The sequence below is a fragment of the Rhizobium sp. AAP116 genome, assembly GCF_001295785.1.
In the GTDB taxonomy this organism is placed as follows: Bacteria; Pseudomonadota; Alphaproteobacteria; order Rhizobiales; family Rhizobiaceae; genus Allorhizobium.
On record NZ_LJIB01000005.1, the window covers coordinates 56,268 to 113,938 of the forward strand.

Annotated in this window: 47 protein-coding genes (2 of these 47 cut by a window edge); 22 read left to right on the top strand and 25 right to left on the bottom strand. The window is 61.4% G+C overall.

What is annotated here, in order from left to right; genetic code table 11:
* The 5 genes from IP85_RS05045 to IP85_RS05065 all read right to left on the bottom strand — a co-directional run.
* Nucleotides 1-202, bottom strand: partial view of an OsmC family protein gene (locus tag IP85_RS05045; protein ID WP_054148590.1) — the beginning only. It extends 215 nt beyond the left edge of the window; the window shows 202 of its 417 coding nt (coding positions 1-202); the start codon lies at nucleotides 200-202; its stop codon lies beyond the left edge, outside the window.
* A 62-nt stretch (nucleotides 203-264) separates the two neighbouring features.
* Complete coding sequence (locus IP85_RS05050; protein WP_082347587.1) at nucleotides 265-666, bottom strand: hypothetical protein; 402 nt, start codon at nucleotides 664-666, stop codon at nucleotides 265-267.
* Between the two features lie 87 nt (nucleotides 667-753).
* Nucleotides 754-2,841: a penicillin-binding protein 1C gene (pbpC, locus tag IP85_RS05055; protein WP_054148591.1), complete on the bottom strand. Its 2,088-nt coding sequence runs from the start codon at nucleotides 2,839-2,841 to the stop codon at nucleotides 754-756.
* Nucleotides 2,841-8,285: an alpha-2-macroglobulin family protein gene (locus tag IP85_RS05060; RefSeq protein ID WP_054148592.1), complete on the bottom strand. Its 5,445-nt coding sequence runs from the start codon at nucleotides 8,283-8,285 to the stop codon at nucleotides 2,841-2,843. The genes pbpC and IP85_RS05060 overlap by 1 nt, the downstream gene beginning before the upstream one ends.
* Nucleotides 8,286-8,390: 105 nt before the next feature.
* Complete coding sequence (locus IP85_RS05065) at nucleotides 8,391-9,311, bottom strand: LysR family transcriptional regulator (protein WP_054148593.1); 921 nt, start codon at nucleotides 9,309-9,311, stop codon at nucleotides 8,391-8,393.
* Nucleotides 9,312-9,408: 97 nt separating this feature from the next.
* Here IP85_RS05065 and IP85_RS05070 point away from each other — a divergent pair, with 97 nt between their 5' ends.
* Entirely contained in the window at nucleotides 9,409-10,596 is a 1,188-nt protein-coding gene (locus IP85_RS05070) for an acyl-CoA dehydrogenase (protein ID WP_054148594.1), read from the top strand.
* A gap of 244 nt (nucleotides 10,597-10,840) precedes the next feature.
* Nucleotides 10,841-11,848 carry a hypothetical protein gene (locus IP85_RS05075; RefSeq protein WP_054148595.1) on the top strand — a complete coding sequence of 336 codons (1,008 nt, stop codon included), beginning with the start codon at nucleotides 10,841-10,843 and terminating at the stop codon, nucleotides 11,846-11,848.
* A 9-nt stretch (nucleotides 11,849-11,857) separates the two neighbouring features.
* Here IP85_RS05075 and glgX read toward each other — a convergent pair whose 3' ends face one another.
* Entirely contained in the window at nucleotides 11,858-13,936 is a 2,079-nt protein-coding gene (gene glgX, locus IP85_RS05080; RefSeq protein WP_054148596.1) for a glycogen debranching protein GlgX, read from the bottom strand.
* 138 nt (nucleotides 13,937-14,074) lie between these two features.
* On the opposite strand from glgX, the gene IP85_RS05085 reads away from it, so the two are divergent.
* Nucleotides 14,075-14,266 (top strand): DUF3008 family protein, encoded by a 192-nt coding sequence (locus IP85_RS05085; RefSeq protein WP_054148597.1) that lies wholly within the window; start codon nucleotides 14,075-14,077, stop codon nucleotides 14,264-14,266.
* Entirely contained in the window at nucleotides 14,263-15,051 is a 789-nt protein-coding gene (locus IP85_RS05090) for an SDR family NAD(P)-dependent oxidoreductase (protein ID WP_054148598.1), read from the top strand. Before IP85_RS05085 ends, IP85_RS05090 begins: the two co-directional genes overlap by 4 nt.
* A 22-nt stretch (nucleotides 15,052-15,073) precedes the next feature.
* Here the strand turns inward: IP85_RS05090 and IP85_RS05095 are convergent, their stop codons facing one another.
* Both IP85_RS05095 and IP85_RS05100 read right to left on the bottom strand, forming a co-directional pair.
* Nucleotides 15,074-15,562 (bottom strand): MgtC/SapB family protein, encoded by a 489-nt coding sequence (locus IP85_RS05095; RefSeq protein WP_054148599.1) that lies wholly within the window; start codon nucleotides 15,560-15,562, stop codon nucleotides 15,074-15,076.
* A gap of 36 nt (nucleotides 15,563-15,598) precedes the next feature.
* On the bottom strand, nucleotides 15,599-15,973 hold the full coding sequence (locus tag IP85_RS05100; protein ID WP_054148600.1) for a hypothetical protein: 375 nt from the start codon (nucleotides 15,971-15,973) through the stop codon (nucleotides 15,599-15,601).
* A gap of 198 nt (nucleotides 15,974-16,171) precedes the next feature.
* Here IP85_RS05100 and IP85_RS05105 point away from each other — a divergent pair, with 198 nt between their 5' ends.
* Nucleotides 16,172-16,564 (top strand): response regulator, encoded by a 393-nt coding sequence (locus IP85_RS05105; protein WP_054148601.1) that lies wholly within the window; start codon nucleotides 16,172-16,174, stop codon nucleotides 16,562-16,564.
* A 7-nt stretch (nucleotides 16,565-16,571) separates the two neighbouring features.
* Here the strand turns inward: IP85_RS05105 and IP85_RS05110 are convergent, their stop codons facing one another.
* A complete protein-coding gene (locus tag IP85_RS05110; RefSeq protein ID WP_054148602.1) occupies nucleotides 16,572-17,192 on the bottom strand; it encodes a riboflavin synthase in 621 nt (206 codons plus the stop codon).
* A 230-nt stretch (nucleotides 17,193-17,422) separates the two neighbouring features.
* On the opposite strand from IP85_RS05110, the gene IP85_RS05115 reads away from it, so the two are divergent.
* From IP85_RS05115 to IP85_RS05130, 4 genes are all read left to right on the top strand, one after another.
* Nucleotides 17,423-18,355, top strand: coding sequence for a 1-phosphofructokinase family hexose kinase (locus tag IP85_RS05115; protein ID WP_054148603.1), 933 nt, complete (start codon nucleotides 17,423-17,425; stop codon nucleotides 18,353-18,355).
* Nucleotides 18,356-18,504: 149 nt separating this feature from the next.
* Entirely contained in the window at nucleotides 18,505-19,695 is a 1,191-nt protein-coding gene (exbB, locus tag IP85_RS05120; protein ID WP_054148604.1) for a tonB-system energizer ExbB, read from the top strand.
* 4 nt (nucleotides 19,696-19,699) lie between these two features.
* Nucleotides 19,700-20,179, top strand: a complete 480-nt coding sequence (gene exbD, locus IP85_RS05125) for a TonB system transport protein ExbD (protein WP_054148605.1) — start codon at nucleotides 19,700-19,702, stop codon at nucleotides 20,177-20,179.
* On the top strand, nucleotides 20,176-21,099 hold the full coding sequence (locus IP85_RS05130) for an energy transducer TonB (RefSeq protein ID WP_054148606.1): 924 nt from the start codon (nucleotides 20,176-20,178) through the stop codon (nucleotides 21,097-21,099). The genes exbD and IP85_RS05130 overlap by 4 nt, the downstream gene beginning before the upstream one ends.
* Here IP85_RS05130 and IP85_RS05135 read toward each other — a convergent pair.
* The 3 genes from IP85_RS05135 to IP85_RS05145 all read right to left on the bottom strand — a co-directional run bounded on the left by IP85_RS05135 (nucleotide 21,086) and on the right by IP85_RS05145 (nucleotide 25,617).
* On the bottom strand, nucleotides 21,086-22,627 hold the full coding sequence (locus tag IP85_RS05135) for a bifunctional aminoglycoside phosphotransferase/ATP-binding protein (RefSeq protein WP_054148607.1): 1,542 nt from the start codon (nucleotides 22,625-22,627) through the stop codon (nucleotides 21,086-21,088). The genes IP85_RS05130 and IP85_RS05135 overlap by 14 nt on opposite strands.
* A 126-nt stretch (nucleotides 22,628-22,753) precedes the next feature.
* Nucleotides 22,754-24,295 carry an aldehyde dehydrogenase family protein gene (locus tag IP85_RS05140; protein ID WP_054148608.1) on the bottom strand — a complete coding sequence of 514 codons (1,542 nt, stop codon included), beginning with the start codon at nucleotides 24,293-24,295 and terminating at the stop codon, nucleotides 22,754-22,756.
* Between the two features lie 38 nt (nucleotides 24,296-24,333).
* Nucleotides 24,334-25,617 carry an FAD-binding oxidoreductase gene (locus IP85_RS05145; RefSeq protein ID WP_054148609.1) on the bottom strand — a complete coding sequence of 428 codons (1,284 nt, stop codon included), beginning with the start codon at nucleotides 25,615-25,617 and terminating at the stop codon, nucleotides 24,334-24,336.
* 152 nt (nucleotides 25,618-25,769) lie between these two features.
* On the opposite strand from IP85_RS05145, the gene IP85_RS05150 reads away from it, so the two are divergent.
* The gene (locus tag IP85_RS05150; RefSeq protein ID WP_197277986.1) at nucleotides 25,770-26,669 is read left to right on the top strand and encodes a LysR family transcriptional regulator; all 900 of its coding nucleotides are present in this window, start codon (nucleotides 25,770-25,772) and stop codon (nucleotides 26,667-26,669) included.
* Between the two features lie 10 nt (nucleotides 26,670-26,679).
* On the opposite strand, the gene IP85_RS05155 is transcribed toward IP85_RS05150, so the two are convergent.
* The 3 genes from IP85_RS05155 to purU form a co-directional block, all read right to left on the bottom strand.
* Complete coding sequence (locus IP85_RS05155; protein WP_054148610.1) at nucleotides 26,680-27,087, bottom strand: DUF3307 domain-containing protein; 408 nt, start codon at nucleotides 27,085-27,087, stop codon at nucleotides 26,680-26,682.
* A 162-nt stretch (nucleotides 27,088-27,249) separates the two neighbouring features.
* Nucleotides 27,250-30,177, bottom strand: a complete 2,928-nt coding sequence (locus tag IP85_RS05160; RefSeq protein WP_054148611.1) for an aminotransferase — start codon at nucleotides 30,175-30,177, stop codon at nucleotides 27,250-27,252.
* Between the two features lie 116 nt (nucleotides 30,178-30,293).
* Nucleotides 30,294-31,178: a formyltetrahydrofolate deformylase gene (gene purU / locus IP85_RS05165; protein WP_054148612.1), complete on the bottom strand. Its 885-nt coding sequence runs from the start codon at nucleotides 31,176-31,178 to the stop codon at nucleotides 30,294-30,296.
* A gap of 435 nt (nucleotides 31,179-31,613) precedes the next feature.
* On the opposite strand from purU, the gene IP85_RS05170 reads away from it, so the two are divergent.
* The 3 genes from IP85_RS05170 to IP85_RS05180 all read left to right on the top strand — a co-directional run bounded on the left by IP85_RS05170 (nucleotide 31,614) and on the right by IP85_RS05180 (nucleotide 35,055).
* Complete coding sequence (locus IP85_RS05170; protein ID WP_054148613.1) at nucleotides 31,614-32,672, top strand: glycoside hydrolase family 5 protein; 1,059 nt, start codon at nucleotides 31,614-31,616, stop codon at nucleotides 32,670-32,672.
* A gap of 96 nt (nucleotides 32,673-32,768) precedes the next feature.
* Entirely contained in the window at nucleotides 32,769-33,758 is a 990-nt protein-coding gene (locus tag IP85_RS05175) for a glycosyltransferase (protein ID WP_054148614.1), read from the top strand.
* A gap of 40 nt (nucleotides 33,759-33,798) precedes the next feature.
* Nucleotides 33,799-35,055, top strand: a complete 1,257-nt coding sequence (locus IP85_RS05180; RefSeq protein WP_156322746.1) for an O-antigen ligase — start codon at nucleotides 33,799-33,801, stop codon at nucleotides 35,053-35,055.
* A 12-nt stretch (nucleotides 35,056-35,067) separates the two neighbouring features.
* Here IP85_RS05180 and IP85_RS05185 read toward each other — a convergent pair whose 3' ends face one another.
* Nucleotides 35,068-36,576, bottom strand: coding sequence for a GumC family protein (locus IP85_RS05185; RefSeq protein WP_245280798.1), 1,509 nt, complete (start codon nucleotides 36,574-36,576; stop codon nucleotides 35,068-35,070).
* A 354-nt stretch (nucleotides 36,577-36,930) separates the two neighbouring features.
* On the opposite strand from IP85_RS05185, the gene IP85_RS05190 reads away from it, so the two are divergent.
* Nucleotides 36,931-38,193: a transporter gene (locus IP85_RS05190; protein WP_054148617.1), complete on the top strand. Its 1,263-nt coding sequence runs from the start codon at nucleotides 36,931-36,933 to the stop codon at nucleotides 38,191-38,193.
* Nucleotides 38,194-38,224: 31 nt separating this feature from the next.
* Here IP85_RS05190 and IP85_RS05195 read toward each other — a convergent pair whose 3' ends face one another.
* Nucleotides 38,225-39,088 carry a DUF6492 family protein gene (locus IP85_RS05195; protein ID WP_054148618.1) on the bottom strand — a complete coding sequence of 288 codons (864 nt, stop codon included), beginning with the start codon at nucleotides 39,086-39,088 and terminating at the stop codon, nucleotides 38,225-38,227.
* Nucleotides 39,085-40,278 (bottom strand): glycosyltransferase family 4 protein, encoded by a 1,194-nt coding sequence (locus IP85_RS05200; protein ID WP_054148619.1) that lies wholly within the window; start codon nucleotides 40,276-40,278, stop codon nucleotides 39,085-39,087. The genes IP85_RS05195 and IP85_RS05200 overlap by 4 nt, the downstream gene beginning before the upstream one ends.
* Nucleotides 40,279-40,640: 362 nt before the next feature.
* Here IP85_RS05200 and IP85_RS05205 point away from each other — a divergent pair, with 362 nt between their 5' ends.
* Genes IP85_RS05205 through IP85_RS05225 form a run of 5 tightly spaced genes read left to right on the top strand, consistent with a single transcriptional unit; the run spans nucleotide 40,641 to nucleotide 46,404 of the window.
* Nucleotides 40,641-42,080: a UbiA family prenyltransferase gene (locus tag IP85_RS05205; RefSeq protein ID WP_054148620.1), complete on the top strand. Its 1,440-nt coding sequence runs from the start codon at nucleotides 40,641-40,643 to the stop codon at nucleotides 42,078-42,080.
* Nucleotides 42,080-43,408 (top strand): FAD-binding oxidoreductase, encoded by a 1,329-nt coding sequence (locus tag IP85_RS05210; RefSeq protein WP_054148621.1) that lies wholly within the window; start codon nucleotides 42,080-42,082, stop codon nucleotides 43,406-43,408. The genes IP85_RS05205 and IP85_RS05210 overlap by 1 nt, the downstream gene beginning before the upstream one ends.
* A 34-nt stretch (nucleotides 43,409-43,442) precedes the next feature.
* Nucleotides 43,443-43,865: an EamA family transporter gene (locus tag IP85_RS05215; protein ID WP_054148622.1), complete on the top strand. Its 423-nt coding sequence runs from the start codon at nucleotides 43,443-43,445 to the stop codon at nucleotides 43,863-43,865.
* 54 nt (nucleotides 43,866-43,919) lie between these two features.
* Nucleotides 43,920-44,930, top strand: a complete 1,011-nt coding sequence (locus IP85_RS05220; protein ID WP_054148623.1) for an NAD(P)-dependent oxidoreductase — start codon at nucleotides 43,920-43,922, stop codon at nucleotides 44,928-44,930.
* Nucleotides 44,931-44,940: 10 nt separating this feature from the next.
* Entirely contained in the window at nucleotides 44,941-46,404 is a 1,464-nt protein-coding gene (locus tag IP85_RS05225; protein WP_082347589.1) for an aspartate aminotransferase family protein, read from the top strand.
* Between the two features lie 48 nt (nucleotides 46,405-46,452).
* Here IP85_RS05225 and IP85_RS05230 read toward each other — a convergent pair whose 3' ends face one another.
* The 3 genes from IP85_RS05230 to epmA form a co-directional block, all read right to left on the bottom strand.
* The gene (locus IP85_RS05230; RefSeq protein WP_082347590.1) at nucleotides 46,453-48,147 is read right to left on the bottom strand and encodes a hypothetical protein; all 1,695 of its coding nucleotides are present in this window, start codon (nucleotides 48,145-48,147) and stop codon (nucleotides 46,453-46,455) included.
* Between the two features lie 117 nt (nucleotides 48,148-48,264).
* Nucleotides 48,265-49,305 carry a lysine-2,3-aminomutase-like protein gene (locus tag IP85_RS05235; protein WP_054148624.1) on the bottom strand — a complete coding sequence of 347 codons (1,041 nt, stop codon included), beginning with the start codon at nucleotides 49,303-49,305 and terminating at the stop codon, nucleotides 48,265-48,267.
* Nucleotides 49,298-50,365, bottom strand: a complete 1,068-nt coding sequence (gene epmA, locus IP85_RS05240) for an EF-P lysine aminoacylase EpmA (protein ID WP_054148643.1) — start codon at nucleotides 50,363-50,365, stop codon at nucleotides 49,298-49,300. The genes IP85_RS05235 and epmA overlap by 8 nt, the downstream gene beginning before the upstream one ends.
* Nucleotides 50,366-50,502: 137 nt before the next feature.
* Here epmA and efp point away from each other — a divergent pair, with 137 nt between their 5' ends.
* Entirely contained in the window at nucleotides 50,503-51,072 is a 570-nt protein-coding gene (gene efp / locus IP85_RS05245; protein WP_054148625.1) for an elongation factor P, read from the top strand.
* Between the two features lie 153 nt (nucleotides 51,073-51,225).
* On the opposite strand, the gene IP85_RS05250 is transcribed toward efp, so the two are convergent.
* Nucleotides 51,226-51,456, bottom strand: a complete 231-nt coding sequence (locus tag IP85_RS05250; protein WP_054148626.1) for a YdcH family protein — start codon at nucleotides 51,454-51,456, stop codon at nucleotides 51,226-51,228.
* 100 nt (nucleotides 51,457-51,556) lie between these two features.
* On the opposite strand from IP85_RS05250, the gene IP85_RS05255 reads away from it, so the two are divergent.
* Nucleotides 51,557-52,483 carry a hydrogen peroxide-inducible genes activator gene (locus tag IP85_RS05255; RefSeq protein ID WP_054148627.1) on the top strand — a complete coding sequence of 309 codons (927 nt, stop codon included), beginning with the start codon at nucleotides 51,557-51,559 and terminating at the stop codon, nucleotides 52,481-52,483.
* A gap of 33 nt (nucleotides 52,484-52,516) precedes the next feature.
* On the opposite strand, the gene IP85_RS05260 is transcribed toward IP85_RS05255, so the two are convergent.
* A complete protein-coding gene (locus IP85_RS05260; RefSeq protein ID WP_054148628.1) occupies nucleotides 52,517-54,001 on the bottom strand; it encodes an NAD-dependent succinate-semialdehyde dehydrogenase in 1,485 nt (494 codons plus the stop codon).
* Nucleotides 54,002-54,004: 3 nt separating this feature from the next.
* Nucleotides 54,005-55,285 (bottom strand): 4-aminobutyrate--2-oxoglutarate transaminase, encoded by a 1,281-nt coding sequence (locus tag IP85_RS05265; protein WP_054148629.1) that lies wholly within the window; start codon nucleotides 55,283-55,285, stop codon nucleotides 54,005-54,007.
* Nucleotides 55,286-55,430: 145 nt separating this feature from the next.
* Between IP85_RS05265 and IP85_RS05270 the strand changes: the two genes are divergently transcribed.
* Nucleotides 55,431-56,249: a MerR family transcriptional regulator gene (locus tag IP85_RS05270; protein WP_082347592.1), complete on the top strand. Its 819-nt coding sequence runs from the start codon at nucleotides 55,431-55,433 to the stop codon at nucleotides 56,247-56,249.
* A gap of 66 nt (nucleotides 56,250-56,315) precedes the next feature.
* On the opposite strand, the gene IP85_RS05275 is transcribed toward IP85_RS05270, so the two are convergent.
* A protein-coding gene (locus tag IP85_RS05275; RefSeq protein WP_054148630.1) for an efflux transporter outer membrane subunit crosses the window boundary here: on the bottom strand, nucleotides 56,316-57,671 show its 3' portion. It continues 69 nt past the right edge of the window; only the last 1,356 of its 1,425 coding nucleotides appear in the window; its start codon lies beyond the right edge, outside the window; it ends in the stop codon at nucleotides 56,316-56,318.

The following is a 57,671-nucleotide window of genomic DNA, read 5'->3' on the forward strand; positions in this document are numbered from 1 at the left end:
CCAGTTCGCGGGCGGCGATCCGCGTGCTCATGCTCATGCAGGCGGCAAGCGATGCCAATAGCAGGTCGAGGGGGTTGAATCCGGCCTGGGTCGGCCTGGTCACGATTTCAAGCTCACCGCCGGTCGCGGATCTGATAACGGGATAGCCCCGTCGCCCCAATATGGCTGTCGCGCCGATCGGGCGGCTCCTCAGATCTGCCATTCCAATCCCCATTCTGCTTTATGGTTCAGAATAGGGATCGATGCATGGCGCGACAAGCTGTGTCAGATGCTGTTGCCTATGCGCGCCGTGCCGGTTTCGCCGTTGTCGCGAATCCATTTCAAGCGCTTGTCACCGGTGCGGATCAGTTCGAAGCACATCGGCGCCCCCTTGTACCAGCTGGTAAATTGCTGACAGAGGCGGTCACCGTTGATCCACCATTTGCCTTTGTCATTCGGCTTGGCGAAGCGGCCGAGACCTAGGGCTTCGCCCGACCCATCCACCTGACCGTTCGGACGATAGTTCAGCGGAAATTCCCCACCAAAGGGCACGGCGAGGTAGATGCGCTTGCCGATGATTTCTTCCTTGATGGTGGAGGCGGTAAAGCGCTCGTTCGCCATCGCTGCCGGGGCGATGAGCGCGATCGTCAGGAGCGTGATCAGTCCGGCACGCATGCTGCTGGTCATAACGAAGATCTCCCGTTCAAAATGGGTTAACGGGATCGTCTACGCGAGCCGTCCTGCGGTGGATCACGGCTGCCAGCAACAGGCGTGTCAATTCCGGACGAAGACATTGACTGAAGCGGCTCGCCCTTCCGCATCGATCACGGTCAGGGTCGATTGCCCTATGCCTTCGGGATGCCATTCGCCGGTTCTGCGGCGCGTGGATTCACGCATCGGTTTGCCATCGACGAGCCACCGAAAGGGCGCGCGTCCGGCTTGCATCTTCATGACGACAGGCAAAGCCTCGCCATCCGCGCCCTTGCCGCGTTCGAGAACCGAACCTTCCAGGGGATAAACGATCCGTGGTGGCCGCTCGCGCGCGGAAACCGCAATCAGGCCATTGGATTCCAAGGAAAAGCGGCGAAGCGATTGCGGCAGGTCCGATGCGGCGATGCGGTTCGCACCTGTCGGGGCGCGGGGCAGGGCCGTTCCGGCAAGGCCGGATTTGGCAAAGGCTTCGAAGAGGATCGGGGCTGCCGTCTGATAGCCGGATATGCCGGGGACGGCGGCATTGTCTGGGCGACCGATCCAGACGCCGAGCACATAACGACCGTCATAGCCGACCGACCATGCGTCGCGGTACCCGTAGCTGGTGCCGGTCTTGTAGGCGATGCCGGCGGGCGGGCTGCTGGTTGGAGGCAGGACGTCGCCGAGGACGTCTGCCACCGTCCAGGCGGCTGCGGGTTCGAAAAGCGACTCTTCGTCAACAAGTTCGGCCTTGTCGCGGATGCCGTCGCCGAGCCGGACCGGCTGTTCGCGATTTGCGAGACCGGCATAAAGCTGCACGAGATCCTTCAGCGTGATGCCGGTGCCGCCAAGCGCGATTGCGAGGCCTGGCGCTTCGTTGGGGGGCAGTTTCAGGGTGACCCCGCCGCGTCGGAGGCGAACCATCAGGCGAGACGGACCGACGGCGTCAAGAAGACGCACGGCCGGCACGTTGAGCGACAGCTGCAGAGCCTGTCGGATGCTGACATCGCCCTGATACTGCATGTCGAAATTCTTCGGGCGGTAGCCGAAGAAGTCGGCCGGGCGATCCTCGACAATGGTTTCCTGAGCCACCAGCCCCTGCTCGAACGCGAGGCCGTAAATGAAGGGTTTCAGCGCCGAGCCGGGGGAACGCTCGGCGCGTGTCATGTCGATCCAGCCGGAGCGGGAGGCATCGAAATAGTCGGCAGCTCCAACTTCTGCGACAATCTCGCCGGTGCTGGCATCGGCCATCAGCAAGGCGAGCGAGACCTTGGGATCGAGCTTGCGGCCCGCTTCGAGCGCCACTTTTTCCAGGGTCTCCTGTACAGGCCGCAGGATGGTGGTCTGGTGGGTGCTGATCTCGGGTGCCTTGCGCCGTGCGGCTTCGGCGAGATGGGGCGCCAGCGCCGGCAACTGCCTGCGCATAGACGGGAGGGATGCGTTCAGCGCGAGCTCGACCTCCGTCTTGTCGACGACTTCGGCTTCGCGAGCGCGTTCCAGGACCCGCTTGCGCGCTTCGTGTGCGTTGTGGCGGTAGCGGTCGGGGCGGCGCTTTTCCGGCAGTTGCGGCAGGGCGACCAACAGAGCGGCCTCGGCAGTCGACAGCCGCTTCGGCTCCTTGCCAAACCAGGCGAGGCTTGCTGCGCGCACGCCTTCCAGATTGCCGCCATAGGGGGCATGGGTCAGGTAGAGATTGAGGATCTCGGTCTTCGACAGACGCCGCTCCAACTGGATCGCGCGGGCGATCTGGATGAGTTTGGCGGTCAGCGATCGCTCGCGACGAGGCTCGATCAGGCGGGCGACCTGCATGGACAGGGTGGATGCGCCCGAAACGATGCGGCCGTTGGCGGCCAGTTGCCAGGCGGCACGTCCCAGCGCCATGAGGTCAACGCCGTGATGGTCCGCGTAGCGCTTGTCCTCATAGGCGATCAGCATGCGGATGAGAGCAGGGTCGACGTCATCGACTGTTGTTTCCAAGCGCCAGAGGCCTTCTTTCGTGGCAAAGGCACGCAAGAGCTGGCCGTCGCGATCGAGAATTTCGGTCGAGACTGCGCGCGCTTCCTCCAGCGGGGGAGGGTAGTTTCTGTCAGCCCAATCCAGCGCAGCGACCGAGGCAGTGGCCGTGATGGCAGCCACCCCCAAGCTTATACCGATGCGCCTCAGGCGGCCCATCAGGGTGCCGTCGAGACCGTCATCGCACCGGCTGCCGTGCGCGCCGACAGCTGCGGACGATACATGTCTTCGACGTTCGCGGCCGGCAGGTCGTAGGTACCAGGCGTGACGGCGCGGACGACGTAAGCCAGCGTGATCGTACCGTTTTCGCCCTCGCCGCGATTGACGGCAGCCACGAAGCGATCGCTGCGGAATTCGAGATGCGCGGTCTCCGTCTGGCCGATCCAGTCGAAGTTGGCGAGCGCTGCGCTGTCGACCAGGCTCGGATTGTCGATCTCGAAGCCCGCCGGAAGCAGATCGGTCACCAGCAACTGGGCCGGCCAGTCATCCGCTTCCGTCACTTCCAGCACCACAACATAGCGTTCGTTCTGGATGACCTCTGTGATGTTGGCCTCTTCGCCGGTCAGGCTGTAGTAGGTCTTGTTGATCTCGAAGCCTTCCCCGCCGGCTGCCGGTGGCAGGGCCGGGGCTGCGACCGTGGTGACCGCAGCGCTAACGGGATCAAGGCCGGTGTTGGTCAGCGTCAGCGGCGCCTCTAGGAGTGCGTCGCCCGGGATCGTGGCCGCATAGGCGCCAGTCTTTTCGGTACCATTGACCTCAAGCTTCAGCCCCTCGTCATCCTGCTGGAGTGCGCGGGCGGCTAGCAGCATCCAGGTCTGTTCCTGGGTGCTGAGCGTCTGCTTGGCCTTCCACTCGTCGGCCACGACCTTTGCCAGGATCGGGACGACAGGCGGAACCGGACGGCTTTCGGCGGCAAGGGCCAGAACACCAGCGGCATCGCGAAGCGCCGAGCCATAGTCGGAGCGGGAGAAGCTGACCGGTGTGAGGCGGGCCTGTTCGCTCATGCCGGCCGCATCGAGGAAGACGGCGTTGGCTCGTTCGCTATCACCGTAGAGAGACAATGCCGCTGCCAGATGCGCTTTCGACAGGGGTGTCGGGAAGTCGCCTAGCATCGTGTCCGCGTAGTAGCGAAGGTCACTCAGCGAGGCCTTGCGGCTGCGTGACAGCACGTAGAGAGCATAGGCGATCTCGTTGCCGCGCGTGCGGATGTCGTTGTCATAGGCGATGCGGTTCTGCAGGTTCTGCAAGGCCTGGACGAGAGCTTCCTCCGGCACGTCGAAGGTCTGTTCGCGGGCGCGGGTCAGGAAGTCGGTGACATAGGCGTCGAGCCAGAGGCTTTCGGAACCCGGTGCCCAGAGGCCAAAGGAGCCACTCGACGATTGATAGGCCAGCACGCGCAGGATGCCGTCCTGGATGCGCTTGTTGATTGACTCGTCCTCCGGCAGGCCGGAAAGCTTGGCCAGTTCATCAAAGTATAGAAGCGGCAGCGCGCGGCTGGTCGTCTGTTCGGCGCAGCCATAGGGATAGCGGTCAAGGGCCATCAACAGGCCCGGAATGTCCAAGCCATCGGCGCGAGCGACATTGAGGCTGACGGAGGCTCCCTGCAAGAGGCTGTCTGCGAGCAGGTCGCCGTCGACGGTCAGGCTCTTGCCGGGTGCGAGCGCAATGACCTGACGCTCGGTGATCGGCAGCGTTGCTGGGCGTACGGGAAGATCGAGAGACTGGGAAATGGCTATGCCGTCTGTACCTGTGAGCGCGATGTCAATCGCGCCGTCGCCGGGTGTGTTGGCAGTGAGCGGCAGGGTTACGGTGGTGGTTTCACCCGCCGTCAGCGTGACCTCCTGGCTTTCCGATCCTCCGATACTGACGGGACCGTTGCCGTTGACGGCCAGCGTGTAGGTGCCGGATGGAGCGTCCGTCGCGGCGATGTCCAGACGAAGACTGCTTTCGTCCTCAGGGGCGAGGAATTTGGGCAAACTCGACGTCACGACGATCGGATCTCGTATGATCACGTCCGCCTCGCTGTGACCGACGCCGGTCTTCGACCAGGCCCAGGCCATGATACGCGCCGTGCCATTGAACTGCGGGATGTCGAAGGAGATCATCGCCTTGCCTTCGGCATCGAGCTTCACCGGACCTGAGAAGAACGCCACAAGCTTTTCGCGCGGTGGATTGCCCTGCAGGGCAACCTGGCCGCCGTCACCACCGGTGCGCAGGCGTCCGGTTGCGCCCAGCGAGCCATCGATCAGACGGCCATAGAGGTCGCGCAGTTCGAGACCGAGGCGGCGCTGGCCGAAGTAGTAGCTTTCCGGATCGGGTGTCTCATAGCGGGTGAGGTTGAGAATGCCTACATCGACGGCGGCGACCATCACATAGGCCTCCTCGCCGATGCCAGCGCCGGTCACTTCCACCGGGATTTCCAGGGGCTGGCGGGGCAAGGTCTTTTCCGGTGGCGAAAGCTTGATGGCAAGCTTGTCGGCGCCCGGATCGACGGCGAGCCAGGCAATGCCGATTGCACGCGCCGGCATGCGGCTTTCCTCGGCATCACCGGGGCGGAAGAGGGTCGCGGTCACATAGGCCCCGGCGCCGAAATCCGCAGTAACTGGAATTTCGATTTCCGTGCCGGTCGCCGGGACTTCGGCAACCTGCGTCGAAATCAGGGCATCGGTGCCCGAGGTAACGATAACCTGGCCTGCGAAACGCGGCGAGATCTTCAGCTTTGCGGTATCGCCGACCTTGTAAGCCGGCTTGTCGAGGCCAATCTCGAGTGCGTCTGGCGTTTCGGTAGAGCTTGCTGTGACAAACCAGCCGGCATCGAAGTCGACGCTGGTGACGGCGCCGCCCTGCTCGACTTCCAGACGATGGGCGCCCCAGGTCACCGGTGTTGAAAGTGGTGTGCCTTCCGCTGCGATATCGACGGTGCCGTCGGCCACGAGCTTGGTCGTGGTGATCGGCTCATAGCGCCAGGAGGAACCATCGCGATACCACTGGTAGTTCCGCTCCAGCTTGATCAGCTTCCAGCTCGCGCCGGCTAGGGCCTGGCGCTCGCCATCAGAGCCGAGCGCGATCAGGTTGAAGGCGGCATTCGAGTTCTCGGAGACCTCGCCTTCGAATTCCGGCTTGATGCCGATGACGGGTCCTTCCGGCGTGACGGGAAGGGTTAGCTTGCGCTCGACCGCGCGGCCTCCACTTTCGCGCAGACGCAGGACAATATCCGCGTTCAGGAGGCGTGTCGTCGAGGGCAGATCGGTCAGGGCAACCTCGATTTCGGCGAGGCCATCGTCATCCAGCGCGTCCAGCCCTTCGAGCGGCAGACGCATGTCTTCGATGCCCTCCTCGTCCGAAAGGCCGAAGCTGTAACGGGGAAAATCGGGATGGCTGGTCGTCGGGCGGATCACCACCTCGCCTTCGAGCGTCAGGCCGGCTGCCGGCGCGCCATAGAGATAACGGCCATCGGCCGACACGGTAACGGCTTCGTCTATAGAGATTGCCCCGGCTTCGCTCGAAAGTTTCAGGTCGAGCCGGTCCGGCACGAAATCGTCGACCAGGAATGTCGACCGAGCGATGGCCGGCTTTTTCGGGTCGGTGTGGATGGCGACTGTCCAGGTGCCACGCATCGCATTGGCAAGGATCGGCAGGTCGACGGCATAACCACCCAGCGTTTCGCTTGACACCGCGAAACGGCGGAACTCGACCCCGTCGGGTCGCGAAAAGAGGAAGGTCAGCGGCAGGCCGGAAATGGCGTCGGCATTGGTGTCGCGGGCCAGCGCCGCCGCGTGCACGGTTTCGCCCGGGCGGTAGATACCGCGCTCGGTCCAGGCGAGGATATCGACCGGGCCCGGTGCCGAGCGACCGGTGACGCCGCGGTCGGAGAGGTCGAAGCCGGCACGGGTCATGTCGAGGAAGACGTTGTCGTCAGCATCGCTGCGGGCCGCAATCACGGCCGGAGCGAGCGCTGCGCCACCGCGCACGAGGCCGGCGTCGAAACGGGCCCGGCCTTCGGCGTCAGTTGTGGCGGTCGCCAGGATCTCGTTGTTCTTTGCGATCAGCTGCAGCTCGATATTGGCAAGTGGGCTGGCCGATGCCAGCGAGCGTGCAAAGACATGCAGCCCATCGGTGCCGGCAAAGGTCGAAAGGCCGATATCGGAGACGACGAACCACTGCGTCGCGCGGCTGTCCCAGTTCTCGTTCACACCAGTCGGGGAGACCGCAGTCATCACATAGATGCCGGGCTTGCGGGTCGGCAGGGCCTCCTGCAGCGGAATGCTGGTAACGACCTCCCTGTTCTGCTCGTTGGCAATCTCGACTGAACCCTGCCAGACAAGTTCGCCGATCTCGTCCTTCACGCGGCCGGCGGTGTAGCCGTCCATCTGGGTGAGAAACTGCGAGGCGGCGAGAAGCGGGGCGATGTTGCGGTCGCCGATCCGGTAGAGTTCGAGATTGGCGCTTTCGCTGTTGATCGAGACGAGCGGAATGCCCTGGCGCGCGGATGATGGGAGAACGAAACTGTCGCCGGTAAAGCGTACGGTCGATGCGCGGTCACGGACATAGAGCTCGAGTTCGACCGGGGCTTCCAGGTTTTCGTCGACCGAGGAGGGGAGGCCGGCGCGGATTGCGAGGCGATAGCGCCCGCCATGCTCCAGGCCCTCGACGCAGATCTGGTTGTTTTTTGCTTCCAGCGCCTTCGGCGTCTTGCCGTCAAGCGTGACGAAGGACGAGTAGTCGACGCCGCGCTTGACCAGAGGTTCGGAGAACTCGACGCAGGCGCGCGGCGAAGCGCTGTCGGAATCAACAGTGTTGTTGACGACGCGGAAACCCTGGCGGGAGCGCAGGTCTTCGAAGGCGGCGCGTACTTGCGCATTCGACGCGAGTTCGAGGCTTGCCTTGTAGGCGCTGAGGGCCGGACGCCAGTTCTCGCTGTTCTCAAGGGACTTCGCCAGCGTGGCGAGCGCCTCGGCGCGGGTGGAGGCGCCGCGGGTCAAGAGATAGCCGTTGATCGACGCCATCGCGCCTTCGTTGGCCATGCCGTAATTGTTGATGACGGTATTGGCCATCCGGGCCATTTCGAGCCAGAGTGCTTCGTCGTCTGCATCGATCGCCAGCGCACCCTTCAGGGACAGAATGGCGTAGTCGATGTTGCCACTTGCAAAGGAGGCGCGCCCTATTTCAATCAGCGAGTCCCGTCCCAGGCCCTGCTGTTCGGCTGCAATGACAAGATTGCTGCGCTGATTGCGGGCTTCCGATTTCAGGTAGTCGGAGACGAAGGTCAGCGCCGGCGGAGCGCCGATGTCCTCTTCCGCCGTCTGAACGACGATGCGGCCCGCGATCGCGCCCGGGAAGCTGTTCAGCTGGTCATAATCGGACTTCAGGAAGCACCAGTTGACCTTCGGATTAAAAGTGAAGGCGCGGCAGGAGGCGTCTCCGATGCAGCTCGCCTCGCATTCATCGATGGAGACGTTCTTTTCGGTTCGCAGGTCGAATCCGAAATAGTCCGCATCGTCAATGCGTTCGATTGTCCTGATATCCTGCGCGTAAGCTGAAGGGGATAATGGCAATAGAGCCAGCGCGACTGTGAGCAACGCCGAAAAACGGTTCGTAAACATGGTCCCCTCCAAGCCTGATCATGGCTTCGGAGGTTAGTCTTTGCTCATGACGGAGGCTTGTCAATCGGCACAGGACACACCCTACGAGTCATTTCTTGGTGGTCTTCAAGCACTCGCGGGGCGTCGCTCGCTGAAGCTTCTTGCCTGTTCGATGATCCAGGTGGCAAAGGTGCTGGCCGGCCCATAGGCCATCTTCGAAAGCGGGCGGACGAGGTAGTAGGCGCTTGCGCTTTTCACCTTATGATCCCAGGCGCGGACCAGCTGGCCACTCGCCAGCTCCGGCTCGATCAGGAATGTCGGGACGAGCGCGATCCCCAGGCCCGCGTGACAGGCCTGGACGACGTTGGAGAATTGCTCGAAGCGCATGCCGCCTCCGCGGCCCTCGCTGATGCCGAGGCTGGAAAACCATTGTTCCCAGGCCCGTGGACGGGACGCCATGTCGAACAGCGGCTTGGACAGAAGGTCTTCCGGCCGGTTCACCGGGTTGGCATCGAGAAAGGCCGGACTGCAGACCGGCACCACCAATTCATGCATCAGAAACTGGCAATCGGTGCCTGGCCAGTTCGGTTCACCGATATGGATCGCGGCATCGAGACCGGAGCCCTCGAAATCGAACTGGCCGATGCGGGTGGCGAAGTCCATGATGATGGCCGGATTCTTCGCGAGGAAGTCCGGCATGCGCGGCATCAGCCAACGGGTGCCGAAGGTCGGCAGGATGGCGAGACGCAGATGGGTGTCATCGCGGGTTGCCATGGCCTCCAGCGACAGCGTGCGGATCGTGGCCAGCGCATCGCCGATACCCTTGGCATAGGTGCGGCCGATGGTGGTCAATTCGACACCGCGATTGGTTCGCTCGAAAAGCTTGACGCCGAGCTGGTCTTCGAGAAGGCCGATCTGGCGGCTGATCGCGCCTTGTGTCAGCGCCAGCTCGTTGGCGGCGGCCGAGAAGCTACCAAGCTTGGCGACGGAATCGAAGGCGGCGAGAGCACTCGTCGATGGCAGGAAGCGGCGTTGATGTGTGAGCATGCGATATGAATAGACCTAATAGCAACATGAGTAAACATGGGTTGAATTGCACTCCGACATGAGCAATCTGGGATAACGAAACAAATGGATGAGACCGATGAGCGAGATGCGACCCTTTTCCTGGAGTGACCCCTTCCTGATGTCCGAGATCCTGAGCGAGGATGAGCGGATGATCCAGGATGCGGCAGCGGCCTTTGCAGAAGCCGAACTCGCGCCGCGCGTCGCCGACGCCTATCTCGGCGAAACGGTCGAGCCGGAACTCTTCCGGCTGATGGGCAAGGCTGGCCTGCTTGGTGTCACCCTGCCTGAAAAATACGGCGCTGCTGACGCGAACTATGTTTCCTATGGCCTCGTCGCACGTGAGATCGAGCGCATCGACTCGGGCTATCGCTCGATGATGAGCGTCCAGTCCTCGCTCGTCATCTATCCGATCTATGCCTATGGCTCGGAGGAGCAGAAGGACAAGTATCTGCCGGGTCTCGTCTCCGGCGAACTGATTGGCTGCTTCGGCCTGACCGAGCCGGATGCCGGCTCCGATCCGGGTGGCATGAAGACGCGCGCCGAAAAGATCGAGGGCGGTTATCGTCTGCGTGGCTCCAAGATGTGGATCTCCAATGCGCCGATCGCCGACGTTTTCGTCGTCTGGGCGAAGTCGGAAGCGCATGGCGGCGAAATCCGCGGCTTCATTCTCGAAAAGGGCATGAAGGGCCTGTCGGCGCCAAAGATCGGCGGCAAGCTCTCGCTGCGTGCTTCGGTCACCGGCGAGATCGTCATGGATGGCGTCGAAGTCGGCGAAGATGCGCTGATGCCCAACGTGTCGGGTCTCAAGGGTCCATTCGGCTGCCTCAACCGTGCTCGTTACGGCATTTCCTGGGGCGTTCTCGGCTCTGCGGAGGATTGCTGGCACCGGGCCCGCCAGTATGGCCTCGACCGCAAGCAGTTCGGCAAGCCGCTTGCCGGCACGCAGCTCTTCCAGAAGAAGCTTGCCGACATGCAGACCGAAATCTCGCTTGGTCTGCTTGCCTCACTCCGCGTTGGCCGCCTCATGGACGAACACCAGTTCGCGCCCGAGATGATCTCGATCATCAAGCGCAACAATTGCGGCAAGGCACTCGACATCGCCCGCATGGCTCGCGACATGCACGGCGGCAACGGTATCCAGATCGAATACCATGTGATGCGCCATGCGCAGAACCTGGAAACCGTGAACACCTATGAAGGCACGCATGACGTGCATGCCCTGATCCTTGGCCGCGCCCAGACCGGCATCCAGGCCTTCTTCTGATCGCTCTTTCGAACTCAAGCAGTCCGGCGTCCCTGACTATTTATGGGTTTGGGCGCCGGACTGTCGCATTCTTGCGTCGCTCCCAGAACTCAAAGATTTCAGCTTAAACATTCATATACTTGTCGGCGGCTAGAAACACATTCAGAAGCCGCGATGTTTGCTTTATGCTGATATTTGGCGATTCCTGATCTATCAGGCAGGATGGCCTTTGCTGTATGCTACGGCCGGTTGTGGAGGACGCGTCATGTATGCTCTAACAGTGCTCGACCACTCTGCGCTTGCAGTGTTCCGGAGTGAACACCCCTGGCTGGAATTCCCTGATGCGATCTTAGAGGTCTGCATATACTTCGACGACAATGGCGGACCGACCCGGCTGACGGCTCTCAAGGTAGGGCCCAATGGCCAGACCGCGGAAGCCGATGTCGACACGTTTGGTGTCGATACCGTACTCAGTCTGATCCGCTATGCGCCGCAAGGGGCCGCGAAGCACGAGGAATCTCCAGAAGAGCGTCATATCTGGGCACTCCTCGAAGAGCTGCCCGTTGCCGACGGCTCTCGTCCCGTCGAAGTGGTGGAGGCGGAGCGGGCAGCCAAGCTGCAAAACGCCTATGCCATCCTGCAGGATATCGCCCAGGACAAGCTCCGCAGCCTGTTGGCCTCCGCTCGAAGCCCGCGTGAGACACAGCGTCTCACCGATGCGATCAACGCGCTTCCGGAGCGTCTCGAAAAGGTAGACGACAGCCACAAACCGCAGTTTCTGGAGATCGACCTCTGGCGTTTCGTTGCCGTTCTCCGGGACGAGCTTGCAATGCCTGCCGACTATGAAATCACAGCCGGCCGAGACGATGAGCTGATGTTGAGGGACGTCATCGAGCAGGCCGAGTCAACGGCGCTATCCGGGCCGGTCATTCAGGCGCTTTTCGAATTGTCGCCGGTGGCCTTCTCCATTTCGAGCATCGGCCAGAAGAGCTCGCGCTATATCCGGGTCAATCAGGCCTATCTCGATCTCGTCGGCAAAAGCTGGGATGAGATCGGTGGAAACGAAATGATGGCTTCTGGCATCGTGTCGGGGAGTGAAGCGCGTGCCGAGCGTCTGATGCTGCTGGACCGTGACGGTGGCTATGCAGGCATGCGAGGTGAAATCCATGACGCAGCCGGCAATATGGTCCCCGTCATGATTTCTGCCCGGCGCATTTCGGTCGCCGGACAGCTTTACGATTTCGAGGTGCTGCAGCGCGCCTCGCGGGATTGACGGCAAGGATCAGGCGCGTCTGAGCAGCGCAAGCGATCGTGCCTGCAGCCTGAACGCCTTGCCTTCTTCCGCGATATCGCCGTGCCGCTCCACATCGAAGGTCGTCAGCTCGAGTTGCCAGTTCCCGCCGCCGGTTTCAGGTAGGACGAAATCAATGTCCTCGGCGACCGGATTGAAGAGCAGGAGCGCCTCCGGCCAAACACCCTCTTCCGCCTCCAGATCAGGTCGCCGGAGCCTCAGCGCCAGCGGGTTTCCATCGAACCAGTGTTCGGGCTCCTGATGGCCGCCTTCGACATGGTACCAGTCGATAAGCATCCCATCGCGCCAGTTCGAGCGACGCAGAAGAGGTTGCGCCTTGCGAAGATCTATCAGCCGGCGGGTGAATTCCCGCAGATTCTCGCAGGACTGCGGTAGGTCTTCCCAGTGCAGCCAGCTGATCTCGCTGTCCTGGCAATAGCCGTTGTTGTTGCCCATCTGCGAGCGGCCAAATTCGTCGCCCGCGAGCAGCATGGGTGTGCCGTGCGAGAAAAACAGTGTTGACAGGAGATTGCGCTTCTGACGGTCGCGGATCGCATTGATCTCGGCATCGTCCGTCGGACCTTCGTGACCGTAGTTGTGGCTGCGATTATGGTCGTGGCCGTCGTTGTTGTCCTCGCCATTGGCTTCGTTGTGCTTCTGGTCGTAGGACACGAGGTCGTTCAGGGTGAAGCCGTCATGGGCGGTGATGAAGTTCACGCTCGCCCAGGGGCGACGGCCGCGCAGGTCGTAGATGTCGCCTGAGCCTAGCAGGCGGGCGGCAAAGTCCTGAGAGGTGTTGTCGGCGTTCAACCAGTATTCACGGGTCGAGTCGCGATACTTGTCGTTCCATTCGGCCCAGCCCGGCGGGAAGCCGCCGACGTGGTAACCGCCGGGGCCGATGTCCCAGGGCTCGCCGATCAGCTTGACCTTGGAGAGAACGGGATCCTGGCTGACGGCGTCGAAGAAGCCGCCGCGCTGATCGAAGCCTTCCGGTTCCCGGCCGAGGATCGTACCTAGATCGAAGCGGAAACCGTCGACATGCATCTCCTCAGCCCAGTAGCGCAGGCTGTCCATCACCATCTGCAGGACGCGCGGGTGGGACGTATTCACCGTATTTCCCGTGCCCGTGTCGTTGATGTAGTAGCGGTGATTGTCCGGCATCGTTCGGTAGTAGGAGAAATTGTCGATGCCCTTGAAGGAGAGCGTCGGGCCGAGTTCGTTGCCTTCGGCCGTATGGTTGTAGACGACGTCAAGGATAACCTCGATGCCGGCATCGTGGAACGCGCGGACCATGTCGCGAAAGCCCACCAGACCTTTGGGACCGTAGTAGCGGCTCGCGGGCGAGAAGAAGCCGATCGTGTTGTAACCCCAGAAGTTATGAAGCCCCTTGTCCATCAGGTGGCTATCGTCCGGGAAGGCATGCACGGGCAGGAGTTCGATCGAGGTGATGCCGAGGCTCTTTACATAGTCGACGGCCGCCTTGTGGCCGAGGCCGTCGAATGTGCCCCTGAGATTGTCAGGGATCGCGGGATGCAGCTTGGTGAAGCCTTTGACATGGGTCTCGTAGACGATCGTGTCGGACCAGGGGATGCGGGCGAAGCCGTTTGAAATGCGGTTCTCATTCGGATCGATCACCCGGCATTTCGGCGAGCATGACGCGCTGTCGAGCGTGTTGAAGGTGAGGTCCTTCTCTTCCGCATCCAGGTCGTAGCCGAAATGAGCCTTCGACCAGGCGAAATCGCCGACGATTTCGCGCGCATAGGGGTCAAGGAGTAGTTTGTTCGGATTGAAGCGATGACCGTTCTCCGGCTCATAGGGCCCGTGGACACGGTAGCCGTAAAGCTGTCCGGGGTGCACGCCCGGGACATAGCCATGCCAGACTTCGTTTGTGTATTCTGGAAGCTCAAGCCGGGCGATTTCGACGCTGCCGCTCTCGTCAAAGAGGCAGAGCTCGACACGTTCCGCATGGGCTGAAAAGAGAGCGAAGTTCGTGCCCTCTCCATCGAAGCACGCGCCGAGACTGTGCCATTCGCCCGGCGTGACATGAAAATGCGTGCTCTTGGCGTCCATCTGATCCTCTGATGTCTGGAGTTGCGCAGCTTAATTCCCGAGCGCGATGCTTTGTTCCAAGCCCCTCTCCGGCTGGAACTTTCGGCCCCTTTGCCGGTTTGCCTCGCATCGAAATCGGATGAAACAGGAGGTGTGCAGATGCCGGCGAAATCGAAGGCGCAGCAGAAGGCGGCTGGTGCTGCACTGGCCGCCAAGCGGGGTGAGGCTAAGGTGTCCGATCTCAAGGGCGCGTCGCGCAGCATGGAACATAGCATGAGCAAGAAAGAGCTCGAAGAGCTCGCCTCAACGAAGCGTCAGGGCAAGCCCGAACATGTCGAGGGCAAGTCATGAGGCGCGGCGAACTCGACGGGAAAACCGCCCTGGTAACCGGAGCGGGTTCCGGGATCGGCAAGGGGGCTTCTCTCAATCTGGCAAAGGGTGGTGCCTTTGTCGGTCTGCTGGGGCGGACACGAGAGGAGTTGGACGAGACGCTCGCGGAGATCCGCGCAGCCGGCGGCGACGGGATGGTCCTGGTCGCCGATGTGAGTAATCATCAGGAGATGGAGCAGGCGCTGACGCGACTGACCGACGAGCGAAAGCGGCTGGACATGGTTGTTGCGAACGCCGGGATCAACGGCACCTGGGCGCCGATCGATGACCTCAAGCCCGAGGAATTCGACAAGACGATCGCGATCAACCTGCGCGGCACCTATCTCACGCTGCATCATGCTGTGCCGCATATGAAGAAAAATGGCGGCTCGATCGTGGTGATCTCCTCGATCAACGGAACCCGGACGTTCACCTCACCGGGTGCAACAGCCTATTCAGCGACCAAGGCCGCCCAACTTGCCATGGTGCAGCAATTGGCGCTCGAGCTCGGCCGCCATGGCATCCGGATCAATGCAGTTTGCCCGGGCGCGATCGAGACCGAAATCGACGACAACACGCATATTCGCAAGAAGGATCAGACCGAGGTGCCGGTGACCTTCCATGACGGCGACATTCCTTTGACGGGCGGGGAACCCGGCACGATAGAGGAAGTGGCCGATGTGATCGGCTTTCTCGCGTCTGATGCATCGCGCCATGTGACCGGAACGCCGATCTGGGTCGACGGTGGCCAGAGCCTGCTGAGGTAGGATCGCCTTGCCGAGCGAGGCTTCAGTCGCGCTCGGGAGGAAGGGGTAGCCGGTGTTCAAGCAGCCGCAACAGCCACAGCACGCTCAGCGCAAAGCCGCTTGCAATGAGGCCGATCTGCCAAAAGCCGAGCCCGCAGGCAAGGCCGATGGAACCGGCGAACCAGAGGCCAGCACCTGTCGTCAGGCCTTTCACCTCACCCTTGTTGAAGACGATCATTCCTGCCGCGAGGAATGCAACACCTGCCGTCACGGCTTCAATCAAGCGGATGGGGTCCAGACGGATCTCGTCTCGGTCGAAGGCGCCGTGATGGGCGATTTCGATGGTCAGAATTGCCACGATCGCCGCCGACAGGCAGACGAGGATGTGGGTGCGCAAGCCGGCAGCGTGGCTGCGCCATTCGCGCTCCACGCCGATACAGGCACCGCAGACCATCGCGATCAGTAGCCTGATGACGATGGCCGACAGTTCCAGAGTGGTCGCGGTGCCGAAACTGTTCAGTTCAGAGGGCATGTCCCGAATCCCTGACGGTACCGTTCCCTTCCGCGATTAATGCTTCCGGTCGCTGGCGACGGTGGAGGTGTAGGACGCCGAGACCGGGTCACTGGCGGGGAAGGTGTCTTCCAGTCCTTCCTGCAGGGCGGAGTTGCTGTTCGGATTGTCGGCTGTCTCCTGCTGCTCCTGACGCAGGCTCTCGACAGCTTCACTCTGTTCATCGTTTCCGCTTTCGGCGGTTGCACCGAAGCGGCTCGCCTGCACGAGCAGGACCTGCGCCTTTTGCAGGGCGTTGTCCCGGTTCAGGCTGCCGTTTTCAGACTGTGCCATGTGAACCGATACCTTCTCGCCGCCGTCTCCGAGGAATTCGACGACGAAGCCACCTTTTGTGTCGTGGCCTTCAATGACTTCTGTTTCGATGATCTGCATGGATGAACTCCCGTGGTTTCCGGCATGGGAAACGCGTGGCTTCGCAGGGATGTTCCATCGGACGGCATGTTCCATTTATGCGAGCAACATGTCTCCTGCTTGAGCTGTTAAGTCTATGTTTACCATATTATTTAGCAATTTATGAAAATCTGAACAAACAGGGGTTGTGGGCGTTGTGGTGGCAAAAGGAGAACGAAGATGAGACCAGGACAGCCCCTTGCCATCGATACGATCCTCATTGTCGAAGACGATGTCTTCATTTCCATGGATGCCGCCGACGCGGTCGCCCGCGCTGGGGTCAATGTCATCACGACCGAAACAGTCCGAGACGCGCTCGAAATTCTCGAAAACGAACATATCTCAGGGGCGATCCTTGACTTCAAGGTTCGCGACGGGGCCGTGACGCCGATCGTTCAGCGGTTGCGCCGCAGCGGGATACCGTTTCGCATCGTTTCGGGATCTGCCATCCGGGAGATCGAGGAGAACGGCATACCGCCGGAGCTTTGCGCACCGAAGCCTGCAGACTACGGGAAGGTCCTGGTTTCCATTCTGAACGACGTGCTGCCGCAGCGACCGGGTGGTCAGCACTAATATCGCGTCAGGCGCGCTTGGACATCAGACGTTCAAGTGTGCGCTCAACCACGTCAACCATCACCATGGTCTGATGATCGACCTCAATGTTCAACGCATCACCAGCTTTGTAACGTGGAAACGTGGTTTGGCGCAGCGTCTCCGGGATGAGGTTGATCGTAAACGTGTCGTCTTTGGCCTCCGCCACCGTAAGGCTTGCGCCGTTAACGGCAAGATAGCCCCGCTTGAAGACGTACTTCGCCCACTCCTCGGGCACGCGGAAGCGGATGAACGCGCCCGGCATTTCCATCTTTGCAGCGACCAGTTCTGCCGTCGTCGCGATGTGCCCGGCAATGTTGTGGCCACCATTTTCGTCGGTCGGCTTTGCCGAGCGCTCGATATTTACCCGGTCTCCGGCTTGCAGCATGCCCAGATTGGTGCGCTCCAGCGTTGCATCCATGGCGTCGAAGGTGACGACAGTGCCGTCCATCGAGGTCACGGAAAGGCATACGCCTTCGACCGAAACACTTGCACCCAGTTGCAGATCCACCATCAGCCGCTCGGGGAGTTCGACGTAGAACGTCGTGTAGCCGTCATGGCGGATGACGGACTTGATCGGGGCGACTGTCTGGACGATGCCGGTATACATGGTGCTTTCCTCGGTAAATGCGTTGGGAAGGTAATGTCTCAGGCGCCAAAGACAATGCCCTGCGGCGATACCGCAGTGTTCACCATCCATGCAAACGGGAACGAGGCGGTCCAAACTCGGTTGAGCAAGTGCGGCTTTCGACCGGGTTGCGGACGGGACCTTGGCCGTCCTAGATCTGTCGTATCTTTGTTGCAGTCTGGCATTCCGACTTTTCCATGGTGGCCCCTTCTATGACCAAAATCCTTTGCCTCGCACTCAATCCGGCGATCGACATCTCCAGCGATGCGGAGGTGGTGCGTCACACCCACAAGACCCGGACCTATAATCAGCAGCAATTTCCAGGTGGTGGCGGGATCAATGTCGCCCGCGTCATCGTCACCCTCGGCGGGACATGCGAGTTGATGTTCCTGTCGGGTGGGGCCACGGGCGAATTGCTCGAGGCCATGTTGAAACCCCTGCCGATCATGGAGCGAACATTCCGGATTCACGATCCCGTCCGTGTGGCTTTTGCGGTGCACGAGACCTCGACCAATCTCGAATATCGTTTCGTGCCGGAAGGGCCGCTGGTGACGGAGGAGGAGCTTAAGCCCGTATTCGATGCCGTCGAAGCCAGTGATGCCGAATATGTCGTTGCAAGTGGCAGCCTGCCAAGGGGCCTACCGGATGACACCTATGTCCGTCTCGCGGATCTCGTCGCGGCGCGGGGCGGCAAGTTTGTCCTCGATACATCGGGAAATCCGCTTGCGCAGGCGTTGTCGCGATCGCGCATGTTCCTCGTGAAGCCGAGCCACGGTGAGTTCGAAGCCTTCCTGGGGCGCAAGCTGGCGCATGACGAGGTGGGACCTGCAGCACAAGCGCATGTTCGAACGGGCGCTGCCGAACATATTGCCGTCACCCTGGGGGGCGACGGTGCGATCCTCGCCTCTGCCGATGAGATCATTCGACTGCCGGCAATCGATGTGCCGGTCAATTCTGCGACCGGGGCCGGCGACAGCTTTGTCGCAGGCATGGTTTGGTCACTTGCCCAAGGCTACACAGTCGGCGACGCCTTTCGTTTCGGTCAGGCGGCTGGTGCTGCGACGGTCATGACATCGGGCACGGAACTCTGCCGCCAGAAGGACGTCATCGATCTCTACGAGCGCGAGCGGCAAAGAGCCAGTTGATCGTTATCCGAGCGATTGCGTCCGCGGGAAAACCGCGCTTTGGTTGTTTTATTACTTGTCACAGATTATCAAGTTTTATATGGGGAAAGCAGCGTGACGGCGCGGCGATGAGCGCCTGTTTTGTATCACAAGTTCATAAGGAGCTCCCAATGCCGCTCAACCATTCGGGACCTTCGCTGAAGCGATTTGGCATTCTTCTTACTTTTCTTCTATCTGCATCACTGGTGCAGGCGCAGCAGCCGGCTCCGGCGGCCACGGAAACACCCGTCGTCGCGCCTCAGGCTGGCGCGACAACCGCGCCGACTGCAAGTGAAAGCTCTGCAACTTCGCCTCGCGTCGTGACGCAGTCCGACGCTTCCACGCCTCCGGCAGCGACGGCCGCTCCCGTTTCGCCTGCGAACCCCAACAGTGAGGCTTCTCCACCAGCACCAGAGGCCGTGGCTGCTCCCAGCGCGCAGGCCCCAGTCTCCGACGCTGCCAACCTTCCTTCTGCCGTGCAGCCGGCCGATGCCGCTGCCACCGGCGGTGAAGCCGCGCAATCTCCGACGGATCCGCTTGCCTCCGAGGTCGATGCGGTGCCCGCCGACACGGTTACGGACGTGCCGCCGATGAAGGCCATGCCGCATGATCTCTCGCCCGAGGGCATGTTCATGGCCGCCGATTGGGTGGTCAAATCAGTGATGATTTCGCTGGCTGTGGCTTCGGTTCTGACCTGGACCGTGTGGCTCGCGAAATCCTTGCAGCTGTTCGGTGCGCGGGCACGCGCCAAGCGCGGCCTCAAGGCCGTCACGAATGCCCGCCAATTGCGTGATGCCCTTCAAGCCCTCGAAAATCGCGGTGGTGTGGTGGCGACCATGGTTCGTGCCGCCCAGCATGAGGTCAGTCTTTCCGATGCGGCAATTGACCAGGTCGGTGGCGAAGGCGTCAAAGAGCGCGTCGGCTCGGCGCTGGCCCGGATCGAAGCCGGGGCAGGACGCGGCATGGCGAAGGGCACGGGCGTTCTCGCCAGCATCGGCTCGACTGCGCCATTCGTCGGTCTGTTCGGCACGGTCTGGGGTATCATGAATTCGTTCATCGGCATTGCCGAGACACAGACCACCAATCTTGCCGTCGTCGCGCCGGGTATCGCCGAGGCGCTTCTGGCAACGGCCATCGGTCTCGTCGCGGCCATTCCGGCTGTTATCATCTACAATGTCTTTGCACGCTCCGTGACGGGCTACCGCCAGCTTCTTGCCGACGCCGGGGCTGGCATCGAGCGGCTGGTCAGCCGTGATCTCGACTTCCGCAAGAGTGCCCGCATCGCTCAGGCGACCAAGGCCATGGCGATGGCGGCGGAGTGAACCAATGGCCGGTGGCATCAGAGAAAACAGTTCCGGCGACGATCTGGCCGAGAACCACGAGATCAACGTGACGCCGTTTATCGACGTCATGCTTGTGCTGTTGATCATCTTCATGGTCGCCGCGCCCTTGTCGACGGTCGATGTGAATGTCGATCTGCCCGCTTCCACGGCGAAGCCGGCCGAACGTCCCGATGAGCCCGTTTATGTCACTCTCAAGGAAGACATGAGCCTGGCGCTTGGAAACGATACCGTCGCACGCGAGACGCTCAGCACGTCGCTCGACCGGATGACCGAAGGCAACAAGGACGCGCGCATCTTCCTGCGTGCCGACAAGACGGTCGACTATGGTCAGTTCATGGAGGTCATGAACCTCTTGCGGGATGCGGGATACCTGAAGATCGCCCTCGTTGGGCTGGAAGCGGTTGCCGCCGCGCCGGCGCCTGATGCTGCTACAGCGATAGAGCCCGTAGGACCGGCACCATGATCGAGCCTCGCTCCACGAAACGGATCCTTGGTGAAGGGCTGTTGTGGACAACGGCCGGGGTCCTGATCGCCACGGCCCATGCGGGTGCGGTGGCTGTTCTGTTGCGCGAACCGGACATGGTGATGGCCGATAGCGGGCCGCCGCCAGCGATCATGATCGAGCTTGCGCCGGAACCTGAGGCCGTCATCACAGACGAGACCGAGATCTCGACCGAACAGGTCGATGCAGAAGAGGTCAAGACCGCAACCAGCGAGCCGCTGCCGGAGCCGATCCCGGAGCCTGTGGAGCAGCCTCTCCCGGAGCCGCCGCCTCCAGAGCCTGAGCCAGAACCAGAACCCGAGGTCACAGAACTTCAGCCCGAAGTGCCGCCGCTGATCGAGCCCGAGCCGCTGCCGGAGATCGATCCGATCGAACAGATGGTGATGGCGGAACTGGAGAATGTCGAGGTTCCGATCCCGATGCTGCGGCCGCCCGCGCCGAAACCGGAAATCGAGAAGAAGAAAGAACCGGCGCCGAAGAGAGTGGTCAAGAAGCAGGCCCAGCCTCCCGCGTCGCAGGCGGCCCGCACGGCCAAGGCCGAGGTCGCCCAATCGACCCGCAATGCGGCTGCGGCAACCGCCAGCGGTGCCGGTCGGAGTGTTTCGCCGGCGAGATGGCAGTCGCGTCTGATGTCCCATCTCGAACGTCGCAAGCGTTACCCGAGTGCTGCCCGCAGCAACCGGGAAGAAGGCACCGTCTATGTCCGGTTCCGGATCGACGATTCCGGCAATGTGCTGTCCGTCTCGCTTTCGCGCTCGTCGGGCTTTCCGACGCTCGACAACGCGGTTCTCGACATGGTGCGCGCTGCTTCGCCGGTGCCGGCCCCCCCTGTCGGGGTCAACAAGACGATCACGGCACCCGTCCGCTTCAATCTTCGCTGAGTTTGCGGACGGCAACCAAATCAAGCGCGTCCTGCGCAACGGATGCGGCGGGTTCCGCCGCATTGATGCGATGCCAGTCGATGGGACCCGTACCGCTCTGCAATTGCTTGTCGAGCACGCCCACCGTGGCGTCCGAGTCGACAACCGGTCGGGCCTCGACGCGGGCTCTGAGAACAGCCGGGTCCGCCTCCAGCCACAGTCCGACGAACGGCACATGGTTCGCCCGCGCGACCTCCTCAATGGCTATTCTTTCGTCAGCATGGGCGAAGACGGCATTGGCGACGACGCAGCCGCCGGACCTCAGAACCATGCCAGCCTTTTCGGCGAGGGTCGCATAGACGCGTGCTGATATTTCCGGCTTGTAGGCGTGCTGTGGCATGGGATGACCTCGCGCATGGCCGAGCATTACGCGGCGCAGGCGGTCGCTTTCGAGCAGGCGCGCGCCGGGAGCAAGCCCCAGACGGGGCGCCATGGCTTCGGCGAGGGTGGATTTGCCAGAGCCGCTTAGCCCGCCGATGGCAACCAGCATCGGTTCCTTCCGCTGCAGCAGGTCGAGCGCCAGATCTCGGTAGGCGATCGCTTCCTCTGCGCCATGGCCGGTGCGATCTCCGAGGTTGCGCACCAGTGTCGCGCCGACATGAGCGCGGATCGCGGCCCTCAGCCCCAGGAGGAAGGGCAGGAGCCCAAAGCCTGCGTCATCGCCCGTTCGATCGAGATAGCGATTGACCACGGCGTTGGCATACTCCGGCAGGTTTCGATGCCAGAGATCCATCAACAGAAAGGCAAGATCATAGAGGATGTCGGAGGTCGCAAGGCCTTCGTTGAAGTCAATGCAGTCGAACATGCGCGGACCCTCGGGCCCGAGGAAGATGTTATGCAGATGAAGGTCGCCGTGGCAGTGACGGATCATGCCATCCTGCTCACGCTCGTTCAGCAATGAAGCGTGACGATCGAGGGCATCCCGGAAGAGCCTGTTCAGACGGTTTGTCTCGTCGGCTGAGAAGAGCGGCACGGCGGAAAAAGCTGCATGGTTGATATCGAGAACAGCGGCGAGGTTGGCTTCACCGCTACCCGTATGCAGCACCTCCGCTATCCTGTGAAAGTCTGCAATGCGCTCGGCCGTTTCTTCCATCAAGGTCTTCGGCAAGCTGCCCGTTTCCGCCATCCTGTCGAACAGCTTGTCCTGCGAGAAGCGGTGCATCTCGACCACGTAGTCGATAGGTGACGCTTCAGCGTCGAAGGCGACATCGCCGTTTGCGTCTCGGCCGATGGACCTCACACCGGAGTAGATCTCCGGCGCGGTTCGGCAGTTCAGCTCTACTTCTCTATGGCAGTATTGTTTTCTGAGATCGAGCGTCGAGAAGTCGGCATAGGGCAGCTTCACCGCGCGCTTCAGCTTGTAGGCCTTGTCGCCGGCCAGGAAGATGAGGGAGATGTGGGTTTCGATCAACTCGACAGGCGAGGTGATGCCATGGCTCCCGGGTTCGCGGAGAAAGGCGATGGCGGCGGACTGGTCCTCGACTGGCATGCATCCCTCACGTCTGACGGCTGCTTCAGTCTCACTCATCCGTTGATCAAAGGCCAGCGCCTGGCGCATGGACCTTTGTCGCAGGAAAGAAGGGGCCGGCGGTTGGCCGCCGACCCTTTCATAGCTTTACTCGATGTCGAACTTAACGCCCTGGGCGAGTGGCAGAGTGCGGCCGTAGTTCACCGTATTGGTCTGGCGACGCATATAGGCCTTCCAGCTGTCCGAGCCGGATTCGCGGCCGCCGCCGGTTTCCTTTTCACCACCGAAGGCGCCACCGATTTCGGCGCCCGAGGGGCCGATGTTGACGTTTGCGATGCCGCAGTCCGAACCGCGATCGGAGACGAAGGCTTCGGCTTCGCGGATGTCGTTGGTGAAGATCGACGAGGAAAGGCCCTGCGGTACGTCGTTGTTGAGGGCGAGGGCGTCATCGAAGTCGGCATACTTGATGACGTAGAGGATGGGGGCGAAGGTTTCCTCGACGACCGGGCCGCACTGCTCCGGCATTTCAACGAGGGCCGGGCGAACGTAGAAGGCGTCAGCTGCTTCGTCAGAGCGAACGCGGTCACCGCCATGCACCTTGCCGCCATTGGCCTTGGCAGCTTCCAGGGCGTGCTGCATGCGCTCGTAGGAGCCCTTGTCGATCAGCGGTCCGATCAGATTGCCGGCTTCCAGCGGGTTGCCGATGGTGACGGAGCCATAGGCCTTGACGAGGCGCGGCACGAGCGTGTCGTAAACGCTCTCGTGGACGAAGAGGCGACGCAGTGTGGTGCAGCGCTGGCCGGCGGTACCCATGGCGGAGAAGGCAACACCGCGCAGCGTCAGGTCGAGATCGGCGGTCGGGCCGACGATGGCGGCATTGTTGCCGCCGAGTTCGAGGATCGAGCGGCCGAAGCGGGCGGCGACACGCGGGCCGACGGCGCGGCCCATGGCGGTGGAGCCGGTCGCCGAGATCAGCGGGACCTTGGGGTTGTCGACGAGGATTTCGCCGATGTCACGACCGCCAATGAGGAGCGTCGACAGATTGGCCGGCGCCTTGCCGCCCTGTGCGTTGTAACGCTTCACGGCCTTTTCGAAGATCGCCTGGGTGGCGATGGCAGTCAGCGGGGTCTTTTCCGACGGCTTCCAGATCGTCGAGTTGCCGCAGACGAGGGCGAGTGCTGCATTCCAGGACCAGACGGCGACGGGGAAGTTGAAGGCCGAGATGATGCCGGTGACGCCGAGGGGGTGCCAGGTTTCCATCATGCGGTGTTCGGCGCGCTCGGTCGCGATGGTGAGACCGTAGAGCTGGCGCGACAGGCCGACGGCGAAATCGCAGATGTCGATCATTTCCTGGACTTCGCCGAGGCCTTCGGAGGTGATCTTGCCGACTTCGATGGAAACGAGGCGACCGAGTTCGGTCTTGGCGGCGCGCAGTTCCTCGCCGAGCAGACGGATCAGCTCACCACGCTGAGGTGCCGGCACGAGGCGCCATTCGAGGAAGGCCTTGTGGGCTGCATCAATGGCCTTGCGGGTGTCGTCGCCAGAGATTTCGGCAACGGCTGCGATGGTTTCGCCGTTGATCGGCGAGCGGACAGACATCGTGCCGCCGGTCAGAGCCTTGGCATCGACGCCGAAGGTTGCCATCAGCGATGCCGTTTCGGCAGAAAAATTGAGAGTGGCGAGGGTCATGGTGGTCCTTCCGTCAGGTCTACCTGGTTCTTGTTCGTTCAAAATCGTGCGCCGGCCAGATGCGCCACCTGGGCGCCGGCCTCGTACCATGCTTCCTTCAGGGTGCGGAAGGCCGGTGCTTGTGGATCGGTGAGTGGCAGGGGCAGTTCTTCCTCTGACATCTGGCCGAGAATGTGGCTTGCGATGGTCTTGCCGAAGACCGTGCCCGGCGAGATGCCTCGACCGTTATAGCCGGAGAAGCCGATGACGCCGGGCGCAAACTTGTGGAAGCGCGGAAGCGCATTCGTGGTCATACCGATCTGTCCATACCATTCGCTCTCGAATTCGATGTCCCCGATCTGCGGGAAGATCGCCTTCAGTGCGCGGCGCGCCCAGGACCGATGGATCGAGAGACCTGTACCTCGCAGGGCGCCGACGCTGCCGAAGACCATGCGGCCGGCCTTGTCCATGCGGAAGGAGGAGAGCACTTCTTTCGTGTCCCAGCAACCTTGGCGCTCCGTCAGTATCGACTTACGCAGGTTGTCGCTCAGGGGGGGCGTCGCAAAATTGAAGTAGGGGAGGTGAACCTGTTCTTCGCGCACCGCGGCAAAGGGGCCATGGCTATAGGCATCGGTTGCGACGACGATCCATTGGGCATCGACAGTGCCTTCTGCCGTGGTCACCCTCCAGCGATCGGCTGTCTTGCCATAGGCTTCAACCGGGCTTGCCGTATGCAGAACCGCTCCGGCCTTTTGTGCAGCATGAGCAAGGCCCCGGGCGTAAGCGAGCGGCTGCAGCGTGCCAGCCCGGCGATCGAGCAGGGAGCCCTGGTAGGCGCGGGTGCTGATCTTGGATTCCGTTTCTGCCTTGTCCAGCAGGTCCACGGGGGCGCCCCGGCGCTGCCATTGCTCGGCGCGCGCCTCGATTTCCTTCTGGCCGGCGCTGCCGACGGCGCAGTGTAGCGTGCCAGAGCGCTCGAGTTCGCATTCGATGCCATGGCGATCGATCAGCTCCATCACGGTGCGCGGTCCGTTGCCGAGAAGGTCCAGCAGCCGCTCGCCATAGACTGGGCCGAGTTCGCCCGGAAGATCGTCTGGCATGACCCACATGCCGGCATTGATCAGGCCGACATTGCGGCCCGCGCCCCCAAAGCCGATTTCCTTCGCTTCAAGCAGGATCACGCTGGTGCCTGCTTCGGCGAGGTGCAGGGCTGCAGAAAGCCCGGTATAACCGCCGCCGACGATCACGACATCCGCAGTCGCGGCGCCGCGCAGTGGCCCCGTCTGGGGCGGGGCAGGGGCCGTCTTTTCCCAAAGTCCGTGGGAGCGAGGATCGTTCAGCATGGTGTGGCCCCGAGATCTGCAATGTGCCGGGGCTGGTCGCATGAGATCACTTCGTGTCCCATGTCATTCCGCCCCGTACAGTCTTGTGATTTCTAGAAGAGCGTTCTACGCCATTCCAGCGATAAATTCTCAAGAGATCATTCCAAAAAGGCATGACCATGCTGCCTGCCCGCCGCTTTCTTCCATCGCTGTCGCTGCTCACTGCATTCGAGGCCGCAGCCCGGACGGGGAGCATCACGGCGGCGGCACGGGAGCTCGATCTGACGCAGAGTGCGGTCAGCCGACAGATCAAGGCATTGGAGAACCAGCTTGGTGTCGAGCTGTTTCTGCGCGAGCGCCAGACGATCCGGCTGACAGTCGCCGGTGACAGCTATGCCCGCGAGATACGGGAAGCGCTTCGCCGCATCTCCAGCGCGTCCCTGAACCTGCGTGCCAATCCGCATGGCGGCACGCTCAATCTTGCAATCCTGCCGACATTCGGTGCCCGATGGCTCGCCCCGCGGCTGGGGCAATTTCTCGCCGGCAATCCCGGGATCACGATCAATCTGGTGACGCGACTGTCGCCATTCGACTTCCGACTGGATTCGATCGATGCGGCGATCCATTTCGGCGATGCCGTCTGGCCGGGTGCGGAACTGACGCTCTTGATGCGGGAGGAGACGATCCCCGCATGCAGCCCGGACTTCAAACAGGCGCATGCGATCCAAGCGCCATCCGATCTTCTGCACGTGCCTTTGCTGCATCTCACGACCCGGCCGGATGCATGGGAACGTTGGTTCACGGAAACCGGTGTCGTGTTCGAGAACCTGCATGGAATGCTCTTCGACCAGTTCGCCACTGCATCGCAGGCGGCGATCGGCGGTCTCGGCGTGGCGCTGCTTCCGACCTTCCTCATCCAGGACGAGCTCGCACGGGGCGAGTTGGTGGCCGCAGTCGATCGCCCGATGCAGAGCGCGCAACGATATTATCTCGCCTTCCCGCGGGAGAGGGCGGCCTATCCGCCACTCGTCGCTTTCCGGGAGTGGATCGTCAAGGAACTTGCGCAGCGCTAGCAGCTTCTGGTCACAGTGAACTCGCCGCAGCCGCAATCCAGACGGCGAAGGCGAGATGGGTGAGATGGTGCAGGGTCTGGTCGGTGCCGAAAAGCCACCAATAAGCGGCCTGGTCCACCTTGAAGTGGTAACGCTGCTGGACCAGCGCCTTGCTCCGATCGATCAGTCCGTGAACGGCAAGATCGATAACCGCAAGCCAGGCGAGTTGCGGTGCCATCGTGAGGCAGATCAACAGCGTTCCCAAGGCATGGACGGCAACATGCGCGAACAAGGGAGCTATCCACCCCTTAAGCCGCTCCTTGCCTGTTGCCATCCAACCGGTCTGAAGCAGAAAATCGGCTAGGAGATGCTTGATGACGAACAGAGCGACGGCCCAGATCAAAAGATCGCTGGCGATTTGCTCCGGTATGGTGGGCATGAATATTCCTTCGGCTGTATGTTCTGTCCGAAGATAGACCACTCTCCAAAACGCTGTGAAGCTGCCATTTAGTTTACCCAGATTTGGGCTTTGCGTTTCCTTTACGCAACGATCGTGTTTCGGAGCGCGGAATTAGGAGGATAGTAGTGACTGCGTCCGTCATCACCAGCCATCGGAAAGCACCTTTTCCAGCATGTCCGCGAAGAAATCGGCGCTATCTTTGCCAAGGCAGAGCGGCGGCTTTATTTTCAAAACGTTAAGATGATCGCCCGTTGGTTGCATGATGACGCCCAGTTCTAGCAGGCGGTCGCAGATGGCTGCAGTCTCTTCCGTTGCAGGTTCCAGCGTCTCGCGATCACGCACGAATTCCAGCCCGAGATAGAGGCCCATTCCGTGGACGGCGCCGACGATCGGGAAACGCTGACCCAGAGCTTCAAGCCGTGCTTTCAGATGGTCACCGGTGTCTCGGGCATTTTGCTGCAGTTTTTCGTCCCGCATGATGTCGAGAACGGTCATCCCGACGACACAGCTCACGGGGCTGCCGCCGGAGGATGAGAAGAAATAGCCCTCTTTTTCGAGGCTGTCGGCGATCTCGCGCCTGGTGATCACGGCGCCGAGCGGCTGGCCGTTGCCCATGCCCTTGGCGACCGTGATGATGTCCGGGACGACGCCCTGCTGTTCGAAGCCCCAGAAATGATGACCGAGGCGGCCGTATCCGACCTGAACTTCATCGGCGACGCAGAGACCTCCACGCTCGCGAACGAGTGCATAGACGTCCCGGAGATAACCCGGCGGGAGCGGAATGCCACCGGCATTGCCATACACGCTCTCTGCGATGAAGCCGCCCAGTTGACCGCCCGCATTTTCGATCTCGGCGATCTTCTCGATCACGGCTTGGACATAACCATCTGTCGAACCGTCACCGCGGTATTTGCCGCGGTAGGTGTTGGGGGAGAGCACCGGGTGCACCCAGTCCGGACGCGTTTCCAGGGCGCGCGGATTGTCGGCGAGCGATGTCGAGACCGCGTCGCTTGCGACTGTCCAGCCGTGATAGGCCTCCAGGAGGCTCAGGATGTGACGGTGGCCGCTATGGGCCCAGGCGAGCCGCAGCGCAAGGTCCACGGCTTCGGAGCCCGAATTCACGAGGAAGACCGTGTCTAGCCCCTCTGGCGCGAGTGAGGCGAGGCGATCCGAGAATTCGGCGACGGCGGCGTAGTGAAAGCGCGAGTTCGTGTTGAGCATGGCCCATTGTCTGCCGACCGCCTCGGCCAAACGTGTATTGCCGTGGCCGAGGATCGTGACATTGTTGACCATGTCGAGATAGGCGCGGCCGTTCACGTCGAAGAGATGCTCTCGCCAGCCCCGTTCGATCTGTGGTGGGTCGGCATAGTAGTTCTTCTGCGGCTTGGCGAAGCTGTTCTTGCGGCGTTCCAGAAGCGCATGACTCTCCGGTGCCGGTGCATCAACGCCGACGCCGAGCAGCGTCGAAGGCGAGGGACATATGCGGCGCCAGACTGCGCTTTGCTGCGGCTTGGCAAAGAGTGGCGGGACGAGATCCGGATCGCGGCAAAGCTGGATGCGCAAGCCGCCGACGCCACCGGCTGCGCCGGCCACCGCACCGATTGCGTCACCCGCCTTTACGGTCGTGCCCTCTTCGAGGCTGCAGTCGATGCCATCCAGATGAAGCGACAGCTCAGGCGATGACAGGATCAGGTGGTGGCCGTCGAGTATAATGGTTCCGTCGAAGGGAGCGAAGGCTTCGGTCGCTCCTGGCAGGCAGACATCGATATGCAGTGCGAAGGTTGCCGGCGGCGTCTGGGACAGAGGCTTGGTGTAGGATAGGCGGAATTCGCCATAGCGGGTCGACGCAACGCCTGTCTCCATGGCCGCTCGGGCCAGAAGCTTCCAGTCGATCTCCTGGTCGCTCCAGGTGTCGCGCGGCAGGTCATGGCTCGTCACCGAGAGGTCTGTCAGGCGGAAGTCTGCGGGTGCGAGCGAGGGAAGAAGTGGATGCGACTTCGTCAGCTCCGGTTCGTCCGGAAGCATGCCGGCGGCGTCCAGGATGGCCGCTTCCATCAGCGGGTAGGGCACCGAGGTCGCCACCTCGAAAATGGTCCGCTCGTGCTCGATATTGCCAAGCACATAGTCGTTGTCAGGGTCGATCGACAGCTGCTGCTCGCTGCTGGCGACCAGCACCCCGGCGCGGGCGATGATCAGCGGCCAGAGCGCCTTCAACTCCGCCTCGTTGAGTGGATAGCGTGCGTGGAAGGCCTTGACGGCCGGCAGGATGAAGCAAGGGTCTCCATCGGCGTGGTGCAGGAGTGCGGCGCAGGTTACTGCGAGGTCGGCCACCAGCCATCCATAGAGAACATCACCGAAGTCGATGACGCCATCGGGCATCAGACGGCCGGTTGTGTTCGGTGTGGCCACCACGTTGTCGTCGGTAATGTCATGATGAATGGGTTGAATGCGGAGTTCCGAGGCCAGTGGCTGCAGGCGCTTCACCGCCATGATCATCGCCTTGGCAATCCGGTCCCGCTGTTTCTGGTCCGCGACTGATTTCAGGAGATGCAAAGCAACCGGGCCTGCGCGGCGGAGATCCCACTGCAGTTCCCGTTCCAGCCCGCTGTGACGGAAGTCCTTGAGCCCGCCTGCAATCCGGGCGACCACGTCACCGAACGAGGCGACAACCTCGGGAGCAAGATATTTCTGGCGCGTCAGGGGCTCGCCATCCAGATAGGACAAGAGCCTGACCCAGTAGTAGTGCCCGCCAACTTCGATCTGGGGGATGTATTCCCCCGTCAGGGCCGGGATCGGTTCGGGTATGCGCAGGCCGAGATCGAGATTGCGCAGGTGCTCCATGGCCCTGTTCTGGGCATCCAGTTCCGGCTGGGGATATTCCGCCCGTGTGACCTTGAGAACGAGTCGCTCTTCGCCGGTGTCGATCAGGAAATTGCGGTCCTGCTGGCTACCGAGTTCCCGGATCGTCCCGCTGAAGCCATAGAATTCGTTGAAAATGACCCTGGCATCGGCCAACGTGACGTTCGGGCGCGGCAGTTCGGTGCGCTGGAGCAGAGCCGAGTCGGCCATACGTTTCCTCCCACGGGAATCATGCCGGGAGATTAGCAGAGCCTTGTGTCGCGTCTATCCCGCAGAGCCATGGCAGCAAAAGACGAAGGGCGTCGTTTCCGACGCCCTTTTCATGCTCAGCCCATGCGCTCGGAGGCATAGGAGCCCGGGCTCGCCGGGAAGACGACCGTCCGGTTGCCGTTGATGAAGGTCCGGTGGTGGATATGGGCGTGGATGGCACGCGCCAGGACCTGGCTTTCGACGTCGCGGCCGATCGAGACGTAATCGTCTGCCGACTGGGCATGGGTGATACGGGCGACGTCCTGCTCGATGATCGGACCTTCGTCGAGATCGGCGGTGACGTAATGGGCCGTGGCACCGATCAGCTTCACACCGCGTTCGAAGGCCTGCTTGTAGGGGTTTGCGCCCTTGAAGCTCGGCAGGAAGGAATGGTGGATGTTGATGATCTTGCCCGACATCTTCTTGCACATGTCGTCGGAGAGGACCTGCATGTAGCGGGCGAGCACAATCAGTTCGGTGCCAGTCTGCTCGACCAGATCCATGATCCGGGCTTCGGCTTCCGGCTTGTTCTCCTTGGTCACCTTGATGTGGTGGAAGGGAATGTCGTGGTTCACGACGACCTTCTGGTAGTCGAAGTGGTTGGAGACGACGCCAACGATCTCGATCGGCAGCGCGCCGATCTTCCAGCGATAGAGAAGGTCGTTCAGGCAGTGGCCGAAGCGCGAGACCATCAGGAGGACCTTCATGCGCTTGGCGGCGTCATGCAGGTTCCAGTTCATGCCGAATTTTTCGGCGACGGGCAGAAAACCCTTTTCGAGCTTGGCTTCATTGGCGCCTTCCTCCGAGATGAAGGAGACGCGCATGAAGAACTGGCCGGTGTGGAGGTCGTCGAACTGAGAGCTGTCGACGATGTTGCAGCCCTGCTCGGCGAGATAACCCGAAATCGCCGCGACAATGCCGCGGGTCGACTGGCAGGATACGGTCAATACATAGCTCGTCATCGGTTCTCTCATCTCCTCGGCATGGCGCAGGCGCCGTGTCTCTATCGCATGTCCGACACGATCGGAAGCGTGCCGTGTTGCTGATCCTCATCGTCTTTCAAAGGAAGTCGGCACGCGCGCCTGTGGTTTCCGCTCCTTTGCGATGGCCAGAGATTAGGGCAGGAAATGCAAAACCCCGTTCCCATTGCGTCTTTCCAGGGCGCATCTTCGCCGTTCGTCTCTTGATGGGGGTGGAATATTCCGGCCTGTAAGCGCCGTTCGCGGTGACTTGCGCGTGAAGGATCGGGAATGCCTTCCCGGTGCCGCTCCTCAAAGTGTGATTTGAGGCGCGGTGTAGACCACACGCATGAATACTGCTGGCAGAACCAGAATGACATTACGCCGGTGACCGGCTAGAACGTCCGCGATATTCAGGCCAAGACAGGATTGAAAACGATGAAACGGAATTTGATGCTCGGCCTGATTTCCGCTGCTGTCGCCATTGCAATGCCCATCAATTCGTTTGCTGCCACAAGCAGTGCTTGCTTTCGTGGAATAAACCTCGCGGGGGCGGAATTCGGCAATCTGCAGGGCGTGTTCGGCGAAGGCTACATCTATCCCTCGTTGGAGACGATCACCTACTTCGCGGGCAAGGGTTTCAATACCGTGCGGCTCCCGTTCCTTTGGGAGCGCCTGCAGCCGAAGCTGAACAGCGACTTCGACCCTGCGGAGCTGAGCCGTCTCAAGGAAACCGTCGCGACGATCGGATCCTTCAATCAGACCGTGATCCTCGATCCGCATAACTATGCGCGCTATTTCGAAAAGCTGATCGGAACCGAGGAGGTTCCGGTCTCGGCCTTCGTCGATTTCTGGGAGCGGCTGGCCAAGGAGTTCGAGGGAGACCGCCATGTGGTCTTCGGCCTGATGAACGAGCCCTTCGACATCTCGTCGACGGATTGGCGCGATGTCGCCAACGAAGCGATCGCGGGCATTCGCGACGTTGGCGCAGACAACCTGATCCTGGTTCCGGGTACGTCCTGGACGGGTGCGCATAGCTGGTTCGGCGACTGGTATGGCGGGGCGAATGCCGAGGTGCTTTTGAGCATCAAGGACCCGGCGAATAACTATGCCTTCGAGATTCACCAGTATTTCGACGACGACTTTTCTGGCACCTTGAACAACTGCAGCCGCGCAGCTGATGCCGTCGATGCGATCCGCGAGGTCGGCGAATGGCTGAAGGAAACCGGTCAGCGAGCCTTCCTCGGCGAGTTCGGTGTTCCGGGAACGCCGGAATGCACGGCGGTGTTGACGGAGGTGGTGAAGCTGCTCGATGAGGACAAGGCATCGTGGATCGGCTGGACCTATTGGGCGGCTGGTGACTGGTGGCCCGAAACCGAAGAGCTCAACATCCAGCCGACCAAGAACGGCGATCGACCCCAGCTCCGTGGTCTCGCACCCGTGCTCAACGATTTCGTTGGTGCAGCGGAAGGTTGCCCGGGCCTTGAACGTCCCTGAGACCGCCAGCCGTGTGAAACGGCGCAGAGGTTAAGCTGGTATCAACAGTTTTGGTATTTGCTCGGCGAAGTTCCGCACATTCGAAAGAGCTCCCGATTGGCCTTACCGGATCACATCGAGCTGGTCACGCAGACGCCTGATCTGGCGCATGACGCCGTCACGGTTGTCGTGACGGTACCGACCTTTCGTCGACCAGTGCACCTTCTCAAGACGCTTGAAAGTCTGGCGGCCCAAAGGACAAACCGGCGCTATGCCGTCGTGCTGGTCGACAATGACAGTGATCACCGCGAGGGTGTGGTGGCGGCCTGGCCCCTGTTCGAAACGGGGCAGATCAACGGCATCCTGATTGTCGAGACGCTCAGGGGAAATTGTAATGCCTATAATGCCGCCTGGCTGACGGCGCTTCAGCACTTCCCCAACATGAGCCATCTGCTTGTTATCGATGATGACGAGATTGCCGATCCGGACTGGATCGAGGCCATGAGCCGCACCAAGGAAATGTTTGGTGCCGATCTGGTCGGTGGCCCGCAAGTGCCGGTCTTCCCGACGACTGAAACCGGCGATGTGCCCCGGCATCCGGTATTCACGCCGCCTTATCAGACGACTGGGCTTGTCCCGCTCCTCTATTCCTCCGGCAATCTCCTGGTCTCCCGCGTTCTGCTTGAGGCAAATACCTATCCGTTTCTCGACCAGAGGTTCAACTTCACCGGTGGCGGGGATGCGAACTTCATTGATCAGTCTGTGCGCAAAGGTTTCAAAACTGCCTGGTGTCACGAGGCGCCGGTCCTCGAGACCGTGCCTGCAAACCGTCTTGAACGATCGTGGCTGCGCGCGCGCGGAATTCGCGATGGTGTCATCTCCAGCCTGGTCGAAAAAGGACGGCGCGCCAGCGAGCCCTTGGGGGCTGTCCGGGTCTTCCTGAAGAGTGTCGCCCTGCTGACCCTCTCGCCGCTGAAGGCGATCATGGCCGCCCGCCGCCTCGGATCGCTGCAGAACAGCCTCTATTACGTCCATGTCGGCCTTGGTCGGACGCTCGCACATTTCGGATATGCCGATGAACAGTATCGACATACGGACGGGCGCTGACCGCGACGTCGCGGGGCGGAGGCCTGCCTATCCCGCGCAGATGCTGCGCCGGGCGGCCGTCGTCGTGAGCATCCTGCTGTTTACGATCATGCTGATCTCGTTCCAGCCTTTCTCGCCGGTTCATGAAGGCGTGGAAGAAGGCGGCAATCTGGTTAATCAGCTGGGTTTTGGCATGCTTGGCCTCATTGCGCTCGGCTCGCTGCTGACGCTGGCCGATCTGCGCAGGCTGCCGTCCCTGATCGGTCCGGCCTGGTTGCTGATGATCGGTTTTCTTGTGCTGTCCGGATTCACCGCTCCAGATCCGAGTGGGACCTTGCGCGGCATCATTCTCACCCTGATCGTGATGATGACCATCGTGACCGTGCTGGCGCTGCCGCAGGATGGAGATGGCTATGCCCGCATGTTGAGCGTGGTCGCAGGCATCCTGATCTTCATCTGCTATGCCGGGCTCCCCTTGGTCCCGTCTCTGGCAACCCATGGCTTCGACGCGCTGGAGCCTCAGAATTCCTATCTCTGGCGCGGGGTCTTCACGCACAAAAATATCGCCGGGCCGGTCATGGCGGCATTCGTCTTTGCGGCCATCTATCTCTGGCGACGCGGCGACCGCTGGTCCGGCGTGGTGATCGCGGTGTCGGCCCTGATCTTTGTCAGCCAGACGGGCTCCAAGACCACGCTTGGACTGGTGCCCGTTGCCGCTCTCCTTGTCCTCCTACCGAGTGCGATCGGGCTTCGCGTGCTGACACCGATCGCGGTCTTCTGCTGCCAGCTTGCCTTTGCTCTCCTGACCTTCGGTTCCGTGCTGATCGAACCGATCCACCAGTTTATTCTCTGGCTCGGGATCGACCCGACATTTACCGGACGTGTCTCCATCTGGAAGTTCGGGCTCGATGCACTGGCCGATCGCCCGCTCACGGGCTTCGGCTATGAGAGTTTCTGGAGTACAGATCTGGTCCGCTATGCCGCCAATCCCTATTATCTCGACTGGGATGTGCGCGGCATCGTGCATGCCCATAACGGCTATCTCGATATCGCGATCTCCATGGGGATGCCGGCGCTGATCGTCGCGCTGGCGGTCCTGATCCTGCTTCCGCTGATCGACTACATGCGCTGCAGGCCGGTCCGGGAGAACAGGTTGCTCGCGGACTTCTTCATGATGATCGTCTTCTTCACGACGCTGAATGCGATGATGGAGAGCTTCTTCTTCCGTCGCATGGACCCGGTCTGGATGCTCTGCTTCTTCGGGGTGATCGGCCTCAGGCTCGTGGCGAGAGTGTCCATCTCACGAAGGCTTGCCTGAGCTGCCTTTCGTTCAGGCCTGCGCGTCTTCGCGGCGTTTCCACAAGCGTGTCAAATTGAGGCCAAGGGCGAGCAGAACGCCGATGCCAAATCCAGCGATCAGGCCGCCAAGGGCGATCACCTTGCGAGAGGGACCGACCGGATCCAGCGGTGGGCGGGCCTCCGACAGGACCTGAATATTGGCGAGCGTAATGGCCTCCTGTTCCCCGGTTTCGCGGGTTCTGAGCAGGAAAGATTCGTAGACCGAACGGCGTGCCGCCGCCTCGCGCTCGAGTTCGCGCAATGTGACGAGGCTATCATTGTTCGATGCCTGGGTGTCCTTGAGTTCGCGGAGGCGGCTGGTGAGTGCCACTTCCTGCTGGAGGGAGCGATCCAGCTCGACCTGGAGGGCGCTGCGGATGCGGCTGAGTTCCTCACGGATCTGGTTGAGCATCCCACTGGCCTGCGATTGTGCCTCGATATATCTCGGGTGTTGCGGTCCATAGCGGGCCGCGATCGATTCGAGTTCCTTGCGCAGATCGGCATAACGCGTGCGCAGGACCGCGATCGTGTCGGAACTCACGTCTTCGGGGAGCGCCAGTTCACCGCCGCTGGAGGCTGCCATCTTCGCGATGCTGGTAATCTTGGCGCGCAGGCCGGCGGTTTCGACGCGCAGCGAACTCAGTCTTTCATTCAGCAGTTTCAGATCGTTGTCCACGATCAGTTTGCCGTCGACATTCACGAGGTCATTCGAGTTGCGGAAGCTCTCGGCGGCCTTTTCCGCCTCTTCGAGCTTCATGCGCAGGTCGGTAAGGCGGCTCGACAGTTCGTCCGATGTGCGGCGAACAGCTTCGGATTGCATCGAGGCCAGTTCGCGCTGGAAGACGTCGCTGACGATGTTGGCCAGACGCGCGGACTTCTCCGGATCCCGCGTTTCTGCAGAGATCGAAAAGATGAATGTCTTCTGATCTCGGTTCACATTGATCACCTCGTGGAGGTGGTTCAAGACCCGTGACTCGACATTCTGGGCGTCGCTCTGGGACGCTGGCGACCAGAGTGCGCTCAGGCCCGAGGGGCGGAGGGTGCCGTTGAATTCCGGGTCCTGCTTGAGATCGGCCTGCTCGATGACTTTCAACAGAACACTGTTCGACTTGACGATGCGCGCCTGACTTTCGACCACGGCGAGCGAGGCATCGGTGGGCAATTGATCGGTGGTCAACTGGTCGCCGACGGTGCGGATCTGCCTGGGGTCGACGAGGATGTCACTGCTGGCGACCCAGAGTTTCGGCAGGGTCATGGCATAGGCGGCACCAAAGAGGCCGCCGATCACCGTCGAGGCAATCAGAATGCGATGGGACCGTTTGAGAATGTCGATGACGATGAGGGGATCGATCAGAGGCTTCCATTCCGCCTGATCCCGCCGGACGTCATGGCCGTCTCGATTTCCATCCTGACGACTGTCCGTGGAGATTTCAGGCGAAGGCTCCTGGATCGGCACGACAACGGGGGCGGGAGCAGGGGGGCTGGATTCTCCGACCTCCATGCTATTCACCTGGCCCTCGAGCATGGATACGCGTGCCCGCAGAAAATCGAGGTGGTCGTCGTGGCGTTCCAGCATGTCCCGCAGGGAAGGTCGCCCGACACGGGTGTCTGCGGAGTGTCCGGATAGGCGCTCTGCGCCTGCGGCGCCGGGCTCTTTGCCTCCGTGACTGGTGCGATCATCGCGCAGATACATGTCAGCCCTTGCTTCGGGAAATGGTTCGCGTGGCGCGAATTTAATTTTTTATCAAAAACAAATGGTTAAAAGATCGGAAAATTAACCGTTTCGGACGTAGCTTCTGCAGGTGTCGACGCCGTCCGAAATGCGACCTGCGCCTTCAGCAACTCTGGACACCACGTGAACGCGATCCTTCGGCACTTTTCTGCAAACCGGCAGCTCCTACACTCCTATTTCTCGGTGATATCGGGATCTGCGGGGCGACTGGTCGTGTCTCTCGCCTACTTCGTCGTGCTGGCCAACACACTGCCGCTTGCGGACTACGGCATCTTCGCCACGGCGTCGGGCGCCGGGCTCGTTCTCTCCCGGCTGCTGGCGCTCGGTTTCAGCTCACCGCTTTATCGCATTGCGGTCGTCAAGCCGCGGCTACTCGGCGTCTACACGGTTGGCTATCTGCTCGCTTCTCTTCTCTCCCTGCCGCTCGTCATCATCTCAGCGCTGCTGATCTATCTCCTGTTCTTTTCCGACGATGTCGGTCTGCTCACCTTTTCCCTGGTGATCATCGCCGAGATTTTGCTCTGGCGGTCTGCCGAGATCGTCATCATCGTCAACAATGGGCTCAAGCGTTTCGGGCTCGCTGCTCTCCTGGTGATCTTTGGAACTGCTGCACGCGCGGCGGCCGCTGGCCTCTTCTGGAGCCAGGCCTCGGTCCAGGACCTCGAGCATTGGGCATGGTGGTACATGGGCGCGAATGCCGTATCGCTGGTCGTTGCCCTCTGCTTCTACCCCCGCGTTCGGCTGCGGTTCGATATGCGGCTCTATCTTCGGCGGGTGCAGGATTCTCTCGCCGTCGCGGGTGCTGAACTGCTGTTCTACCTGCAGTCGGAGCTCGACAAGCTGATGGTGCTCGGGATCGGTGGGCCGGCCGTTGCCGGTGTCTATGCGATCATCATGCGGGTCGTCGACCTGACTGCGCTGCCGATCCGCTCCTTCAACACGATCCTGGTGCAGAAACTGATGCAGAGCCCTGACATGTTGAGGTCACTCAAGGTCAGGGTACTCATCGAAGCAGGGTTGATGTTCGTCTCCGTTGCCGGCCTCGCAACACTCGCCTTCCTCCTGCACCTCTATCCGAATGCGCTCGGCCGCAACGTGGCACCAGTTGCCGAGTTGCTGCCGCTTGTTCTCCTCGTTCCGGGGTTTCGCAATCTCGCGGAGTACCAGGGGGAACTGATGTATGCCCGTGGGCAAAGCTGGCTGCGCACGCTGTGTCTTGCACTTCTGACACTGAGCAAGGCAGGGCTAATCGCGCTCCTGCTCAACAGTTTCGCACATGACGAACAGGACTGGATTGTTGCCTTGAATGGCGTCTTTGCCGGTCTCTATGTGATCTCGGCCATCTTTACCTATTCGAGCCTCAGGCTGCCGGCAAAACGAGTCTGACGGTTCTCGCCACGAAGCTCACCAATCGTGGTCAAAGGCCGAGGATGCGTCGGATTTCTGCGGGTTCAAGACCCAGGAATGACTGCATGCCGAGCGCCACCTGTTCAGGTGCCATGTCCGCCACGAAGGCACGGAATTCGTCCTCCGTGGGCGGTGGAGCCAGCCAGAAGACCTTGCAAAGCTCCGTCTGGTCGTGGAAATGACCCGCGCCGTGCTCGACGTCATCCACGAAGCGGCCATACATCATGCATTCCGAAAAACAGCGCTGCTTGCCCATCGCCGCGATCCAGTGCTCGCCCGTGACGCTCTCGATCCGCGCACACATGTCCCTGATGCTGCTTCGTTTCCAGGCGATCATCGTGCCGACATAGTCGCTCGTGGAGCGCTGCGTTTCGGGCAGACCGAACAACTTCCCGGCATTGGCGGACCAGCGTCGATGTTCGTCCATGGAGTCTGCCGTCAAGGCGCCGGGCCTGACCAGCAGGCGCAGCGCTTCGTCGCGCCAGAGCTGGCTGCAATCATAGGGCCGAAGGAATGCGACATCGGAATCCAGATAGAGAAACGCATCGTCCTCGACCAGGTCGGCGATGGCTATCCGGCGAAACTGCTGAACATGCCAGCCGCGAAGCGGCTTAGTCTTGAACGATAGCCAGATGCGACGTCGGCCCATGGTCAGCGGATCGGGAAAGACCTTCAGCCAGGATGGCAAGAGGTCCTTCTCTCCGATGATCACCCTGCGCGGCGATTGCAGTTGCCGGAACAGCGGAACATCGCGGTCTTCGACGAGCACATAATGTTTCGTGTATCCCGTGACATGCGTGTCCAGCGTCTCGCAGAGCAAACGGAACCGTTCGAAGTCCGCGTGATAGCTCGCGGTGACAATGGCTGTCTTCATGACAGAGCTTCCTTTGCGCCTGATGTGGCCCCGGTCAGCATGTCGAGCATCTGCCTGATGCCGGCATCCATCAGCTGGGCCTGTGTTTCGGCAAAGACCCGGCCATCGAGCCGCTGAAGGTTGCCCGCCCGCGCCCGACGGATCTTGTCGTTGAGCGCTGCAGCGAAACTCTCGGGATCGTCAGCAATGGTGCAATTGTCGGGGATCGCCGCAATGCCGCGGACCGAGCTTGTCGTCGCCACGCTTGGCAGGCCGAGCGAGAAGGTTTCAATCGTCTTCAACTGCACGCCCGTGCCGGCCCGACTGATCAGCGGGATCACGGCGCTTTCAGCGACGAAATCTGTCGCGCGTTCCACCCTTCCGACGAAGTCGACATCGGGCCAGGCAGAAGCAAGATCGGCCGGGGTGCTGCCAGCGACCCTGATGCGCACATCGTCGAGCAGCCTGGGCGTCACCTCGTTCAAGAACCATTCCAGCCCGATCCGATTGGGATGCCATGTCCAGGTGCCCAAGAGGGCAAGATCATGCGCCAGTTTTCTCGTCTCCGGGAGCCGCGTCGATCTCTGAATACTTAAGGGGAGGAATACGGAGCGCTCCGGCGGAACGCCGAGATCCACCGCGTCCTCGGCAGCGAAGGTCACGACGCTGGTCGACCGGTCCCGGAGCCTGTGCTCAAGTGTCTTCAGAAGTGTCGCATCACGGGCGAACAGAACGCGCTTGATCAAGGAGCCGGCATTGCGGGCGTTCTCGGCCGACGAGCGATGCTCGACATTGTGAGCGACAAAGATCGATGGCTTGTCGGTGAAGAGATCCGGAAAGGCTCCCGCGAGGGCGACGCCGTTCAAGACATAGCCGTCGAACGGGCCAGCGGCCGTGATTGCGCTTCGCACAGCCTCTTTTCGTATCACACGCAGCTTGGCGCTCGACATCGGCAGTCCCGTCGCAAGGGACATGAGTAGCCATTTGATCTTGAGCCAGGGGCCAGCCTTTTCGGTTCGCACTTCCACCTCGCCCAGAGCGGCCTCTGCATCCGGAGCGAGGGCCTGTCCTGGCCAGGCGCAGCCGATGACCGTGGTGCGCACGCCTGCCCGTGCCAAGCCTTCCAGCAGGGCTGCATTGGCAAGTTCATAACCTGTTGAAGGATTGGCTTGTGCAACGAGCGACGTGACGAAGACCAGATGCAAGGACAAATCGCCACCTATGCGAGACACGATACTTTTTCGAGATGCAATTCTTAAACCTTATTCTCAGTTAGGGGCGTGAACATTCCTTTAAACCTGGCCACTTCAGTACCCCATTAACTCCGAATTCATGCCTCGACACCTAACGTTTCACAGGTTCGTGACGGGGCTTTGCCTTTTGAAGGCAGACGTCCCTCTCGATCGCGTAAGTTGTTCAGACATGTCACGGGTGGCCAGCCTTGCGAGGTAAAGGCGCATCAAGTGATCGGAAGCACGGCGCATTGCTTCCCTTGTTTCAGTTGTTTGCATGCCGGGTTGGTCCTGCTGCCATGCATCTTTGATTGGTATTGCGTTCTGGGAGTGCAGCGAGAATGGACGCCAGATTACAAGAGAGCCGGGATCTGCCGCTTGCGGTCGATCTGGATGGAACGCTGATTGCGACGGATCTTCTTTGGGAGACGATCTTTCTCGCCCTCAAGACCAACCCGCTCATCGTCTTTCTGCTTCCGATCTGGGCGCTGGCTGGCAAGGCGCGCCTCAAGCTTGAGCTGGCTCGACGGGTCACGCTCGACGCATCGCGGCTGCCATATCGTCAGGATTTCCTCGACTATCTCAGGGCGGAACGCGCTTCAGGCCGCACCATTGTTCTCGCGACCGCAGCGGCGGAGCCCCTGGCGCAGGCTGTTGCCACCCATCTCGGCATATTCTCCAAGGTGTTTGCCACACGCGACGGGATCAATCTCGCCAGCAAGGCGAAAGCCTCGGCGCTGGTCGACGAATACGGAGAATACGGGTTCGACTATGCGGGCAATGATCGCGCTGACCTTGCGATCTTCGACCGCGCACGCAACACCGTCGTCGTTGCGCCCGACCGGGCGGCCTCGCGCTTCCAGCAGGCGCATGACACCATGCGTTTCGACGCGCCCCGCACCCATTTCAAGACATATCTCAAGATGTTGCGGGTGCATCAGTGGCTGAAAAACCTTCTGGTGTTCGCTCCGCCGGTGCTGGCCCATGATTTCCTGATTGCCGAAACGATGTTTTCGGCGACGCTGGCCTTTATCGCGTTTTCGGCGTCGGCCTCGGCGATCTACATCATCAACGACATCATCGATCTGCCGCTCGATCGCGTCCACCCGCGCAAACGGCATCGGCCCTTTGCCAGCGGTGCGCTGTCTATCCCCTTTGGCCTCATGTGTTCTGCGGCTCTTCTGGCGATTGCTGCGGCGATCTGCTTCTTTCTGCCGCCGATGTTTGCCGCGATTATCGCTGTTTATATCGTTACCACCACGGCTTATTCGCTGGCGATCAAGCGGATGCTGCTGCTCGACGTCATTTGCCTGGCCGGCCTCTACACGCTGCGCCTCCTCGGCGGCAAGCTGGCGGCGGACATCCCAATGTCCTTCTGGCTGATGGCCTTTGCGTTGTTCTTCTTCCTCTCGCTCGCATTCCTAAAGCGCTATGTCGAATTGCAGCATTCCGGAGCCCCGGAGCAGTCACGGATCGCCGGCCGCGGATATCGGCCGGAGGATATCGGCATCGTCGGTCAGAGCGGCGTGTCTTCCGGTTTCACCGCCGTCCTTGTTCTGGCGCTCTACATCAACAGCGACGTCGTCGGGAACCTCTATTCCGAGCCCTGGCTGATCTGGCCGCTGGTGCCGATCGTGCTCTACATCAACATGCGCGTCTGGGTTCTCGCCCATCGCCGGGAAATGAACGAAGATCCGGTCGTCTTCATCGCCTCGGACTGGCGCAGCCAGATCTTTATTGCGATCGGTGCGGCACTCCTCATCGTCGCCGGGATGGTGTGATGTTGGGCGCTTTCGACAGCTTCGGACGGGTTGATCGGCGGCAGCGCATGGCGCTACCGGTGGCCGACGCCCTCGCAAGACTGCGGGGCCCGGCTGATGGCGCTGGTTTGTCGCTTCTGCCGTTCGGCAATGGTCGGTCCTATGGGGACAGCTGCCACAATGACGGCGGCGCGCTGGTGCCGATGCGTGCCCCCTCTGCCGATATGTCGCTCGACCCCGAAAGCGGTCTCCTCGACGCCGCCGCTGGCGTAACGCTGGAAGACATCATCGCTCTGGTGGCACCGCATGGCTTCTTCCTGCCGGTGACGCCAGGAACACGCCATGTGACGCTCGGCGGGGCCATTGCCAACGATGTCCACGGCAAGAACCACCATCTGCGCGGCACTTTCGGCTGCCATGTGGCAAGCTTCGAACTTCTGCGTTCCGATGGCGAAACCCATCACTGTTCGGCGACGAGCAATGCAGCTCTGTTTGCCGCGACGATCGGCGGCATGGGACTGACCGGGATCATCACCCGCGCACGGCTCAAGCTGATGCGCGTGTCTTCGCTTGATATTGACGAAGAGGTCGTCGCCTTCGCCAATCTTGGCGACTACTTCGATCGGGCCGAAGAGGCCGACCGGATCAACGAATATGCGGTGGCCTGGGTCGACCAGCTGGCTGCGGGTCGTTCCGCCGGGCGCGGCGTGCTGATTACCGGCAATCATTCCGACAATGGCAAGCGGGAGGTCGCGACGCGGGCCAGCCGTTTGGCTGTTCCCTTCGATCTCCCCTTCTCGGCCCTCAACCGCCTCAGCCTTTCGGCTTTCAACGCAGCCTATTTTACGGCGAAGAGCCGCAAACACGGCGTGCACCGGGCGAGCTACGGAAGCTTCTTTTATCCGCTCGATGGCGTCGGTCACTGGAACAGGCTCTACGGTCCGCGTGGCCTTTTCCAGCACCAGAGCGTCATTCCGTTCGAAGCCGCACGGCAGACGATCCCGCTGCTGCTCCAGGCGAGCCGGGATGCTGCTCACGCCTCCTTCCTGACGGTGTTGAAGCGTTTCGGCGATATCGGTTCTCCCGGTCTCCTGTCTTTCCCGCGACCGGGCTACACCCTGACCATGGATTTTCCCAACCGCGGCGCGCCAACCCTTGCGCTTCTTGAGACACTCGACCGCCTCACGATCAAGGCCGGCGGTCGCGTCAATCCCTACAAGGACCAGCGGATGAGCACGGCCACCTTCAAGGCCGGCTTTCCCAGCTGGTCGGAACTCGAGACGTGGCGCGATCCGGGGTTCTCATCGAACTTCTGGCAACGCGCTGTACTGAATCCATCGCACTCATGACGAGACCGGACAGACCATCCGACGAGAGGACATCATGAAATACATCCCCTTCATCCTGTTCACGGTGATGACCAATGCAGCCGCACAGCTGATGCTGAAATACGGCATGATCACGCTGGGTCCGATCAGCTTTTCGGCCGATACGATGATCCAGCGGATCTTCCAGATCCTGTTCAATCCCTGGGTCTTCTTCGGCCTTGCCATGTTCGTGGTGTCGATGGCTTCGCATCTCTACGTGCTCTCGAAGGTCGACCTTTCCTTCGCCTATCCCTTCCTCAGCCTTGCCTATGTCGCCGTCGCTCTCTGCGCCTGGCTTCTGTTCAAGGAGGAGCTTGGCACGCTGAAGATTGCCGGCATCGCCTTCATCTGCATCGGCACCGTCCTGATTGCCCAAAGCGGCAGTAGCAGCACCAAAACAGCGGAAGACAGCTCGATTGCGAAAGCGGTCGAGACCTGAGCTTCAAACCAATCTGACACGACAAAAAACCAAGAAGAAAACGGGGTTTAGAACATGAGACACATCATCTTCGGTGGAGACGGGTTCGTCGGACGCTACCTGGCACCCAGACTGCTTGCCGACGGTCACGAGGTCGTCGTTGCCGATATCGTGAAGAGCGACCTGCCGCATTACCGTGATGCGCGCTTTGTCCCGACGGATGTCACGGATCCGGATTCGATCCGCAAGCTCGGCATCGGCGCCGACGACATGGTCTACAACTTGTCCGCCAAGATGCTGTCGCCGATCCAGGTCCGCGCCAAGCGGCACGACTTCTTCTTCCCGGTCAATTTTTATGGCACCGAAAACATCATCAAGGCGATGGATGCCGCCGGCGCCAAGTCGCTGGTGCACTTCACCACCGACATGGTCTATGGCCATACCTATAGCTGGCCGCAGACGGAGGATCATCCGTGCAAGCCGCTCGGCGAATACGGGCTTTCCAAGCTGAAGACCGAGGAACTGGCGGCGGACTGGCGCAAGCGCGGCATGAATATCAGCCTGTTTCGCCCGCGCCTGATCATCGGCCCGGGCCGTCTCGGCATTCTCGCCAAGCTCTTCAAGCTGATAGACAACAACCTGCCGGTGCCGATGATCGGTTCGGGCAAGAACCCCTACCAGTTCATCTCGGTGTTCGATTGCGCCTCGGCCGCCCATGCCGCCTACAAGGCCGGCGTACCGAACGAGGTCTACAATCTCGGTTCGCTCAACCCGCCGCCGGTGAAGAAGCTGCTTGGCGATCTGGTCAAGCATGCGGGCTCGAAGTCGATCCTGGTGCCGACGCCCGCCTGGGCGGTCAAGCGCACGCTCGATTTCCTCGATCTCATCAACATGCCGCTGATGGACCCGGAGCAATATCTGATCGCCGACGAGATGTGCATCCTCGACGTGTCCAAGGGCGAACGCGAACTCGGCTGGGTGCCGCAGTATCGTGACGAGGACATGCTGATCGCCGCCTATAGCGAATACCGGAAATCGCTTGAAGGTCGTGTTGAACCCCATGCCGCAGCATCAAAGGCTGCGTGAGGAGACAGTGATGAATACTGCAGTCAGATTGAACGAACAGCCGACCCTCGATGCGGTGAAGGCGCCCCGCGCGAAAACCGAAAAGCCGAACCTTCTGTCGGTCGATCAGGCCAAGGCGCTTGACCTTCCACAGATGACCGACCTCTTCACGCAGCACCTCAATCCCGGCCAGCTGCATTTCATGAAGCTGCTCGGCTTCCACAAGATCAAGGTCGAGCGTGCCGAGGGCATGTATTACTACGACCAGAACGGCCGGAAGATCCTCGACTTCTTCGGCGGCTTCGGGTCGCTTGCCTTCGGCCATAATCATCCGCGCATCATCGAGGCGCGCAAGACCTTCCAGGACGAGAAGCGCCACGAGATCGCGATCGCTTTCATGTCGCAATATGCGACGGCGCTTGCGCACAATCTGGCGGCCTGCTCGCCCGGTGATCTCGACATGGTCTTTCTTGGCTCGTCCGGTTCGGAAGCCATGGAAGCTGCGATCAAGGTGGCCGAGCGGGCTGCCGGCCCGCAGAAGCCGAAGGTCGTCTATGCCGAGAATTCCTTCCACGGAAAGACAAAGGGCGTCCTGTCGATCACCGACGGTTCGCTTTATCGCGGCCAGTTCAAGCTGGTCGACAATACGGTTCGCGTGCCGTTCGGCGATATCGAAGCGATCGAGAACGCCTTCCGCAGCGATCCGGAAATTGGTGTCATCGTGCTCGAAACCGTCCAGGGCGGTGGGGGCATCATTCAGGCGGATGCGGCCTTCTGGCAGAAGCTGCGCCAGCTCTGCGACCAGTATGGCGTTCTCTGGGTTGCCGACGAGGTCCAGTGCGGTCTCGGCCGTACCGGCAAGTTCTACGCCTTCGAGCATTACGGTGTCGTCCCTGACGTGACCGCGCTCGCCAAGTCACTCGGCGGGGGCAAGACCGCGATGGCTGCGATGATCGCGCGACGCGAGGTTTACATGAAGGCATATGGTACGCCTAAGACGGCGATGATCCACGCCATGGCGACCTTTGGCGGCATCGGCGAAGCCTGCATCACCTCAATCGAAGCCCTCAACGTTCTCTACGACGAGGGCCTGATCGATCGTACTGCAGAGGTCGGCGATTACCTGCTCGACCAGCTCCGGACCCTGCAGGCGCGTTACCCGAGCCTGATCAAGGAAGTCCGTGGCCAAGGGATGATGGTGGGCCTCGAATTCCACGACTTCTCGCAGACCATGCCGCTGGTGCTGCGTCCCGTCATCGCGATGCTCGACGACAAGCTGAAGGGCTCCCTGCCGGGCTTCATCGGCAGCCATTTGCTGCGCGATCACGGCGTGCTGGTGGCCTTCACCGAGTATAACCGCAACGTCATCCGGCTCGAGCCGCCGCTGATCTGTGAGCGGGAACATGTCGACCAGTTCATCGCGGCGCTGGACGAGGTGATGTCGCGCGGGATTATCCGGATCGTGAAGGATTTCGTCACCGCTCAGGTGAAGTGAACCCCACGACCATGAACGCCTACCGGCCGGGCCCTGAGCCCGGCCTTTTTATTGGGGCTTCAACATGCCCGGACGTAGCAGGAGATCCCAGCAAGGGTCGAGAGCGACCACCTGGCGTCCGCCAAGCGCTGCCGCATAACGTTCCTCAAGCATCCGCCGCCCGGTCGTGACAGGGCATTTCGGGCGAAGCACCCCGTCGGTTGCTCGAACCGCTTCCAGTGCGTCGACTGATACCTGTCTCACGGTGCGGAAAGGGTCTGCCCCGATCTGGATCTTGCGGGTCGCGTCGCGGTCGAGGATCCAGGGAAACGGATTGACGAAATCGAGGGTCATCAGACTTTCCAGACGGATCTGGTTGTCGGTCTCGAATTGCAGCAGCGCCTTGACCAGGATGTCTGCGGAAATGACCCAGTAGGTCTGATAATCGAGCTCGCTGTAGAGTTGCCAGCTCGGCAGTTGGCCCTGGTTTGCCAGGTCAATGTATGCCGCTCCCTGGGTGGCGTAATGGTTCTCCAGCATGACTGCCCGCTCCAGTACATCCGGCCGCATCGACACCTGCTGCATGTTGCGCAGGAGAGGAACGTCGGGCTGGACATAGGTCGGAGCGACCGCGACCGATCGCAGCGTCTTGTGTGCGACCTTGCTGAGTGTCGGGACGGTGCAGAAGGCGGCCAGCACGAGGAAGGTGACCTTCGTCCGGTCGACCACTTGCGGCAGTCGGTCATAGGCCATCAGCAGAACCGGCCAGATGAAGATGAATTCCTGGCTGCCCGTGTTCTGGGTCTCAAGGATCGTTCCGCCGAGCAGGGAGATGCCGAACCACCAGTAGGATCGGTCGAAGAACCGTCTCGGCTCGGATGCATAGTTGAGATCCGCCCAGATCATCACCAGCAGAAGCAGACCGGCCGGCATCAAGACGTCGAGCTTGCCCGAGGCGACGGTCAGGAACCGCGGCAGCAAGGCATCCTGGTTCATGGCGATCAGGTCTAGGATATCCCGGATGTAGGCCGAGATCATGCCGGTGCCGAGTTCGATGATCACGAGTGGAAGCAGAAAGGCGGCCGCGGCAAGTACGAGATTGCCAAGTGAAATCCGGCCGGCGAGCACGGCGCCGAGGCCGACCAGGCCACCGACGAGGAAGCCTGTGATCTTGGTGAGAAACAGGGCCAGCATGACCAGGGCGCAGAAGAGCGCAAAGCGCGGGCCGCCGCGCATGAAAACGAGGCCTGCGGTCAAGACATAGAGAAGAAGCGAGGTCTGCCGGTTGTAAATGCCGAAGCCATCAAGCCCCGGATAGGAATGGAAGAACTGGGCATTGGCCGGGAAGGCGGCAAAGACGAGAAAAGGGATCAGCAGGAGGAAGGCCGTGGCGCGGCTTTTCCTGTCTGCGTCGATCAGCACCAGCGTCATCAGCGGTGCGGTGACCGCGAGCTGTGACCATTGGACCAAAAGAAGCGGCTGCGCCCGCGGGAAGAGGTCGAGCCCCCAGGTAAAAAGGTAGTAACCCAGCGCGCCCACAGGCGTGGAAAAGTCGATGCTTGGGATCTGGCCCATTCGGATGCGCTGTGCGGCATCCAGATAGATATAAGTGTCCCAGTACATCGGGCCGATTGGCACCGCCAGCGGGAGTGTGAGCAGGACGAAAAGCGCGGCTACCGTCAGCCAGAGCCAAGCGATCGGAGACAATACAAGATGAAACAGCGTTTTTCGATCACGCGTCTTCGAAGCCGAAATATCCACCACCGCTATTGTCCCGTCTGTCAATGCGCTGCCACAAATCGGGCCATGGTGTGCATGAAAGCTTAACAGGCCGGAAACGGTACCGATCATCTTGCATGGTCTGTCGGCTTGCGCGGGCGCTTAGGGGTAGAGATGTTCCTGCCCCTTGCGGTCGCGCACAGCGTACCGCCCATCACCGAGATCGCGGACCGCGTCCTCACCGAGTGCCACCTTGCCGTGCCCGCCGGGCAGGTCGAGGATGTAGTGGGGGATGCAAACGCCTGATATCCGCGTGCGAAGCTCCCGCATGAGAGCCTGCCCTTCGGCGATGGATAGGCGGAAGTGGCCGGTGCCCGGCGCCATGTCGGGGTGATGCAGATAGTAGGGCTTGATGCCGGTCTCGACGAATGCCCGCATCAGCGATGTCAGTGTCTCGGCGTCATCATTCACACCCTTGAGGAGCACGCTCTGGCTGACCAACTGGACGCCGCCGGCGATCAGCCGCCGACAAGCAGCGCGCACCTCCGGCGTCAGTTCACGGGGATGGTTGGCGTGCAGCGCAAGGATCACGCTTTTGCCGCTTAGCGTCAGCGCCTCGACCATCTCGGTCGTAATGCGCTCGGGATCGACGGCCGGCACGCGGGTGTGGATCCGCAGGACCCTCACGTGATCCATGGCAACCAGACGCTCGGACACTTCCCGCAGGCGTCGTGGAGACAGGATCAGTGGATCACCGCCCGTCAGGATGACCTCCCAGATGCCCGTATTTGCCGCGATATAGTCGAGCGCGTTTTTCAGGCGCTCACCCGCAAGGTTGCCGTCGCCCTGCGGGCCGACCATTTCGCGCCGGAAGCAGAAGCGGCAATAGACCGGACAGACATGCACAAGCTTCAGGAGAACCCGGTCAGGATAGCGGTGAACGATACCCTCGACAGGGGAATGCGGATGGTCGCCGATCGGATCGAGGCGCTCTGCCGGATGATCGATCAGCTCGGCAGGCGAGGGAATATACTGGGCGGCTATGGGATCGTGCGGATCTGTCGGGTCGATGAGGGCGCGTACCGTGGGAGTGAGCGCTATCGCGTAACGCTCCGCCACGGCGTCGAGCATCGTGGTCTCCTCCTCACGGATGAGCCCTTGTGCCACGAGGTCGGCCACGGAGCGCAGGGTCGTCTCAGCCAAAATGCGTCTCCGCCACCGGCGCCCAGATAACCTGGTCGATCCTCAGCGCGCCTGTCGCCAGCATCACCAGACGGTCAAAGCCGAGGGCGATGCCCGATGCGTCCGGCATTTCTGCGAGGGCTTCGAGGAAGTCCTCATCGAGTGGATAGGTCTCGCCATAGACGCGGTTCTTCTCGGCCATTTCAGCTTCGAAGCGCCGGCGCTGTTCGGCAGGGTCCGTCAGCTCGCCGAAGGCATTGGCGAGTTCAACGCCACAGGCATAGACCTCGAAACGTTCCGCGACACGGGGATCGTCGGGGCACGGGCGCGCAAGCGCTGCTTCTGCCACCGGGTAACGATCCAGGATGGTCACGCGGCCGTTGCCGAGTTTGGGTTCCACTTTTTCGACGATGACCCGGCTGAACAGGTCGGCCCAAGTGTCGTCATCTGCCGTGCGAATGCCAGCGTCCGCGAGTTGACCGGCCAGTGCATTGCGATCCGTCGTGCCATCCGTTGCGATCGTGGCCAATAGATCGATGCCGGCGTGTTGCGCGAAAGCGTCTGCGACAGAGATCCGCTCTGGCTCGGCGAATGGGTCGACGCTCTTGCCAGCGAATGCGAATTGCCGCGTTCCGACCGTGCGTGCGGCCAAGGCGATCAGATCGACGCAGTCGAGCATAAGTTGCTCGTATCCCTCGCCGACCCGATACCATTCCAGCATGGTGAATTCCGGGTGGTGCAGCGGTCCGCGCTCGCGGTTTCGATAGACATGCGCGAAGCAGGCGATACGTGTCTCGCCGGCGGCGAGCAGCTTCTTGCAGGCGAATTCCGGAGAGGTGTGCAGGTAAAGCGGCGCTGCCGTTCCATCGTGGCCGATGGCATCTGTCCGGAAGGCGTGCAGATGGGCCTCGTTGCCTGGAGAGACCTGCAGGGTCGCGGTATCAACCTCGACGAAGTCATGCTCGGCGAAAAGCGCGCGAAAAGCCGCCTGGATCCGGTTTCGGCCCATCAGGAAGGGGCGGCGGTCCGCATGTACGGACCTGCGCCACCAAGAAGGGGATGATTGGCGGCTGTCAGTCATGCCGGAATCTCGGTCCATTTCTCAACACGGGCTGGCTATTTTACCGGATTTGGGTTAGTTGCGCCCGAGAAATTCAAAGAGGTCAGTCGGGACGGCCGTCCTTTACGACGGGTCTTACGCAGATACAAGGAATTCCAATGGTCAAGATTATCGCCTCGTCGGTGCGCAAGGGCAACGTGATCGACGTCGACGGCAAGCTCTACGTCGTCCTGACGGCTGAAAACTTCCACCCGGGCAAGGGCACGCCTGTCACTCAGGTCAACATGCGCCGCATCGTTGACGGCGTGAAGGTTTCCGAGCGCTGGCGCACGACCGAGCAGGTCGAGCGCGCGTTCGTTGAAGACGTCAATCACCAGTTCCTCTACGAGGACGGCGAAGGCTTCCACTTCATGAACCCTGAGAACTACGACCAGGTTGTCGTTGACGTCGAAACCATGGGCGACCAGAAGGCCTATCTGCAGGAAGGCATGGTCTGCATCCTGTCCATGCACGAAGGCGTCGCGCTTGCCATCCAGCTGCCGCGCCACGTAACGCTCGAGATCGTCGAGACGGAACCGGTCGTCAAGGGCCAGACGGCCTCGTCGTCTTACAAGCCGGCGATCCTGTCGAACGGCATCCGGACCATGGTTCCGCCGCATGTCGACGCCGGCATCCGCGTCGTCATCGCGACCGAAGACAATTCCTACGTCGAGCGCGCCAAGAACTAAGAGCTGTAGCTCGACCGATATCGAAAAGCCCGGCGTGGATCACGCCGGGCTTTTTTATTTGCTCGTCATTTCCCCTAATGCCGGCGGGGCGCAGGGTGCCCCGCCGGCCGTTCTCACCGGTCACGCTTGCGCCATCACGGAGCGCCCGCGTGATCAGCGTCCGGCGAGAATGGGACTGCCGAAGTTCGATGCCTTGGGGCGGGCGGCGTTTGCCTTCATGGCATCGCCCCGCTCGAGCAACATGATCTGCTCCTTCAAGTGCAGCTTGATCTTCTTCAAGGCGCGGACCCTGATGCCATCAGGCTGCGGACGGCGCTGTTCCTCGTCAATCTTGGCGGCGACGATCGAATGGCGGGCTCTGAGGGCTTTGAGCAGTTGCTTCATGGCGATCTCCTTTCGTACGTCGACAATATGAGTCTTCCGAGTTGATTGTTCCAATTGATTGATTGTATGATTTCGATAGATTCTATCTATCGAGGTCGACATGCCATTTCGCCCCAGTCATCGGCAGTTGGAATATCTGGTCATGCTTGGCGAAACCGGGCATTTCGGCGAGGCGGCCAAGAGGTGCAACGTCTCCCAGCCGACGCTTTCCGTGCAGGTTTCGCTACTCGAGAAACAGCTTGGCGTGACGCTCATCGACCGGATGCCCGGTCAGGTGATGCCGACGCCTGTTGGCGCCGAGATCATTGCGGCGGCGAAGGTCATTCTCAATGGGCTTGATGAGATCAGGGCGCTTGCCATGGGATCAAAGGCCAATCTGGGAGGAGCTATCCGGCTGGGTGTGGCGCCGTCCTTCGGGCCCTATTTCATGCCCTATCTTCTGCCGCCGCTTCACCAGACGTATCCGGAGCTCAAGGTCTATATCCGGGAAGACAGGCCCCGCCAGTTGGAGAGGGCCGTGTTGCAGGGCGAGACGGAATGCGGGCTCGGACCGCTGCCTTCCAACGAAGAAGGCCTGGTGGCGTTCCAGATATGCCGGGAGCGCATCCTGCTTGGCGTGCCCAAGGCCCATCGGCTGGCCGCATTCGATACAATTACCTCGCAGGAACTCAAGGGCGAGAAGCTGCTAACGCTCGGACCGGGGCACCGACTGATGGACGAGGTACGGCGCTTAGCGGACATGTCCGGTGCCATTCTCGCCGAAGAGTATGAAGGATCGAGTCTCGATGCTATCCGTCAGATGGTCTCCATCGAAATGGGACTGTCCCTGTTTCCCGAACTCTATGTCCGCTCCGAGTTCGGCAAGGAGGATGGGATCAAGCTTCTGACGATCGAAGACTGGCAGGGGATTCGCGACATCGGCTTCTTCTGGCGACGGTCATCAGCGCGGGGCGGTCACTTCGAGGCCCTGGCCGGTCTCGGCAGGACGGTGGCTGAACGGATATTCCGGTCCGGGGACGTCAAATGAAAATCCCCGGCAGTGCCGGGGATTTCAGATGGTTCAGGCGATGCCGCCGAGGCAGATATACTTGATCTCGGTATAGTCATCCACGCCGTATTTCGAGCCTTCGCGGCCGAGGCCCGACTGCTTGATGCCACCGAAGGGCGCTACTTCCGTGGAGATGAGGCCCGTGTTGACGCCGACCATGCCATATTCGAGCGCTTCCGCGACGCGGAACACCTTGGCGATGTCCTTCGAGTAGAAGTAGGAAGCAAGACCGAATTCGGTGGCATTGGCCAGCTCAATCACCTCTTCTTCCGTCTCGAACTTGAAGAGCGGCGCAACCGGCCCGAAGGTCTCTTCGGTTGCTACCTTCATTGCGGTGGTGACGCCGATCAGGATCGTCGGTTCGAAGAAGAGGGCGCCGGCCGCAGACGGCTTGCCGCCGAGGGCAACCTGGGCACCCTTGGACACGGCATCCGCCACATGCTCCTTGACCTTCTCGACCGCCTTGGCGTCGATAAGCGGGCCCGTGGTAACGCCATCAGCGAAGCCATCGCCGACCTTCAACTGGCCGACCTTCTCGGCCAGCTTCGTGGCGAAGGCGTCATAGATGCCCGACTGGACATAGAGGCGGTTGGCGCAGACACAGGTCTGGCCGGCATTGCGGTACTTCGAGATCATCGCGCCTTCGACGGCAGCATCGAGGTCCGCATCGTCGAAGACGATGAAGGGCGCGTTGCCACCAAGCTCCAGGCCGAGCTTCATGATCTGATCGGCCCCCTGACGCATCAGGATGCGACCGACATTTGTCGAACCGGTGAAGGTGAGCTTGCGGACCTTGTCATTGGCGCACATTTCCTCGCCGACCATCGCCGCATCGGTGGAGGTCAGGACCGAAAAGAGACCGGCAGGCAGACCGGCGCGCTCGGCGAGAACGGCAAGAGCCAGTGCCGAGAGCGGGGTCTGGGCGGCCGGCTTCGATACCATCGCGCAGCCGACGGCAAGCGCCGGTGCCACCTTGCGGGCGAGCATGGCGTTCGGGAAGTTCCACGGCGTGATGGCTCCGACGACGCCGACGGGCTGCTTGATGACCATGATCCGCTTGTCAGCCTGGTGCCCCGGGATCGTGTCGCCATAGACACGCTTGGCTTCCTCGGCGAACCACTCGACGTAAGATGCGCCGTAGAGGATTTCGCCGCGGGCCTCCGGCCAGGGCTTGCCCATTTCCATCGTCAGGATCGTGGCCAGGTCGTCGGCATGGGCGACCATCAGATCGTTGAGCTTGCGCAGAATGGCCGCACGCTCCTTGCCGGTCTTCTTGGCCCAGGCTTTCTGGGCGGTATAAGCCGCATCGATCGCCTTTTCGACTTCTGCCTTGCTCAGATCCGGGAGCACGGCGATCACGTCGTCGGTGGCCGGATTGGTCACTTCGAAAGTCTTGCCCGACTGGCTGGCGGCCAGCCACTCATTGCCGACCAGTGACTTGTCGGTCGCCAGCGTCGGGTCCTTGAGTTTGTCCGTCAGAATGTTCGAGATGGTCATGCGTCAGGCTCCTGCTGCAACTTCGCGGATCGAGGCTTCGATCAGATCGAGTGCCTCGTTGAAGACCTCGTCCTGAATGGTAATCGGGGCGAGGAAGCGGATCACGTTGCTGTAGACGCCGCATGTCAGAAGGATCAGGCCCTTCTCCAGCGCCTTCAGACGCACCGCATTGGTGAAATCCGCATTCGGCTTGTCGGTTCCCGGGATCTTGAATTCAACGGCGTTCATGAAACCAAGGCCGCGGATGTCCATGATCTGGGGAATGTCCGACCGCAGGCTTTCGAGGCGCTGCTTCAGGCGGTTGCCGAGCTGGTTGGCGCGGTCGCAGAGGTTTTCCTCTTCGATCACGTCAAGAACGGCATGAGCAGCTGCGATCGCCAGCGGGTTGCCGGCATAGGTGCCGCCGAGGCCGCCGGGGCCGGGGGCATCCATCAGTTCGGCGCGGCCGGTTACGGCCGAGAGCGGGAAGCCGCCGGCAAGGCTCTTGGCCATGGTCGTGAGGTCCGGAACGGCATCGTAGTGCTCCATGGCAAACATCTTGCCGGTGCGGGCAAAGCCGGTCTGGACTTCGTCGGCGACGAGGAGAATGCCGTGTTCGTCGCAGAGTTCGCGCAGGGCCTTCATCAGAGCGCGCGGAACGTCATAGAAGCCGCCTTCGCCCTGGACGGGTTCCAGGATGATGGCTGCGACGCGCTTCGGGTCGACATCGGCCTTGAACAGCTTGTCGAGCACGTCGAGCGAGGTCTCGACGTCGATGCCGTGCATTTCGAGCGGGAAGGGCACGTGGAAGACGTCGCCCATCATCGGGCCGAAGCCGACCTTGTAGGGCACGACCTTGCCGGTGAGCGCCATGCCGAGGAAGGTGCGGCCGTGGAAGCCGCCGGTAAACGCGATGACAGCCGAGCGGCCGGTGGCGCAACGGGCGATCTTGATGGCGTTTTCTACGGCTTCGGCGCCGGTTGTCGCGAAGATCGTCTTCTTCTCGAAATTGCCCGGCACGATCTTGTTGAGACGCTCGGCAAGCGCGACGTAGTTTTCGTAAGGCACGACCTGATGGCAGGTGTGGGTGAAGCGGTCGAGCTGGTTCTTCACGGCTTCGACGACCTTCGGATGGCGATGGCCGGTGTTGAGAACGGCGATGCCACCGGCGAAATCGATGTAGCGTCGGCCCTCGACATCCCAGATCTCCGAGTTCTCAGCCTTGTCGGCATAGATCTGCGTGGTCATGCCGACGCCGCGGGAAATGGCGTCATTCTTGCGAGCTGAGATTTCGGCGTTCTTCATCGTTTTCGTCCTGTGCGAAGGGTTGCCAGCGGCGTTGCAGATGGCTGCAATCGCGCGGTGCTATATTTCCTACATTTTTTCTGTAGACTTGCAATATGCCTTATCGGCATTATCACGCAAGACTGCGACATTTGATGAGGGCAGCGTGGACGATATCCGGTTCAAGATTGCGGAGGCAGCGCGCATGGCGGGCGTGTCGCCGTCGACGCTTCGCCTCTGGGAAAGCCAGGACCTGATCCAGCCGATCCGGACACCGACCGGCCAGCGCGTCTATGATCGGGTGTTGGTGGATCGGCTGAAGCGGATCGCCTGGCTGCGGACGGAGAAGGGCCTTAATCCGGCGGCGATCCGCGAGACGCTGCGGGAATTTTCGTCTGATGCCGACGAGGACAGCGTCGAAACTGAGGATGATACTTCCGATATCCGCGCAGGCACGCGAATGCGGCGTCTGCGGCGAGAGGCGGGCAAGACGCTCGAATACGTCGCCCAGGCGACGGGGGTGTCGGTATCGCAGCTCTCGACATTCGAGCGGACCTCGCAAGGACTGTCGTTTACCGCCCTGCATGAGGTTGCTCGGCACCTTGGCACGACACTCGCGTCGCTCAGCGGCCAGGAGGAGGGCAGGGGCGGCGAAAGCCTGATCCGCGATGGCAAGTGGTCGTCATGGCCAACCACTTCCTCCGGTGTGGCTGTTCAGGTTCTGGCGGAGGGTCGCAACATGATGGAGTGCAACCGCTTCCAGCTTGCCCCCGGGGCGTCGAGCGAGGGCGCCTATCAGCACGAGGGAGAAGAGTTCATCCACATGCTGTCCGGAAGCCTCGAGATTATCCTCGACGGCGACCAGTTCTTCGAACTGCATGCCGGCGACAGCTTCTATTTCGAAAGCCGCAGGCCACATTCCTGGCGGAACATTTCGAGTGGCGAGACGGTCCTCATCTGGATCAACACGCCTGCGACCTTCTGAGGTGAGGCAAAGAAAAACCCGGCAACCGTTTTCGGTGCCGGGCTCTGATGTGTTTGCCGGAGGTGCTTACCTGCTGGCGACCACCGTCTTCGATCCGTCCCACGCATAGCCGCCGCCGATCGCAACGTTCAGTTGGACATAACCATTTGCCAACTGCTGAACAGCCTGGGCGAGGTTGGCCTGAGCGCTGGCGACGTTGCGCTGTGCATCGAGGACGTCGAGCAGCGAGGAGGCGCCGTCACGGTAGCTTGCCGTAGCAAGCGACAGGGCTTCCTCGTAGGAGCGCACGGTAGCCGTCAGGGCCGAGACCGTCTGACGGGTACGGCTCACGGCAACAAGCGCGTTCTCGACTTCGGAGACGGCGCTCAAGACCGTCTGCTTCCAGGCGAGATAAGCTTCGCGGGCCGCCGCTTCACGTGCCTTGATGTTGGCGCGGCGTGCGCCGGCATCGAAGATCGGCAGGTTCAGGCTCGGACCGAAGCCCCATGATGTCGCGCTACCGCTCGCTGCCGATGTGGCGACCAGTGTCGGCGAAATCGAGCCGCTGAGGGTGATCGACGGATAGAGGGCTGCTTCCGCAACGCCGATTTCGGCGGTTGCTGCTGCGAGATTGCGCTCGGCTGCGCGGATGTCCGGGCGGTTGCGGATCAGGTCCGCGGGAACGCCCGCGTTCACGCCACGACGAGCGTAAGGCTGGGCTGCACCCTTCTGGAGGTCGGCAAGCAGGCTTGTTGCGGGCAGGCCGAGCAGCAGTGAAATGCGGTGGACCGACTGGCGGAAGGAGATCTCAAGGCCCGGAATTTCCGCGAGCGTCGAATTGACGAGACCTTCAGACTGGACGACGTCGAGGCGTGAAGCTGCTCCGGCCTCGAGCTGCAGGCGTGTCAGCTCCAGTGTTTCACGACGCGAGGACAGGTTCTTGCGGGCGATCGCGATCCGTTCCTGGTAGTAGCGTGCATCGACATAGGCCGAGACGACACTGGACAAGAAGGTCAGGCGGGCCACATCGGCGCCGGCATAGGCCGCATCGAGGGTTGCCTTCGCGCTTTCCTTGGAACGGCGGTACTGGCCGAAGAGATCAATCAGCCAGGAAACGCCGAGCGTGCCGCTCGTCGTGTTCGTTGTGTCGCTATCACGGGTTCTCAGCGCGCCGCTGCCGTTCGTCTTCGATACCTGATGATCGGTAGATACGTTCAGCTGGGGAAACGCTGCCGAGTCTGCCGCTTCGAAGCTGGCTTCAGCGGATGTAATCCGCTCGATTGCCTGGAGTACATCGAGGTTCTGGGCGAGGCCGGTTTCAACCAGGCCGTTCAGACGGCGGTCGTTGAAAGCGTTCCACCAGGGAGCCAATGTCACGTCGGCCGACGCGCGGGCGCTGCCTTCGGAGAACTTGACGGGGAGGGCGGTCTGCGGCGCCTCATG

Bases quoted from the DNA above. Each gene is read 5' to 3' on its own strand.
- exbB (WP_054148604.1), top strand. From the start codon at position 18,505: ATGCCGCTCAACCATTCGGGACCTTCGCTGAAGCGATTTGGCATTCTT.
- IP85_RS05130 (WP_054148606.1), top strand. From the start codon at position 20,176: ATGATCGAGCCTCGCTCCACGAAACGGATCCTTGGTGAAGGGCTGTTG.
- IP85_RS05065 (WP_054148593.1), bottom strand. From the start codon at position 9,311: ATGCTCACACATCAACGCCGCTTCCTGCCATCGACGAGTGCTCTCGCC.
- IP85_RS05135 (WP_054148607.1), bottom strand. From the start codon at position 22,627: ATGCCAGTCGAGGACCAGTCCGCCGCCATCGCCTTTCTCCGCGAACCC.
- IP85_RS05220 (WP_054148623.1), top strand. From the start codon at position 43,920: ATGAGACACATCATCTTCGGTGGAGACGGGTTCGTCGGACGCTACCTG.
- exbD (WP_054148605.1), top strand. From the start codon at position 19,700: ATGGCCGGTGGCATCAGAGAAAACAGTTCCGGCGACGATCTGGCCGAG.
- IP85_RS05090 (WP_054148598.1), top strand. From the start codon at position 14,263: ATGAGGCGCGGCGAACTCGACGGGAAAACCGCCCTGGTAACCGGAGCG.
- IP85_RS05075 (WP_054148595.1), top strand. From the start codon at position 10,841: ATGTATGCTCTAACAGTGCTCGACCACTCTGCGCTTGCAGTGTTCCGG.
- IP85_RS05255 (WP_054148627.1), top strand. From the start codon at position 51,557: ATGCCATTTCGCCCCAGTCATCGGCAGTTGGAATATCTGGTCATGCTT.
- IP85_RS05215 (WP_054148622.1), top strand. From the start codon at position 43,443: ATGAAATACATCCCCTTCATCCTGTTCACGGTGATGACCAATGCAGCC.
- purU (WP_054148612.1), bottom strand. From the start codon at position 31,178: ATGACGAGCTATGTATTGACCGTATCCTGCCAGTCGACCCGCGGCATT.
- IP85_RS05185 (WP_245280798.1), bottom strand. From the start codon at position 36,576: ATGGAGGTCGGAGAATCCAGCCCCCCTGCTCCCGCCCCCGTTGTCGTG.
- IP85_RS05210 (WP_054148621.1), top strand. From the start codon at position 42,080: ATGTTGGGCGCTTTCGACAGCTTCGGACGGGTTGATCGGCGGCAGCGC.
- efp (WP_054148625.1), top strand. From the start codon at position 50,503: ATGGTCAAGATTATCGCCTCGTCGGTGCGCAAGGGCAACGTGATCGAC.
- pbpC (WP_054148591.1), bottom strand. From the start codon at position 2,841: ATGGGCCGCCTGAGGCGCATCGGTATAAGCTTGGGGGTGGCTGCCATC.
- IP85_RS05260 (WP_054148628.1), bottom strand. From the start codon at position 54,001: ATGACCATCTCGAACATTCTGACGGACAAACTCAAGGACCCGACGCTG.
- IP85_RS05205 (WP_054148620.1), top strand. From the start codon at position 40,641: ATGGACGCCAGATTACAAGAGAGCCGGGATCTGCCGCTTGCGGTCGAT.
- IP85_RS05140 (WP_054148608.1), bottom strand. From the start codon at position 24,295: ATGACCCTCGCCACTCTCAATTTTTCTGCCGAAACGGCATCGCTGATG.
- IP85_RS05110 (WP_054148602.1), bottom strand. From the start codon at position 17,192: ATGTATACCGGCATCGTCCAGACAGTCGCCCCGATCAAGTCCGTCATC.
- IP85_RS05085 (WP_054148597.1), top strand. From the start codon at position 14,075: ATGCCGGCGAAATCGAAGGCGCAGCAGAAGGCGGCTGGTGCTGCACTG.
- IP85_RS05070 (WP_054148594.1), top strand. From the start codon at position 9,409: ATGAGCGAGATGCGACCCTTTTCCTGGAGTGACCCCTTCCTGATGTCC.
- IP85_RS05050 (WP_082347587.1), bottom strand. From the start codon at position 666: ATGACCAGCAGCATGCGTGCCGGACTGATCACGCTCCTGACGATCGCG.
- IP85_RS05170 (WP_054148613.1), top strand. From the start codon at position 31,614: ATGAAACGGAATTTGATGCTCGGCCTGATTTCCGCTGCTGTCGCCATT.
- IP85_RS05225 (WP_082347589.1), top strand. From the start codon at position 44,941: ATGAATACTGCAGTCAGATTGAACGAACAGCCGACCCTCGATGCGGTG.
- IP85_RS05060 (WP_054148592.1), bottom strand. From the start codon at position 8,285: ATGTTTACGAACCGTTTTTCGGCGTTGCTCACAGTCGCGCTGGCTCTA.
- IP85_RS05115 (WP_054148603.1), top strand. From the start codon at position 17,423: ATGACCAAAATCCTTTGCCTCGCACTCAATCCGGCGATCGACATCTCC.
- IP85_RS05195 (WP_054148618.1), bottom strand. From the start codon at position 39,088: ATGAAGACAGCCATTGTCACCGCGAGCTATCACGCGGACTTCGAACGG.
- IP85_RS05250 (WP_054148626.1), bottom strand. From the start codon at position 51,456: ATGAAGCAACTGCTCAAAGCCCTCAGAGCCCGCCATTCGATCGTCGCC.
- IP85_RS05100 (WP_054148600.1), bottom strand. From the start codon at position 15,973: ATGCAGATCATCGAAACAGAAGTCATTGAAGGCCACGACACAAAAGGT.
- IP85_RS05180 (WP_156322746.1), top strand. From the start codon at position 33,799: ATGCTGCGCCGGGCGGCCGTCGTCGTGAGCATCCTGCTGTTTACGATC.
- epmA (WP_054148643.1), bottom strand. From the start codon at position 50,365: ATGACTGACAGCCGCCAATCATCCCCTTCTTGGTGGCGCAGGTCCGTA.
- IP85_RS05145 (WP_054148609.1), bottom strand. From the start codon at position 25,617: ATGCTGAACGATCCTCGCTCCCACGGACTTTGGGAAAAGACGGCCCCT.
- IP85_RS05160 (WP_054148611.1), bottom strand. From the start codon at position 30,177: ATGGCCGACTCGGCTCTGCTCCAGCGCACCGAACTGCCGCGCCCGAAC.
- IP85_RS05265 (WP_054148629.1), bottom strand. From the start codon at position 55,285: ATGAAGAACGCCGAAATCTCAGCTCGCAAGAATGACGCCATTTCCCGC.
- IP85_RS05155 (WP_054148610.1), bottom strand. From the start codon at position 27,087: ATGCCCACCATACCGGAGCAAATCGCCAGCGATCTTTTGATCTGGGCC.
- IP85_RS05105 (WP_054148601.1), top strand. From the start codon at position 16,172: ATGAGACCAGGACAGCCCCTTGCCATCGATACGATCCTCATTGTCGAA.
- glgX (WP_054148596.1), bottom strand. From the start codon at position 13,936: ATGGACGCCAAGAGCACGCATTTTCATGTCACGCCGGGCGAATGGCAC.
- IP85_RS05095 (WP_054148599.1), bottom strand. From the start codon at position 15,562: ATGCCCTCTGAACTGAACAGTTTCGGCACCGCGACCACTCTGGAACTG.
- IP85_RS05150 (WP_197277986.1), top strand. From the start codon at position 25,770: ATGACCATGCTGCCTGCCCGCCGCTTTCTTCCATCGCTGTCGCTGCTC.